General features: G+C 47.5%; 50 protein-coding genes (1 of these 50 running past the window's edge). 16 read left to right on the top strand and 34 right to left on the bottom strand.

Going from position 1 to position 57,671, the window contains the following annotated elements; genetic code table 11:
• From fdhF to EDC45_RS08315, 12 genes are all read right to left on the bottom strand, one after another.
• Window positions 1-2,012: the 5' portion of a formate dehydrogenase subunit alpha gene (gene fdhF / locus EDC45_RS08370; protein ID WP_133545352.1), read on the bottom strand. 142 nt of this gene lie to the left of the window's left edge; 2,012 of the gene's 2,154 nt are visible here — the first part of the coding sequence; its start codon is at window positions 2,010-2,012; its stop codon lies beyond the left edge, outside the window.
• Window positions 2,013-2,142: 130 nt separating this feature from the next.
• Complete coding sequence (gene hycI / locus EDC45_RS08365) at window positions 2,143-2,631, bottom strand: hydrogenase maturation peptidase HycI (RefSeq protein ID WP_133545350.1); 489 nt, start codon at window positions 2,629-2,631, stop codon at window positions 2,143-2,145.
• Window positions 2,624-3,031, bottom strand: a complete 408-nt coding sequence (locus EDC45_RS08360; RefSeq protein ID WP_133545348.1) for a formate hydrogenlyase maturation HycH family protein — start codon at window positions 3,029-3,031, stop codon at window positions 2,624-2,626. The genes hycI and EDC45_RS08360 overlap by 8 nt, the downstream gene beginning before the upstream one ends.
• A gap of 9 nt (window positions 3,032-3,040) precedes the next feature.
• Window positions 3,041-3,817 carry an NADH-quinone oxidoreductase subunit B family protein gene (locus EDC45_RS08355; RefSeq protein ID WP_133545346.1) on the bottom strand — a complete coding sequence of 259 codons (777 nt, stop codon included), beginning with the start codon at window positions 3,815-3,817 and terminating at the stop codon, window positions 3,041-3,043.
• Between the two features lie 10 nt (window positions 3,818-3,827).
• A complete protein-coding gene (locus EDC45_RS08350) occupies window positions 3,828-4,400 on the bottom strand; it encodes a formate hydrogenlyase complex iron-sulfur subunit (protein ID WP_133545344.1) in 573 nt (190 codons plus the stop codon).
• A gap of 11 nt (window positions 4,401-4,411) precedes the next feature.
• The gene (locus tag EDC45_RS08345) at window positions 4,412-6,142 is read right to left on the bottom strand and encodes a hydrogenase large subunit (RefSeq protein WP_133545343.1); all 1,731 of its coding nucleotides are present in this window, start codon (window positions 6,140-6,142) and stop codon (window positions 4,412-4,414) included.
• Window positions 6,143-6,159: 17 nt separating this feature from the next.
• Window positions 6,160-7,692, bottom strand: coding sequence for a hydrogenase 4 subunit F (locus EDC45_RS08340; RefSeq protein ID WP_133545341.1), 1,533 nt, complete (start codon window positions 7,690-7,692; stop codon window positions 6,160-6,162).
• 4 nt (window positions 7,693-7,696) lie between these two features.
• Complete coding sequence (gene hyfE, locus EDC45_RS08335) at window positions 7,697-8,335, bottom strand: hydrogenase 4 membrane subunit (RefSeq protein ID WP_133545339.1); 639 nt, start codon at window positions 8,333-8,335, stop codon at window positions 7,697-7,699.
• Between the two features lie 10 nt (window positions 8,336-8,345).
• Window positions 8,346-9,803: a hydrogenase 4 subunit D gene (locus tag EDC45_RS08330; RefSeq protein ID WP_133545337.1), complete on the bottom strand. Its 1,458-nt coding sequence runs from the start codon at window positions 9,801-9,803 to the stop codon at window positions 8,346-8,348.
• 12 nt (window positions 9,804-9,815) lie between these two features.
• Window positions 9,816-10,778 carry a respiratory chain complex I subunit 1 family protein gene (locus tag EDC45_RS08325; RefSeq protein WP_133545425.1) on the bottom strand — a complete coding sequence of 321 codons (963 nt, stop codon included), beginning with the start codon at window positions 10,776-10,778 and terminating at the stop codon, window positions 9,816-9,818.
• 10 nt (window positions 10,779-10,788) lie between these two features.
• Entirely contained in the window at window positions 10,789-12,807 is a 2,019-nt protein-coding gene (gene hyfB, locus EDC45_RS08320) for a hydrogenase 4 subunit B (RefSeq protein ID WP_133545335.1), read from the bottom strand.
• 36 nt (window positions 12,808-12,843) lie between these two features.
• Entirely contained in the window at window positions 12,844-13,443 is a 600-nt protein-coding gene (locus EDC45_RS08315; protein ID WP_133545334.1) for a 4Fe-4S dicluster domain-containing protein, read from the bottom strand.
• A gap of 432 nt (window positions 13,444-13,875) precedes the next feature.
• Between EDC45_RS08315 and hypF the strand changes: the two genes are divergently transcribed.
• Window positions 13,876-16,167 carry a carbamoyltransferase HypF gene (gene hypF, locus EDC45_RS08310; protein ID WP_133545332.1) on the top strand — a complete coding sequence of 764 codons (2,292 nt, stop codon included), beginning with the start codon at window positions 13,876-13,878 and terminating at the stop codon, window positions 16,165-16,167.
• A 175-nt stretch (window positions 16,168-16,342) separates the two neighbouring features.
• On the opposite strand, the gene hypE is transcribed toward hypF, so the two are convergent.
• The 3 genes from hypE to hypB are packed head-to-tail and all read right to left on the bottom strand — an operon-like array spanning window position 16,343 to window position 19,324.
• Complete coding sequence (gene hypE / locus EDC45_RS08305; protein WP_133545330.1) at window positions 16,343-17,356, bottom strand: hydrogenase expression/formation protein HypE; 1,014 nt, start codon at window positions 17,354-17,356, stop codon at window positions 16,343-16,345.
• 15 nt (window positions 17,357-17,371) lie between these two features.
• Window positions 17,372-18,484: a hydrogenase formation protein HypD gene (gene hypD, locus EDC45_RS08300; protein ID WP_133545328.1), complete on the bottom strand. Its 1,113-nt coding sequence runs from the start codon at window positions 18,482-18,484 to the stop codon at window positions 17,372-17,374.
• A gap of 9 nt (window positions 18,485-18,493) precedes the next feature.
• Window positions 18,494-19,324, bottom strand: coding sequence for a hydrogenase nickel incorporation protein HypB (hypB, locus tag EDC45_RS08295; protein ID WP_133545423.1), 831 nt, complete (start codon window positions 19,322-19,324; stop codon window positions 18,494-18,496).
• 325 nt (window positions 19,325-19,649) lie between these two features.
• Here hypB and EDC45_RS08290 point away from each other — a divergent pair, with 325 nt between their 5' ends.
• The 4 genes from EDC45_RS08290 to EDC45_RS08275 all read left to right on the top strand — a co-directional run bounded on the left by EDC45_RS08290 (window position 19,650) and on the right by EDC45_RS08275 (window position 23,847).
• Window positions 19,650-20,405, top strand: coding sequence for a Nif3-like dinuclear metal center hexameric protein (locus EDC45_RS08290; RefSeq protein ID WP_133545326.1), 756 nt, complete (start codon window positions 19,650-19,652; stop codon window positions 20,403-20,405).
• Between the two features lie 110 nt (window positions 20,406-20,515).
• The gene (locus tag EDC45_RS08285; RefSeq protein ID WP_133545324.1) at window positions 20,516-21,304 is read left to right on the top strand and encodes an SDR family oxidoreductase; all 789 of its coding nucleotides are present in this window, start codon (window positions 20,516-20,518) and stop codon (window positions 21,302-21,304) included.
• A 94-nt stretch (window positions 21,305-21,398) separates the two neighbouring features.
• Entirely contained in the window at window positions 21,399-23,378 is a 1,980-nt protein-coding gene (gene rnb / locus EDC45_RS08280) for an exoribonuclease II (protein ID WP_133545322.1), read from the top strand.
• 121 nt (window positions 23,379-23,499) lie between these two features.
• On the top strand, window positions 23,500-23,847 hold the full coding sequence (locus tag EDC45_RS08275; protein WP_133545320.1) for a SirB2 family protein: 348 nt from the start codon (window positions 23,500-23,502) through the stop codon (window positions 23,845-23,847).
• Between the two features lie 91 nt (window positions 23,848-23,938).
• On the opposite strand, the gene yciH is transcribed toward EDC45_RS08275, so the two are convergent.
• From yciH to cmk, 7 genes are all read right to left on the bottom strand, one after another.
• Entirely contained in the window at window positions 23,939-24,259 is a 321-nt protein-coding gene (yciH, locus tag EDC45_RS08270; RefSeq protein ID WP_133545318.1) for a stress response translation initiation inhibitor YciH, read from the bottom strand.
• Window positions 24,259-24,963 (bottom strand): orotidine-5'-phosphate decarboxylase, encoded by a 705-nt coding sequence (pyrF, locus tag EDC45_RS08265; protein ID WP_133545316.1) that lies wholly within the window; start codon window positions 24,961-24,963, stop codon window positions 24,259-24,261. Before pyrF ends, yciH begins: the two co-directional genes overlap by 1 nt.
• 11 nt (window positions 24,964-24,974) lie before the next feature.
• Window positions 24,975-26,168, bottom strand: coding sequence for a lipopolysaccharide assembly protein LapB (lapB, locus tag EDC45_RS08260; RefSeq protein ID WP_133545314.1), 1,194 nt, complete (start codon window positions 26,166-26,168; stop codon window positions 24,975-24,977).
• A gap of 2 nt (window positions 26,169-26,170) precedes the next feature.
• Window positions 26,171-26,464, bottom strand: a complete 294-nt coding sequence (locus EDC45_RS08255; RefSeq protein ID WP_133545312.1) for a LapA family protein — start codon at window positions 26,462-26,464, stop codon at window positions 26,171-26,173.
• A 133-nt stretch (window positions 26,465-26,597) separates the two neighbouring features.
• On the bottom strand, window positions 26,598-26,879 hold the full coding sequence (locus tag EDC45_RS08250) for an integration host factor subunit beta (protein ID WP_133545310.1): 282 nt from the start codon (window positions 26,877-26,879) through the stop codon (window positions 26,598-26,600).
• A gap of 150 nt (window positions 26,880-27,029) precedes the next feature.
• The gene (gene rpsA, locus EDC45_RS08245) at window positions 27,030-28,676 is read right to left on the bottom strand and encodes a 30S ribosomal protein S1 (RefSeq protein ID WP_133545308.1); all 1,647 of its coding nucleotides are present in this window, start codon (window positions 28,674-28,676) and stop codon (window positions 27,030-27,032) included.
• A gap of 101 nt (window positions 28,677-28,777) precedes the next feature.
• A complete protein-coding gene (gene cmk, locus EDC45_RS08240; protein ID WP_133545306.1) occupies window positions 28,778-29,461 on the bottom strand; it encodes a (d)CMP kinase in 684 nt (227 codons plus the stop codon).
• A gap of 373 nt (window positions 29,462-29,834) precedes the next feature.
• Between cmk and EDC45_RS08235 the strand changes: the two genes are divergently transcribed.
• The 4 genes from EDC45_RS08235 (at window position 29,835) to EDC45_RS08220 (ending at window position 33,998) form a co-directional block, all read left to right on the top strand.
• Window positions 29,835-30,839 carry an ornithine carbamoyltransferase gene (locus tag EDC45_RS08235; RefSeq protein ID WP_133545304.1) on the top strand — a complete coding sequence of 335 codons (1,005 nt, stop codon included), beginning with the start codon at window positions 29,835-29,837 and terminating at the stop codon, window positions 30,837-30,839.
• 10 nt (window positions 30,840-30,849) lie between these two features.
• On the top strand, window positions 30,850-31,779 hold the full coding sequence (gene arcC / locus EDC45_RS08230; protein WP_133545302.1) for a carbamate kinase: 930 nt from the start codon (window positions 30,850-30,852) through the stop codon (window positions 31,777-31,779).
• Between the two features lie 129 nt (window positions 31,780-31,908).
• Window positions 31,909-33,426, top strand: a complete 1,518-nt coding sequence (locus EDC45_RS08225; RefSeq protein WP_133545300.1) for a YfcC family protein — start codon at window positions 31,909-31,911, stop codon at window positions 33,424-33,426.
• Between the two features lie 104 nt (window positions 33,427-33,530).
• On the top strand, window positions 33,531-33,998 hold the full coding sequence (locus EDC45_RS08220) for an Lrp/AsnC family transcriptional regulator (protein ID WP_133545298.1): 468 nt from the start codon (window positions 33,531-33,533) through the stop codon (window positions 33,996-33,998).
• 91 nt (window positions 33,999-34,089) lie between these two features.
• Here EDC45_RS08220 and argG read toward each other — a convergent pair whose 3' ends face one another.
• The 3 genes from argG to EDC45_RS08205 form a co-directional block, all read right to left on the bottom strand.
• Entirely contained in the window at window positions 34,090-35,421 is a 1,332-nt protein-coding gene (gene argG / locus EDC45_RS08215; RefSeq protein ID WP_133545296.1) for an argininosuccinate synthase, read from the bottom strand.
• 115 nt (window positions 35,422-35,536) lie between these two features.
• Window positions 35,537-36,391 carry an SDR family oxidoreductase gene (locus tag EDC45_RS08210; protein WP_133545294.1) on the bottom strand — a complete coding sequence of 285 codons (855 nt, stop codon included), beginning with the start codon at window positions 36,389-36,391 and terminating at the stop codon, window positions 35,537-35,539.
• Window positions 36,392-36,458: 67 nt separating this feature from the next.
• Entirely contained in the window at window positions 36,459-37,319 is an 861-nt protein-coding gene (locus EDC45_RS08205; RefSeq protein ID WP_133545292.1) for a phosphoribosylaminoimidazolesuccinocarboxamide synthase, read from the bottom strand.
• Between the two features lie 251 nt (window positions 37,320-37,570).
• On the opposite strand from EDC45_RS08205, the gene prfC reads away from it, so the two are divergent.
• Both prfC and arcA read left to right on the top strand, forming a co-directional pair.
• Window positions 37,571-39,160 (top strand): peptide chain release factor 3, encoded by a 1,590-nt coding sequence (prfC, locus tag EDC45_RS08200; RefSeq protein ID WP_133545290.1) that lies wholly within the window; start codon window positions 37,571-37,573, stop codon window positions 39,158-39,160.
• 397 nt (window positions 39,161-39,557) lie between these two features.
• Window positions 39,558-40,268: a two-component system response regulator ArcA gene (arcA, locus tag EDC45_RS08195; protein ID WP_133545288.1), complete on the top strand. Its 711-nt coding sequence runs from the start codon at window positions 39,558-39,560 to the stop codon at window positions 40,266-40,268.
• A gap of 134 nt (window positions 40,269-40,402) precedes the next feature.
• On the opposite strand, the gene dnaX is transcribed toward arcA, so the two are convergent.
• The 9 genes from dnaX to seqA all read right to left on the bottom strand — a co-directional run bounded on the left by dnaX (window position 40,403) and on the right by seqA (window position 52,313).
• The gene (gene dnaX / locus EDC45_RS08190) at window positions 40,403-42,490 is read right to left on the bottom strand and encodes a DNA polymerase III subunit gamma/tau (protein ID WP_133545286.1); all 2,088 of its coding nucleotides are present in this window, start codon (window positions 42,488-42,490) and stop codon (window positions 40,403-40,405) included.
• Window positions 42,491-42,534: 44 nt separating this feature from the next.
• Window positions 42,535-43,077 carry an adenine phosphoribosyltransferase gene (gene apt, locus EDC45_RS08185; RefSeq protein WP_133545284.1) on the bottom strand — a complete coding sequence of 181 codons (543 nt, stop codon included), beginning with the start codon at window positions 43,075-43,077 and terminating at the stop codon, window positions 42,535-42,537.
• Between the two features lie 90 nt (window positions 43,078-43,167).
• Entirely contained in the window at window positions 43,168-44,121 is a 954-nt protein-coding gene (gene lpxM, locus EDC45_RS08180; protein WP_166635123.1) for a lauroyl-Kdo(2)-lipid IV(A) myristoyltransferase, read from the bottom strand.
• The gene (locus tag EDC45_RS08175) at window positions 44,121-44,885 is read right to left on the bottom strand and encodes a TSUP family transporter (RefSeq protein ID WP_133545282.1); all 765 of its coding nucleotides are present in this window, start codon (window positions 44,883-44,885) and stop codon (window positions 44,121-44,123) included. Before EDC45_RS08175 ends, lpxM begins: the two co-directional genes overlap by 1 nt.
• A gap of 16 nt (window positions 44,886-44,901) precedes the next feature.
• The gene (gene mepA, locus EDC45_RS08170; RefSeq protein WP_133545421.1) at window positions 44,902-45,744 is read right to left on the bottom strand and encodes a penicillin-insensitive murein endopeptidase; all 843 of its coding nucleotides are present in this window, start codon (window positions 45,742-45,744) and stop codon (window positions 44,902-44,904) included.
• A gap of 58 nt (window positions 45,745-45,802) precedes the next feature.
• The gene (gene aroC, locus EDC45_RS08165) at window positions 45,803-46,885 is read right to left on the bottom strand and encodes a chorismate synthase (RefSeq protein ID WP_133545280.1); all 1,083 of its coding nucleotides are present in this window, start codon (window positions 46,883-46,885) and stop codon (window positions 45,803-45,805) included.
• A gap of 14 nt (window positions 46,886-46,899) precedes the next feature.
• Window positions 46,900-50,229, bottom strand: a complete 3,330-nt coding sequence (gene mscK / locus EDC45_RS08160) for a mechanosensitive channel MscK (RefSeq protein ID WP_133545278.1) — start codon at window positions 50,227-50,229, stop codon at window positions 46,900-46,902.
• A gap of 4 nt (window positions 50,230-50,233) precedes the next feature.
• On the bottom strand, window positions 50,234-51,646 hold the full coding sequence (menE, locus tag EDC45_RS08155; protein ID WP_133545276.1) for an o-succinylbenzoate--CoA ligase: 1,413 nt from the start codon (window positions 51,644-51,646) through the stop codon (window positions 50,234-50,236).
• 19 nt (window positions 51,647-51,665) lie between these two features.
• Entirely contained in the window at window positions 51,666-52,313 is a 648-nt protein-coding gene (gene seqA / locus EDC45_RS08150) for a replication initiation negative regulator SeqA (protein WP_133545274.1), read from the bottom strand.
• An 84-nt stretch (window positions 52,314-52,397) separates the two neighbouring features.
• Here seqA and EDC45_RS08145 point away from each other — a divergent pair, with 84 nt between their 5' ends.
• From EDC45_RS08145 to gyrA, 5 genes are all read left to right on the top strand, one after another.
• Entirely contained in the window at window positions 52,398-53,183 is a 786-nt protein-coding gene (locus EDC45_RS08145) for an alpha/beta fold hydrolase (protein WP_133545272.1), read from the top strand.
• Between the two features lie 121 nt (window positions 53,184-53,304).
• Window positions 53,305-53,589 carry a LexA regulated protein gene (gene ybfE, locus EDC45_RS08140; protein ID WP_133545270.1) on the top strand — a complete coding sequence of 95 codons (285 nt, stop codon included), beginning with the start codon at window positions 53,305-53,307 and terminating at the stop codon, window positions 53,587-53,589.
• Window positions 53,590-53,607: 18 nt separating this feature from the next.
• Window positions 53,608-54,132, top strand: coding sequence for a flavodoxin FldA (fldA, locus tag EDC45_RS08135; RefSeq protein WP_133545268.1), 525 nt, complete (start codon window positions 53,608-53,610; stop codon window positions 54,130-54,132).
• 16 nt (window positions 54,133-54,148) lie between these two features.
• Entirely contained in the window at window positions 54,149-54,589 is a 441-nt protein-coding gene (gene fur, locus EDC45_RS08130; RefSeq protein WP_133545266.1) for a ferric iron uptake transcriptional regulator, read from the top strand.
• A 249-nt stretch (window positions 54,590-54,838) separates the two neighbouring features.
• On the top strand, window positions 54,839-57,493 hold the full coding sequence (gene gyrA / locus EDC45_RS08125) for a DNA topoisomerase (ATP-hydrolyzing) subunit A (RefSeq protein WP_133545264.1): 2,655 nt from the start codon (window positions 54,839-54,841) through the stop codon (window positions 57,491-57,493).
• The last annotated feature ends 178 nt before the right edge of the window (window positions 57,494-57,671 follow it).

The following is a 57,671-nucleotide window of genomic DNA, read 5'->3' as shown; positions in this document are numbered from 1 at the left end:
TCAAGATTTTCCCCGGTCAGCTCGTTACATTTTCCGATCCACCATTGATAGGTCATATAGCAAGCGCCCCGGTTAGTACGGGAACTGACGTCGGCGCGGGAAATCACCTTACCCCGTTCTGAAATCACCCAAACCAGCTCATTATGTTTAATACCCAGTCCTTTAGCATCTTGATCGTTCATTTGCACGAATCCCGGTTCTTCCGCCAGATTCGCCAGTGCGCGGCAATTTCCGGTCATAGAACGGCAGGAATAATGTCCTACTTCCCGTACCGTAGAAAGAATCAGAGGGAACTGTTCGGAAACGGATTCCACCGGCGGAAGCCAGTCGCAGGCAAATAATTCCCCTTTGCCGCCCGGACGGTCAAACACATGATCCTTATACAGGTACTGGGTTCCCGTATCCTGAGCCGATTCATCATAACAAGGCCATTGTACGTAACCTAGTCCTTCCATTTTTTCATAGGTTACGCCTTTATAAATCGGGCATAATTCGCGCAGTTCATCCCAAATTTCCTTGGTATTGTTATAGTGCATCGGATAGCCCATTGCAGTAGCGATTTCACTGATGATCACCCAGTCGTCTTTCACATTACCGACCGCATCGACCGCTTTATAGAAACGTTGGAAACCTCGGTCTGCAGAGGTATAAACCCCTTCGTGTTCGGCACAGGAAGTGGCCGGCAGAATAACATCCGCTTCGGCGGCGGTTTGGGTCATAAAGATATCCTGTACGATAACAAACTCAAGCTGTTTAAAGGCTTCTCGCACCGCATGTAAATCAGGCTCCGTCTGCAAGGTATCTTCACCCATAATATAGAAGGCTTTAATCTTACCTTCCTTAACCGCATTAGGCACCTCGGTTAAAGGCACGCCGGGTTCGGCGCTGATCTCCGGAACCCCCCAGGCTTTTGCGAATTTCGCCCGAATTTCCGGATCCTTAAAGCTCTGATAGCCCGGCAGAATATTGTACAAAGCCCCCATATCGCAGGCTCCCTGGACGTTATTCTGACCGCGTACCGGCCCTACCCCCACATTAGGTTTACACAGATTACCTGTCAACATTGCCAGACTGGCCAGTGCCTGTACGGTTTCCACGCCCTGCCGGAACTGGCAAACCCCCATTCCCCAAAGGATAGTAGCGGTTTCGGCATTGGCATAAGTGCGGGCGATTTCACGCATCATTTCCGGTTTAATGCCGGTGATGTCCTGCGTCGCTTCCGGCGTATATTTCTTCACCACTTCATAGAAAGCGTCGAAGTTCTCGGTGTAGCTGTCAATAAACCGCTGATCCTGAAGTTTTTCTTCCAGAACAATATTCATCAATGTATTCACAAAGGCGACATTACAACCGTTTTCAATCGGCGCATAAATATCGGCAATACGGGCAGTTTCGATTTTACGCGGATCACAAACAATCACTTTGGCGCCTTTCTGCTTAGCACGGTTGATGCGGCGGGCCACAATCGGATGTGATGCGGAAGGGTTATAGCCGATAATTAAAATACATTTAGTTTCTTCAATTTCCACAATGGAATTGGACATGGCGCCGTTACCGATAGATTTTAATAATCCGGCAACCGAAGGGCCGTGGCATACGCGTGCGCAACAGTCTACATTATTATTACCCAAGACCGCCCGGGCGAATTTTTGCATGACGTAGTTGGCTTCGTTACCGGAACCCCGTGAAGAACCGGTAACCATAATGGAATCTTTACCGTATTTTTGTTTAATTTCCTGTAGACGGGAGGCGGTGTAGGAGATGGCTTCGTCCCAGCTGACCGGGGTGAAAGCTTCGCCGCGTTTATAGCGGATCATCGGTTGAGTTAAACGAGGAGTAAGAATTTTAGTATCGGATACAAAATCCCAGCCGTAATACCCTTTAAGGCAGAGTTCGCCTTGATTGGTCAACCCCATGGCGGCTTCGGTTCCCACAATTTTGTTGTTTTCAACCAGCAGGTTGATTTTACAACCCGAAGCGCAGTACGGGCAAACCGTAATTACTTTTTTCATAATAAAAGACCTTTTAATTAGTTCAAAAGTGAATTCGTTAAACTGGTAGTTACACTACCTCAATAAATTATTTAATCTCCCTTGACCTCCCTTTACAGAAAATTATCCAAACGGATAAGAGGAGCCGAAGCTATTCTTCGGCGGCCTCTAATTTTTCGATTGCGGACAGATTATTTTCTCTGATCAAATCATATAAAAAATCCACCGCACTTTTTACTTTCTCCGATACCGGAAAACCGAAAGAAACGATATCCGGCTGAATACCGACAAAAATAATTTCACCGATATCTTCTTCCAGCTGCTCAATCAAAAAATTCAGCGGCATATTATGAGTACTCATAAAAAACATATCGGCGATTAGATCTTTATCAATAATACGGATTTCTCCCGGCGCCAATCCCATATCCGACGCATCGACCAGCAGTAAACGCCGCGGCTTGAGCGCACGCACGGTATGGGCGTGATTTTCCGGCGCCGAACCGCCGTCCAGCGCCCCCCAGCCGGCGATCGGCTGGCTTATCATACGCTGATAAAGTAAAGGCCCGGCGGCATCGTCGCCCATCATGCCGTTACCTACCGCGAACATAAGATTTTCATTATTGTTCAATCTGTTATTCATCACGCCGTTTCACCATTATATACATCACCGGCTCAAGCTGAATTGAAGCCAGCGTATTCATTAGGGTTTCCGCCCACTGCCGGTGCAATGGAGAAAAATTCTCTTTATTTTCGTCCAGCGCTTTTGCCAGTAAATTGACATGGCTGCTGTCGATAACGATTTCGCCGAATTTCAATAAGCCGGCAAATTTACGCTTCGCCTCACCCGGCGGAAAACTTTCGACAAAGCGCTGATATTCTTCATAATCGCAAACCAGCAGTTTTTTAAAGCAGTCCACTACCCCTACATGGTGTCCGATGGCTAAAGAGTAATACATAACCTCTTTAGCCGCACTCGGTACCTGACTGTCATTTTCCACAAAACGTTGATTCAACAGATAAAAAATAACATTGGTTGTCATCGAATACCCTTATCCCGAGAAAGGAAGACTGATTGCGTGTAAACGGTTAATGATTTCGGTTAAGCGCGGATCCGCTTCTCGCTCTAAAAACTCGCCCAAACGCACACCGAAAGGTACGCTGTTTTTTTCCGACATCATCGCCATAAATTTATCTGCGATATCACCGCCCTGACGGTAGCCTGCCAGACGACGCGCCTCCCGTTCCAGCGTAACCCGCAGATCATAAGGAATATCGGCGAAACGTACCTTGGCTTCAGCATGAATATCGGCGGTTTCCTGTTTCCCTTTCAGTTTCTGATCAAGCAGACCGAGAGCCATGGCAAAACCGTAAATGGTCGCCGGCGGTGTCGGCGGGCAACCCGGAATATACACATCGATAGGCACGATTTGATCACTGCCGCCCCACACGCAATAAAGATCATGGAAAATACCGCCGCCGCAACCGCAAGCGCCGTATGAAATACAAATTTTCGGATCCGGCGCCGCCTGATAGGCACGCATCGCCGGCGTACGCATTGCTCTGGTTACCGAACCGGTAAACAGCAGAATATCCGCATGACGGGGAGAAGAAACCACCTTGATGCCGAAGCGCTCGGCATCAAAAACAGGGGTAATGGTACTAAAAATTTCAATTTCACAGCCGTTGCAACCGCCGCAGTCCACGCGGTATACATAGGCAGAGCGCTGAATATCCTTCAGCAGCGTCTGCTTCATCTTGGCAATATTTTCATCAATCGAAAATGGGGTCGATATCCCGTTGACCGGCATTGGAATTTGTGTGTTCATATCTGTCCCCCTACAACTCAACTTTAGCCTGATCGAAAGCCTGCAGGCGAACGCGCATATGTTCTTCCATCGTCGCCGTTTTTTCCAGACTGTTCTGACGTTTACAATCCGGGCAGGTATGTAATACGTCAAGTTTTTTAACCACTTCCGCCGGGTTATCCGACTGCTGTTTCAGCAATTCAATGGCGTAATTCATTTCTTTATAAGAAGTGAAAGCCTGACCGCACTGCCGGCAGGTGGTAATGGCAAAGGTGGTTTCCTGGTACAGATCCTGCTTATTTTTGACCGACATTTCAAAGTCCTGTGTCAGACGAATGGCTTTGGTCGGACAAACTTCTTCGCAGCGTCCGCAAAAAATACAACGGCCTAAGAACAGCGACCAGGTACGCTCGCCTTTTTCACTGTCGGTACGCATTGTCAACGCATTAGCGGGACAAGCAATAGTACAGGCACCGCAAACGATACATTGATCCGAATTCAATTCCGGTCTGCCACGAAAATCGGGATCAACCTCGTAAGGTTTAAACGGATATTTCGTTGTCGTATCACCTGTTTTGAATACGGTTTTAAGTAACTTAAACATAAACCACGTCCTTATTTCAACGGTGAGTTTTTACGCTCAATCCCATAACGTTCGATTTCTTTATAATCCACGGTTTTCGCCTTGCGTTTACGCACATCGACCACGGTTACACGGTCCGTACAGGAATAGCACGGGTCTACGCTACCGATAATCAGCGGTGCGTCGGAAACGGTATTTCCGCGCAACATATAGCGTAATGTCGGCCAATTGGCGTAAGTGGCGGCACGACAACGCCAGCGGAATAATTTCTGGTTATTTCCCAGCATCGACCAGTGAATATCTTCGCCGCGCGGCGCTTCGGTAATACCTAATGCGAATTTACCCGGCGTATAATTAAAACCTTCCGACAACAAATCACCGCTCGGTAAATTATCCACCATATAGTCGATAATATTCATGGATTCGAAAGTTTCGTTAATACGTACGCTGACACGGGAGAATACGTCCCCTTTGTCTTCGCTGAAAACTTTGAAGGGAACTTCGCCGTAACCGGAATAAGGATGATCCTTACGCACGTCGCGGTCGAAGCCGCTACCCCGAACCATCGGTCCCACCGGGCTGTAATCCCGCGCCACCTGATGATCCAGAATGCCGACACCCACGGTACGTTGTTCGATATTCGGCGTAGCCAGTAAAATATCCACCAACTCTTTCACTTCTTTGCGCATTTCGCCCACCAGCTTGATACATTGTTCGCGCTGATGTTTTAACATATCGCGGCGAACGCCGCCGATTAAGTTGACCCCATAGGTTTTACGCGCGCCGGTCAGCACTTCGGCCAGCGTCATGGATTTTTCACGTACCCGGAAGAACTGCATAAAACCGGTATCAAAGCCGGTAAAGTGGCTGGAAAGACCTAAATTCAGCAAATGACTGTGCAAACGTTCCACTTCGAGCAAAATAGCGCGAATCCATTGCGCACGCTGCGGAATTTCCAGTCCCAGGGCGTTTTCCACCGAATTGGCATAGGCCACGCTATGGGTAAAACCGCAAATACCGCATACCCGGTCGGCCAAGAAGGTTACCTGATCATAATCCATGCGGGTTTCGGCCAGTTTTTCCATACCGCGGTGTACATAGAATAAACGGTAATCCGCATCGACGATATCTTCACCGTCGACAAATAAACGGAAATGTCCCGGTTCGTCCGAAGTGATATGCAGCGGGCCGATAGGAACGATGCGACCTTCGCCTTTATCATTGATAAATTCGTAGGTTTCCGTTGCCGTAGTAGGATCCGGGCGTAAACGATAGTCCATGGAATCTTTACGCAGCGGGTGTAAATCCTCCGGCCAGTCGTCCGGTAGTACCAAGCGTCGCTGATCCGGTAAGCCCACCGCTTTCAAACCGAACATATCGTACAGCTCGCGCTCTCCCCATACCGCCGCCTTAACTCGCGGCGTTACGGAAGGGAACTCAAGGGAAACGGGATCCACCAGCGCTTTAATGGTTACGAAGGTTTTCACCTTACCTTCCATTGAAAGAACGTAATACACCGCATAATGCCCGTTAATCGTACGTTCGTCGTTACCGAATACCAGCGGCAGCCAACCGTAATGCTGGTAGTAGAGATATTCCACCACTTCCGGCAGCATATTGGTTTTCACCGTTAAGGTTACCTGATTTTCCGTTGACCATTCTTCATCCAGAATCGTATGCGGAAACTGAGTATTAATCGCTTCAATATAATTTTTACCAAGCGCACGGGTCTGATCGACCGTTGTATTTTTTGTTAACTCCATTTTTTCCTCCTGTCGATCTATTGACCTAAAACCTGCCAAGGCAATAACTGCATATCGCCGAAAGAAACATTCGGGTTCAATACGATAGCGACCGACGCTTTAAGCAAATGCAAAATCGGATCGGCAATATGAACGCCGAGCATAAATAAGATAATTAAGAACACCGCAAAGATGATAACGGAAAGTTTATTCGGTTCGCCCGCAGCAATATCTTCGCTCGGTTTGCCTAATACGGTTTTTAATACCATAGTGGTCAAGCCCGCCAATACGATGGTCAGGAAAATCAAACAAAGGATCACCAACCAGGTTTTACCCGCACTGATACCTGCGACCACAATCGCAAATTCACTGACAAACAGACCGAAAGGCGGAACCCCGGCCAAAGCCAGTACCCCGCAACCGAACAATAAGGCGGTCATCGGCATGGTTTTCCACAATCCGCTGATACGGTTCATATCCCGGCTTTTATATTTCAGCAGAATATTACCTGAAGCACAGAATAATAAGGCTTTGGCAAAGCTGTGGGTGATGGTATGCAACAAACCGGCAAATACACCGAGCGGGCCGCCCAGTCCGAAGGCAAAGCTGATTAAGCCCATATTTTCAATACTACTGTAAGCCAATTTACGCTTGATATCACGCTGTGCCACAATGAAGAAACAGGCGACACCGACGGACAGCAACCCGAATACGGTCATCAGCATCTGCGGATAATCGTTCCCCACCGCTTGCGAGGTTAAAATGAAATAACGCAGCACCACTAACATCGCACAGTTTAATAACACGGCGGATAAGATACCGCTGACCGGGCTAGGCGCTTCGCTGTGAGCATCCGGCAGCCAGGTATGCATAGGGAAAAGACCGCACTTAGTACCGAAACCGAGCAGAATAAAGGCAAAGGCGAAATGCATAATATTCGGACTCAGATTACCCGCATGCGCTCTGATCTCAGACCAGAAAATCGCTTGGGTCGGATCGCTCAGTAAACTGTTGGCGTTGGAGAAGGTCAGAATCGTACCATATAAGCCGAAAGCCACCCCGACGGAACAGATGATGATATATTTCCAAGCGGCTTCCAGACTGGTTTTCTGCTTATAAGTACCAACCAGAAAAGCGGAACTCAGGGTTGTCGCCTCAATTCCCACCCACATTAGGATAATGTTATTGGTCGTTACCGAAAGCAACATGGTAAAGAAGAACAGATGGAGAAAACCATGATAATTAGCATAGTTTTGGAAGTCCAAATGCCCCTGTTCTAATTCGGTCTTCATATAGCCGATGGAATACAGCCCCGCCAGGAATCCGACGATTCCGATAAGACCGATAAAGATTGCCGACAAGCTGTCGATATAGATCCAATTATCTAATGCCAGAATCTTTTCCTGAGCCAAAACCAATGCAACGGTTTTTAGCGAAAAAACCAACATCAGTACCAGACCGGTAATATGTAACGCGGTACAAAGCGCCTGATTTTTACTTTTTGCAATCAAAAAGCAGAGGACGGAAACCGCCAAAGGTGCGATTAATAACGCATAAATCCACTCAAACATAGCGTTACCCCTTTAATTCCGTAAGTTGTTTTGCATCCAAGGTGTTTAAAGTCCGGTAAATCTTATTGACTAAAACCACCATAATGATGACCGCGAAGAAAGCATCCGTCGCTATACCGATTTCCACCAGTTCCGGCGCATCACTTGCCAGCAATGCCAGGGTCAGATGGGAACCGTTTTCCATCAGACAATAGCCCAATACCTGTTTTAAGATATTACGCTGACTGACGATGCAAAGCAGACCCAGTAGGAAATGGCTTAGGGATACCGATAAAGCCGGTTTCAAATGTTCTGCCAAAGGTACTTCCAATTGCGCCGCAGCCATATAGCAGATCACTACAATCAGTGCGGTAATCGGAATAAACCAGGCGGTATTCATGCCCTGAGGTACGCCGCTTTCATCAATTTTTTTAGTGGCGTAAATCAGAATTGCAGGTACCACCACCACTTTGGTAATAAATGCACTGACCGACCACATATAAAGCGAATGGGCGTTCATTTCACCGGCCAGGTAAACGAACAGCGAAACCAAAACTAACGATTGCAACGCATAAAGTGCGGCGGCATTTTTCACCGTTTTTGCTGCAATAACCAATAAAGAGGTCAGGATCAGCAAACCGGCTAAGATATTTATCATCAACATAATTCGCTCCTTAACCTAACCACGGGCTATCCAGCCAGTAAGCCGCAATAAAACTTGAGCAAACCGACATAATGATCAGAATCACCAGAACGATGTTCATTGCAAAAGGTAGCGGCTGTGCCTGAGCGACCTCTTCGGAAGGTTTACCCAATACGCACTGACCGAATTTATACAATAACCATACAAAGGTGGCGACACTTTCAATTAACGCAATAACCATCATCACCGTAATCCACAAATGTTCTTTACCTAAGGCGAAACCGGCGGCAAACAACGGGAATTTACTGAAGAATCCGTTAAACGGCGGTACCCCGGCAATGGCCAGTGCGGCGATGCCGAATCCCACCCCGACTAGCGGCATGGTACGGATAATCCCCTGTAAACGCGGCATAGAGCGGGTTCCCGTAGCATAAGCCAGGGAGCCGGCAACCAGGAAGAACAAGCTTTTAGCGAAGGCATGGTTGAAAATATAGGCGATAGCGGCGACTAGGGCGAGCTTAGAACCTAAAGCGAACAAAGATAGACCGATGAAAATATAGGCCAGCTGAGTAATGGTCGAATATGCCAGCAAGCGTTTTAAATCCGTTTGCGGTAAATACATGAAGAAACCGTAAATCAGCGTAATCATCGCCATAATCAGCCCGACTTCCCCCACGATGGAAGGTAGATCACCGGCCGACATAACCGCTCTGGCGAAAATATATACCCCCACTTTCACCATAGAAGCCGCGTGCAAATAAGCACTGACCGGCGTCGGCGCTTCCATCGCATTCGGCAACCAGATTTGCATCGGCAACTGTGCGGATTTACCCCAAGCGGCAAACATCACACCGAATAATACGATGCTTTTTGTCATCGGATCCGCCTGTTCCAAGGCTAGCAGAGAGAAGGTACCGGATTGGCTGAACAAATAAGCGGCGGCCACATACAAACCGAGCGAACCCACATGGGTAATAACCAGAGCCTTCATAGCGGCGGATTTCGCTTTTTCCGTCTGATAATAGCTAATGAGCGACCAAGAACAGACACCGGTAATTTCAAAGAACAGCAACTGTCCGAGCAATGTGGAGGAAAGCACCAGCCCCGCCATGGCACCGACGAAAACAAGCAGGAAAGCATAGAAACGCGGCTGACCTTTATGCGGATGCTCTCTGTTTTTATCGGTAAGATAACCGCAGGAATACAGGATAATTAAAAAACCCAACCCTACTACGGCAAAACCCACTAAGGTACTGACCGCATCCAGCGTTACGCCGAATAGCATGGTCTTACCATAGCTGATCAGTTCAAAGGTCAGACTCTGTTGCCCGCTGGCATACCATTGCTGGGCCAGTAGCAACGTACAGACCGTTGCGATAGCGGCAAAAAGAGTCGCCACTTTCGGAAACAGTTTTTCATTTTTAATCAGACCGACTAAAAAGGCTCCCACAAACGGAAGAATGATTGTAATCAGAGCTAAATTTTGCATACTACCCTCCCCTTACAATCCGATAAGATAAAACACAAATGCCAATACGGAGATACCGAACCCCACCAGGGTTAAGTGTCCGGTCAGCATAAAGCGGGTACGGGCAAGGGTATTCTCGAATACGCAGGCAATCACATAGGCGATCAGTAATTTGATAAAGAAAAAAACCGCACCTAAAATGACCGCACTTAAGCTTGCGTCTTTTGCCGCACCGAAGGGCAGCAGCACACTGACAAAAATAGCCGCCACCACCATGGATTTCAGGCTCAAACCGATTTTAATCAAGGCCAGCGAAGGGCCTGAATATTCGGTCAACGGGCCTTCCTGCAGTTCCTGCTCGGCTTCAGCCAAATCGAATGGGATTTTTCCCATTTCAATAAATACGGCAAAAGCGCAGGCGATTAAGGCGACAATGGTTGCCAAGGGTAATCCCCAGCTCTGAGTTGCCAGCGAAGTGCTGATCATACCGAAATTGGTCGACCCCGTAATCAGCGCAATCACCAATAAGGCCAACATTAAAATCGGCTCCACCAATACACCCACCGTAACTTCACGGCTTGCCCCTATGCCGGAGAAAGCGCTGTTACTGTCCAAACCTGCAATGGAAAAGAAGAAACGGAACAGTGCGAACAGATAAATCGCCGTAATTAAATCGCCGCCGGCACCAAAAGGTGAAGCCAGCGTAAACATAGGTAACGACATAGCGACGACCAGAACCGTGCTAATCAGCACATAAGGCATCAGTTTAGATACCATTCCCGCATTGTCGGGTAAAATGTTCTGGCGTTTCATTAATTTCGCAATATCACGATAATCCTGTAAAACCCCCGGGCCGCGACGTGATTGCATACGCGCGCGGATAAAACGGGAAATACCGGAGAAAAGCGGTGCCAGACATAACATAATCAATGCCTGTAACAGCCCTAACAGGAACATACCGCTTGTGGTTGCGATTTCTGAAGGTAATGTAATCATCATATTCTCCTTACATCATGGTCGCAGCGGCAAGCAACAGCACCAGCGTGATGACGAAATATACGCAATATACGCGGAAATCGCCTCCCTGCAGCCATTCAAGTCGAGCGGAGAACCAAGGAATAAAACGCGCAAGCGGCATGGTAACCTTTTCTTCCCAGAAAGGTTCCGCCTTAGTCGAACCCTTAATCGCCGCATCTATACCCTTATAGCTTAAAGGAGCGGGATCGAAGGTTTTACGAATGGTATACAGCGGTTTGAACATGGTACGCAACGCACGGGTAAAACCGCCTGCGGAAGTCGCCATATAGGCTTCATAAGCATAGCCGCAAGCCCAAGGATTACCTTTCGCCGCATCCGCCATACGGGATTTCTTCGTAACGCCGTAATAAGCAAAAGGAACCAGGAAGAAGGCAATCAGCATAATACTCACCATAGGTGTGGAAAGTGCGGTATGAGGTTCGGATGTAGAAACCACCAGACCGTTTTCCGCCAATGGAAAAGCGTTCAGACCGGAAAGGGCGACGGAAATCTTGGCGATTATCGGCGTAATCACCGAAGCGCCGACACCGAGCAGAATACAGCATAATGCCAGAATCCCCATGGCAAACAGCATAGGTTTAGGCACTTCACGGGCATTTGCCGCTTTTTCACTGCGCGGCGCACCGCCGAAGCTGATACCGTACACCTTAACAAAACAAAGCGCGGCTAAAGCACCGGTCAGCGCCAGCATAATAATCGCCACCGGACCGGCAACTTTCAATACTAAATCGCCGTTCTGGCTTAAGGTGAATAATGACTGATAGGTAAACCATTCGCTCACAAAGCCGTTAAAAGGCGGTAATGCGGAAATCGCCATGGTACCTATTAAAAAGCACAATGCGGTATAAGGCATCAATTTACCCAAACCGCCCATTAAATCCATATCTTTTGTATGTAACCGATACATTACCGAACCGGCGCCTAAGAACAACAGGCCTTTAAACACCGCATGGTTGAGCAAATGGTATAAACCGCCCAGTAAACCGACAGTGGCAAGCACCGGGTTGCCGATGGCGATACCAATCATACCGACGCCGACGCCCATCATTATAATGCCGATATTTTCTACCGTATGATAGGCCAGTAAGCGTTTGATATCATGTTCCGCCAGCGCATAAAGTACGCCCAGTACGGAAGAAACCGCACCGAATCCGAGAACGATAACACCGAACCACATATTATTCGCACCCAGTAAATCGATACCGACTTTAATAATCCCGAAGATACCGATTTTTACCATTACACCGGACATCATGGCGGAAGCATGAGAAGGTGCCGCCGGGTGAGCTTTAGGCAACCAGCCGTGTAACGGAATCATACCGGCTTTAGCACCGAAGCCCAGGAATGCCAGAATAAAGACGGTAAAGGCTAGAGGTGAAGAGAGCTGAGTCTGACGGAAATCTGCAAATTCAAAGCTACCTGCGTAACAATAGAAAATGAAGAAGGCGATCATAATCAGAACGGAACCGGCATGCGCGATAAAAAAGTACAGCAGACCGGCATTTGTCGCTTCATCGTCCTGTTCGGTCAGAACCAAGAAATAGGAGGCCAGCGACATCATTTCAAAGAAGACAAGGAAATAGAAAGCGTTATCCGAAGTAACCAACGCGATCATAGAAGCGATAAACAGATTCATAAAGAATCCCATACTACCGGCGCCCTTGCCCTGGTATTCACGCACATAAGAGAAGGAATACAGAGAGGTTACAATCACTAATAAGGAAATAACGCACACCATAAAAGCCGCCAGACCATCTACGCGAATGGAAAATGCGGCGAAATCAAAAGGTGTCTGAAACAGCGCAAAGGCCGTTTCACTGCTGATAAGAACGGGGGCACAGGCTATAATACCTAACGCTCCACCAACGATACCGGTCACGCCGGATATATTGATTGAAAGTTGTTCATTTTTGCTGATACAAAGTGAAATGAACGCACCGACGACATAAACCAACAGGGATGTGATGAGCAAATGGATTACACTCATAATTTCACTCCATTGATTGAATTTAAATTAAATTAATTATCGAGGAATAGCCGGTGATGACGCCATTGCCATTTCACGTTTCGCTTGGTTGGTTTTCTCGATACTTTCATCACTGATAATAAACAATGTTTTAGTCGGACAGGTTTGTACGCACGCCGGTCCTTCTTCACGGAAATAACAGAGATCGCATTTAATCGCAATCGCTTTTACCCCCGGTTGCCATGCCAGCATATTATGTACGTCGGTATTATTCGGCGCAGTACGGATATCACGAGCAACCGCTTCTTTAAAGCTGAAATGTTCGTAATAAACAGGTGCGTCAACCGGGCCGCTGCCGTGCTGGGTAATGGCGCCGAACGGACAGGCAATAGCGCAGAGCTTACAACCGATACAAAGGCTTTCGTTCAGCTGAATCGCATTATCCTTATGGGTAATCGCATGCACCGGACAAACGGTGGCACAAGGTGAGTCATCGCAGTGTCGGCATAGAATAGGTACGGTAATATCTTCATTACGCATTACCTGTAAACGTGGAAAAGGCTGTAGCCCGAAAGCTTTGTGCGTTTCACTGCAAGCCGCCATACAGGTATTGCAACCGATGCAGTCTTTAGGATCCCCGATAACAAAACGGTTCATAATTTCCCCCCTTAGTGAACAAATGAAATAACCACTCTTTTTTTGGGAGAATACTCCTAATGAGTTAACTTAACTAGAGAAAGATTAAATTTTTCTTGATTAAGATCATAAATTATTTATTTATAATACTGAGCTAAAACAAATCCCAAAGATTATTATTAACATATATTTTTCTTTTAATATCAAAAAGATGAATATTTAGTTAAAATTGTTAAAATTATATTAAATTAATTTTGAAAAAATGACATTGATTATAATGTTGATCACAATCAAATTATATTTAATAATAATTCTCATTAATACTATTAACATTTTTATTATTAACTATCACCTATCCATGGAATCTTAAGTTAAAATTGCTATTAAATTATCAGTAGCGGCGATAGCGTTAAAGGTAAGAAATAACCCGCTCAAAAGCCGCAGGGGAGAAAAATGAAAGGCATCGAACTGCGAATAAAAGGTAAGGTACAGGGGGTGGGCTTTCGCCCTTTTGTTTGGTTGACGGCAAATCGCTATCAGCTAAAGGGGGACGTAAACAACGACGGACAGGGCGTATTAATCCGTCTGTTTGAGCCTGATGAAGCAACCCTGGCCCGCTTTCTGGAAGATTTACAGTATAAACTGCCGCCACTGGCGTTAATTACGGAAATCCGCCAATGTCATAAGCAATGGGATAAGGTGTTACAGAGCGACCAATTTCTGATTCGGGAAAGTGAAAACAACGCTATGGATACCCAAATCGTCCCCGACGCCGCTACCTGCCCCGCCTGTTTACAAGATTTATTCGATCCCGCCAATCGTCGTTACCGCTACCCTTTTACCAACTGCACCCACTGCGGGCCGAGATTTACCATTATTAAGGCGATTCCCTATGATCGGAAAAATACCTCGATGGCGGATTTCCCCCTTTGCCCCCAATGTGCGGCGGAATACAAAAATCCCGCCGATCGGCGTTTTCACGCCCAGCCCAATGCTTGCCCCCAGTGCGGCCCGCATATCTGGCTGCAGGATCGGCACGGAATAATAACGGAAAATGAAAATGCGCTGAAACAGACCGCACTTTTATTACGCCGGGGGGGCATTGTCGCCGTTAAAGGACTGGGCGGATTTCATCTGGCCTGCGACGCCACCGATAGTGCAGCGGTAGAAAAACTGCGGCGACGTAAAGGACGTCCGAGTAAACCCCTGGCCATCATGGTACCTCACCTTGATTTCCTGCACGGGCTCAGCCCACAAGAAATCCAACTGCTAACCTCCGCCGCCGCCCCCATTTTGCTGCTGGCAAAACATAAAGTCGCCGGACTCTGCGCGCAAATCGCACCGCACTTAAATGAAATCGGCGTTATGCTACCGAGTAACCCGCTACAACATTTACTGCTGCATGAGATACAACGCCCGTTGGTTATGACTTCCGCCAATCCGAGCGGCCAGCCGCCGGTACTGGATAATCAAAGTGCGATTGAAGATCTGGCGGATTTAGCCGACTGCTTTCTCTGCCATAACCGAGAAATTCTGCAACGGGCGGACGACAGCCTGATACGTATCGCCTTCGACGGTATGGAAACCCTGCGCCGCGCACGCGGTTATGTACCGGACGAAACCCCGCTGGATATTCCAAACCGGCACAATATTCTGGCTCTCGGCGCCGATCTGAAAAATACCTTTTGTCTGCTGAAACAAAATAAAGCCGTGGTCAGCCAGCATATCGGCGATACCAGCGAGGAAAAGGTCGCGCTGCAGCTCAGTGAAAATTTAGATTTATTCCGCCGAATTTACCAGTTTAAACCGGAGCTGATTGCCGTCGATGCTCATCAAGGTTATCTTTCCTCCGCCCTCGGCAAACAATTGGCGGAGGAACATCAGCTTCCGCTAATTGAGGTTTTACATCATCATGCCCATATTGTCAGCGTAATGGCGGAACATCATTGCAACGAACAAGTGATAGGTTTAGCTCTGGACGGGATCGGCATGGGTGAAAAGGGACAGCTTTGGGGCGGCGAATGCCTGTTGGTCGATAATAGCCATTGCCGCTATTTGGGCGGATTACCGGCGGTGCCTCTACCCGGTGGTGATCTGGCGGCCAAACAGCCCTGGCGCAACTGGTTTGCCCATTTACGCCAGTTTGTTGCGGACTGGCAGCCTATTATCGCCGCCAGCTGCGCCGATTACGACTGGCAGCTGCTTGATAAAGCCGTTACGCGCGGCATCAATTCCCCCTATATCTCTTCGGCGGGGCGTCTGTTTGATGCGGTGGCCTACGGCCTGAATATTACCCCCGCCAACCTAAGTTGGGAAGGGGAAGCCGCCTGCCGACTGGAAGCCCTGGCCGAACATTCCCTATTCAATCGGGAACCGGAACTTTTAGCGACGATTCCGGTAAAAATGCCCTTAGTGGAAAATAAGCTTGATTTAGGGATATTCTGGCAACAATGGCTGAATTATACCGCCGCCCCATCGGATCGCGCCTTCGCCTTTCATTATGCACTGGCCGAAGGTTTTGCCGAGCTGGCCCGTCGCCAGGCGGAAAAATATCATTGTCGTACCATTGTGCTGTCCGGCGGTGTGATGCATAACCAATTACTGCGCCGATTACTGAAACAACAGCTGAGAGATTTTAATCTGTTAAGCGCCCAAGCCTTTCCTATGGGCGACGGCGGATTAAGTCTGGGGCAGGCGGTTATCGCCGCCGCCCGCTATCAAACACATAAGGGGCAGACAAAGTAAAGACCTTATAATATCAGGCAAATTATTGCCTATTCCCTTCTCCCGCATGATTTTATCGGCCCTGATACAGGGCCTTAGCATAAAAAAACCGCCCCAAAGAGCGGTCATTTTTTACCAAGTTTTTCGCAGCCATTTCATCTGCGATGTGATTGCTGTTCTTAAGGCAAAATTCCCCCTAACAGATTCTCGGCAAGGGTTCGTTAGTGGGGAGATCCAGCAAACGTTTTTGCCCGAATACCCCTTTTAAATAAATTTTCCGTGTCGGCGTAACTTCGCCGATAACAGCGGCATCTTTACCCAATTCATGGCGATGAAGTACAGTCAGAATTTGTTCGACTTTTTCCGCGGCGGCAACAATTACCAGTTTGCCTTCGTTAGCAAAATTCAGCGCTTCCAGACCGAGCAATTCGCAAATACCGCGAACCTCACGTCGAATCGGCAAAGCCTCTTCCTCAATTTGGATCCCCAACCGCGCGGCTGCGGCAAATTCATGCAATACCGCATTAACGCCGCCCCGGGTGGCGTCCCGCACCGTTTTCACCCCCTCGATCGGACGCAGTAATTCAATGAGGGGGGTTAATACGGCACAATCGCTGCACAAATCGGTTTGAATACCAAGGTTCTCGCGCAGATTTAAAATCGTTGCCCCATGATCGCCCAGGGTACCGCTGACAATAATTTTATCCCCCTCGGCAATTCGGTGCATTCCCCAGTCCAGTTGCGACGGAATCACGCCGATACCGCTGGTATTAATAAATATCTTATCCACCGCACCTTTCTGCACCACTTTAGTATCGCCGGTAACCACCTGAATTCCGGCCTTTCGGCAGGTTTCCGCCATTGAGCGGATAATCTGCGCCAATTCGCTTAGGGCCAGCCCTTCTTCCAGAATAAATCCGCAGGACAAATATTTAGGTATGGCTCCGCATACGGCCACATCATTTGCGGTGCCGCAAACCGCCAATTTACCGATATTACCGCCCGGGAAAAAAATAGGATCAATCACAAAACTGTCGGTACTGAAAGAAAGGCGCTCGCCCGTTTCCATCAGTTCCCGCAAATCAAGACGCGCCTGATCTTCCCCCTGAGCCAAAATCGGATTATCAAAGGCCTGTACGAAATAATCGCTGATTAATTTTTGCATCGCCGCACCGCCGTTGCCGTGCGCCATAGTAATAAAATCTGACATAATTTTTTCTCTTACTTATTCCCGCCGGTACTGATAATAGGCGGCGCAAGCCCCTTCGGAAGAAACCATCAAGGCGCCATAGGCATTATCCGGATTACAGCCGGTGGCAAATAAAGGACAATCCGAGGGTTTACATTTTCCGGTCAGCACATCGCCACAGCGGGAATTAGGATCATCCGCCACCTGATAGGTCGGGCTATTAAAATAAATTTCTGCATCAAAGCGACGGTAATCCTCCGTTAATTCAACGCCGGACTGTTCTATTTCTCCCAAACCGCGCCATTCGCTACTTGCCTTGAGGCGAAATACTTCTTGTATCGCCTGCTGTGCCAGTAAATTCCCTCGGCTATTTACGATTCGTTTATATTGGTTTTCGATCTCGCAGCGATTTTCAACAAATTGAGTTACCAACATCACTATCGCCTGTAAAATATCCAAGGGTTCAAAGCCGGTAATCACAAAGGGTTTATGAAAGCGATCCGCCAGGGCCTGATAAGGCTGAGCCCCAATCACCATGCTTACATGGCCGGGCGCGATAAAACCGTCTATTTTAACTTGCTCCTGAGTCAGCAGGCTGCGTAATGTCGGAATAATGGTGATATTCTGACAAACCACCCAGAAGTTTTTAATCTCTTCTTTCTTGGCTTGCTGTAGGGTTACCGCCGCACTCGGCATGGTGGTTTCAAAACCGAGGGAGAAAAACACCACTTTTTTGTCCGGATTATTACGGGCGATATTCAAAGCGTCCAAGGGCGAATAAAGGATACGAACGTCTGCCCCTTTCGCTTTCGCCTCCAATAGGGAACCTTTGCGCCCTTTAACCCGCATGGCATCACCGAAGGTACAGAAAATAACATCGGGTTTTTCGGCGATATCGATACAGAGATCAATACGTCCCATGGGCAACACGCACACCGGACAGCCAGGTCCGTGAATAAATTCGATGCTGTCGGGTAATAGCCGATCCAAACCGAATTTAAAAATAGTATGGGTATGACCGCCGCATACTTCCATTAAATATAGAGGATTATCCGCATTGTATTGCGGCAGTTGTCGCATCAGAAAATGTAAACGGGCGACCAGAGTTTTCGCCAGTTCGGGATCGCGGAATTCATCAATAAACTGCATAATTCACTCTTATTGATTTTGTAACCAGTTTAACCAGTCGTCCAGCCCTTCTCCGCTCGTGGCGGAAAGACGGATCACTTCGATATTCGGATTCACCCGTTTGGCATTGGCGATACATTGTTCCGTATCGAATTTCAAATAGGGCAATAAATCCGTTTTATTCAGGATCATCAGTTTCGCCGCGGCAAACATATGAGGATATTTCAGAGGTTTATCTTCACCTTCGGTAACCGATAAAATCACTACTTTTGCCTTTTCGCCGAGATCGAACTCCGACGGACAAACCAGATTTCCCACATTTTCAATAAATAGCAGGCTGTTTTCCTGCGGCCGTAACTTACGCATCGCATCGCTGATCATCTGAGCATCCAGATGGCAACCCTTACCCGTATTTACCTGAATTGCAGGTACGCCGGTGGCACGAATTCGATCCGCATCGTTTTCCGTTTGCTGATCTCCCTCAATAACATAGCAACTACGCCGTTGTTTAAGAGCGTCCAGGGTAGCGGTAAGCAAGGTGGTTTTACCGGAGCCGGGGCTGGAAACCAAATTTAAAGCCAGAATATTCAAGTAATCGAACAAATGTCGGTTGGACTGTGCAATCTGATTATTTTTACCTAATACGTCCTGTTCTATTTTCAATAAGCGTTTCTGCGTATCATCGGACAGTTCCGTACCGGACTGCTCTAGGGTAGAAGCTCCGGACTGGGAGGTATGAAATCGGGAATGAGAAAAATCCGGTAATTTGACCGCACTTGCTGCGGCGGAATGGCTGTGAGAATGCTGCAATTCGCCGATCCGGATTTGATCGGGATGAGCGCAGCCGCAAGTTGTACACATAATATTGTTCCCCACAAAATAATATTCGTCAAAAATCATAGCACAACTTTTTTTTCGGGTTTTGATGGAGATCATAAAATGCCGAAACAGGAAAAGGCAGAGAATCCGCTGTGCGTAAAGCATATCGGTCAGAATTAGGCTCATACCCGCTTCTGGTGAATATAAACCCGTCGCTGCTCCCGCGGTGGCTCAAAAAATGGATAATTTTGAGCGGCAAGCTTTTAGCATCGCCCCCTCCTTGCTTATAAGGATTTTTTGCTTCTTATTCTAAGCCGAATCCTTTACTATTATCCGCATCTTTACCGAACTCAGTATGGATTATCCTATGAATAATTTCGATTTGGAAAAAATTATCAATCAAAAATTAAACAGCGCCGCCATCGGCGATTATGCGCCGAACGGTTTGCAGGTGGAGGGTCGGGCCGAAATCCGCAGCATAGTTACCGGCGTAACCGCCAGCCAGGCTCTGATCGATTATGCCATAGCGCATAATGCCGACGCGCTGATCGTCCACCACGGCTACTTCTGGAAAAATGAAAATCCCTGTATCCGCGGTATGAAGGGAAAACGGATTAAAGCGCTATTGAATGCCGGTATCAATATGTATGCCTATCATTTGCCCTTGGATATTCATCCCGAATTAGGCAATAACGCCCGACTTGCCGCTCTGCTCGGCATTGAAGATTTACATCCGCTGGAGGAGGCTTCCCCCAGTATTCCCGTCTACGGCCATCTGCCGCAGCCCCTCAGTGCCGAGGATTTTGCCGCGCGTATCGGCCGCGTGCTGCAACGCGAACCGCTGGCCATCTGCGAGGGCGGGCCGGCTCTGATCCGCCGAGTAGGGCTTTGTACCGGTGGCGGTCAAAGCTATATTGATCTGGCCGCCGCAAAAGGACTGGACGCCTTTATCAGCGGTGAGGTTTCCGAACAGACCGTGCACAGTGCCCGCGAACAGGGGATCCATTTCTTCGCCGCCGGCCATCATGCCACCGAGCGCTATGGCATCGAGGCCTTAGGTCAATGGCTGGCGCAGAAATACGGATTAGCGGTGTGCTTTAAAGATATTGATAACCCGGCTTAAGTTTTTATCGGAAAGGGCTCGGACCTGGCGGCCGGAAAGCCGGGGTTCATTGCTCAATAAGTACGAAACGAGTATAATCGGCAGGCTTTTATAAACAAAAGGAAAATAACATGGCATTCTTAACAGGAAAACGTATTTTAGTTACCGGCCTGGCCAGTAACCGTTCCATTGCCTACGGTATCGCACAGGCGATGGCGCGCGAAGGAGCCGAACTTGCATTTACTTACCAAAACGATAAATTAAAACCGCGGGTGGAAGAATTTGCCAAAGAATTCAACTCCTCCATCGTATTACCTCTGGACGTAGCCACCGACGAAAGTATCCGTCATTGCTTTGCCGAATTAAATAAACATTGGGATAAATTCGACGGTTTCGTCCATGCCATCGCATTTGCGCCCGGTGATCAACTGGACGGCGATTATGTAAACGCCGCAACCCGCGAAGGCTACCGTATTGCCCATGATATCAGCGCTTACAGCTTTGTGGCTATGGCGCAGGCGGCCCGTCCGTTGCTGAATCCGAATGCGGCGCTGCTGACCCTGTCTTATTTAGGTGCAGAACGTGCGATTCCTAACTACAACGTTATGTGTCTGGCGAAAGCTTCTCTTGAAGCTGCTACGCGCGTCATGGCGGCGGATCTGGGTAAAGAAGGTATCCGTGTTAATGCGATTTCCGCCGGGCCGATCCGTACTCTGGCAGCTTCCGGCATTAAAAACTTTAAGAAAATGCTGGCCGCTTTCGAAAAAACCGCTGCATTGCGCCGTACCGTCAGTATTGAGGACGTAGGTAATTCCGCCGCCTTCCTCTGCTCCGATCTGGCTTCCGGCGTTACCGGAGAAATCCTGCACGTCGATGCAGGTTTCAGCATCACCGCTATGGGTGAACTGGGCGAAGAATAATTATCCCGCATCAGGGCGGAATAAACCCGTTCCGCCCACATACTTTTTCTGCGGTGGGCTCTCCGGCTCACCCTTATTTTTATAGCGAATCAAAATGTTTCAGAACAATCCTCTGCTCTCTCAACTAAAACAACAACTTCATGCCAGTAAACCGCGCGTGGAAGGTATTGTAAAAAGCACCGACAAGGCTTTCGGTTTTCTTGAAACCGATAAAGAAAGCTTTTTTATTCCGCCGCCGGCGATGAAAAAACTGATGCACGGCGATAAAATCAGCGCCACCATAGAAACCCTCGGCGATAAAAAGCAGGCGGAACCGGAAGCCTTGCTCGAACCGATGCTGACACGTTTTATCGCTCGTGTCCGTTTCGGCAAAGAAAATAAACTGCAGGTGCTGGTCGATCATCCGAATATTAATCAGCCTATCGGCGCCAGCCAAGCCAAGGACCTACAACAAGAACTCGGTGCCGGCGACTGGGTGGTGGCGACATTGAAAACTCATCCCTTACGCGACGATCGTTTTTTCTATGCCCAAATCAACGAATTTATTTGCCGTGCCGATGATGAATTCGCTCCTTGGTGGGTAACCCTTGCCCGCCATGAGCAGTCCCGTTATCCGGTAGAGGGAGCCGAACATTATAAACTGCTGGAACAGCACAAGCGTGAAGATTTAAGTGCCTTGCATTTCGTTACCATTGATAGCGAAAGTACGCAGGATATGGACGACGCCCTGTATATCGAACCCCTTTTGCAAGAAACTCGGCAGAGGGGTTGGAAATTAACGGTGGCCATTGCGGATCCCACCGCCTATATCGCTCTTGACTCGCAAATTGAAAAAGATGCAAGACAGCGTTGCTTCACCAACTATTTGCCGGGTTTTGATATTCCGATGCTGCCGCGCGAGCTGTCCGATGATCTCTGTTCCCTAAAACCTCATCAAACTCGCCCGGCGTTGGTGTGTCGCATAGAAACGGATTTAACCGGTGCGATCAATGCCAAACCGCAGTTTATCATGGCGAATATCTGTTCCAAGGCGAAACTAAGCTATGATCGGGTATCCGACTATCTGGAGGAAAAAGCGGGAGCCTGGCAGCCGGAACAGGAAGAAAGCGCTCAACAAATCCGCCGCTTGCACCAGTTTGCCCTGGCCCGCACCGAATTACGCCGTACCCAGGCCTTATTATTTAAGGAAAAACCGGATTATCGCTTCGTATTGGCCGACAATGGTAAAGTAACGGAAATTAAAGCGGAATTCCGCCGTAGCGCCAATCAGATTGTCGAAGAATGTATGATTATCGCCAATATCTGTGCCGCCCGTTATTTACACCAGAATCTGCATACCGGTATTTTCAATACCCATGCGGGCTTTGATAAAAAGTTCCTGAAAAATGTTCAGCAATTCCTGCTCAACAACCTGGCCGATGCTGAAAATCTCGATGAATTGACGCAACGTTATTCGGCTGAAAACCTTGCTACGCTGGAAGGCTATCGTCGTATGCGCCATGATATTGAAGGGCTGGAGAACGATTATCTGGAAGCCCGTCTGCGCCGTTTTCTGACCTTTGCCGAATTTAAAGCGGAGCTCGCTCCTCATTTCGGTTTAGGATTGGAAGAATACGCCACCTGGACTTCACCTATCCGCAAATATTCCGATATGGTAAATCACCGTCTGATTAAAGCCTTTATTTGCGCTGAAGACTATACCCAACCCTCGGAAGAAGTTCTGGCCCGATTGCAAGAAGCCCGCCGCCAGAACCGCCTGGTCGAACGGGATATCGCCGATTGGCTGTATTGCCGTTACCTGGCCCCTTTGGCGGAACAGCAGCCGATTTTTGAGGGGGAAGTGCAGGATATCAGTCGCGGCGGTTTACGCGTCCAGTTGAAGGAAAACGGTGCAAGCCTGTTTATTCCGGCTTCTGCGTTGCATGATAAAAAAGAGGAAATGGAAGCCAATTCAGAAGAACTGGCCTTCTATATAAAAGGGGAACGCAAGTATAAAATCGGTGATAAACTGCGCGTATGCCTCACCGAAGTAAAAGAAGAAACCCGCAGCCTAATCGGGCGCCTTGCCCCTTAAACCGCCAAGGGGATAACCAGTAAAGTACGGTGATTTTTTAACAAGTTTTTGTAGGCTCTTGCTCTGCCGAATAAAAACCGCACTTTCTCTTTTACGGGCGAATTAACTAAGGAGTGTTCAAATGTTTGAAGTCGTTTATCTGCACGTCGCCTGTGCATTTTTAAGTCTGGCCTTATTATTAGTGCGCGGTTTAATGCAATTAAGCCGGCACAACTGGCGAGCAATAAAACTCTTAAAAATTTTACCGCACTTAAGCGATACTTTGCTGTTGGTCAGCGGTATCATTCTGTATCTGTCCTTTATTGCAGGATTTCCTTTATGGATTCTGGCCAAATGCCTGTGCCTTGTTCTGTATATTATCTTTGCGGCTAAATTTTTCAGTAAAAAAGCGTTGCAGGCGAACCCGGCCTTCCTGGCTATCGCCGTTATTGCACTGAGCGCAGCCATCGTTCTAGGTTACTACCATTAACCCGCGCGGGGAAAACGGATATTCCGGCACAAAAAATATGCCGGAATAATCCGGCATATTTAGTTTTTATTTTTTGAATATGTAAAGGCCATTAACCGCCTGAAAATTTCACCTGAAATCCCCGTTGCTCCAGTAGCTGTTTCAGCAAATCTCTCTTATCGCCTTGGATTTCAATATTCCCCTTTTTGCACGAACCGCCGCAGGCGCAACGTTTTTTCAGCTCCGCGGCAATTTTCTTCAGTTCGCTTTCTTCCAGATCCAGACCGCTGATAATGCAAACCGGATTACCTCTACGACCGCTGAGCTGACGCTGAATTCTTACGATTCCGTCGCCCTTCGCTCTTTCCGCTTTTGCCGGAACAGGCTTAATTCTGCCCAGTTCGGTGGAATAAACTAAATTATCCTCGCTCATCAGCCGCCCAAATTTGCAATAGAGGCATTAATCGAGCGTAATACCTGCGCCGGGTTTTCCGCCTGTGTAATAGGTCTGCCGATCACCAGATAATCAGAGCCGGCTTCGATTGCCGCCGCCGGCGTCATTACCCGACGCTGATCGCCGAATTCACTTCCCACCGGACGAATACCCGGTGTAACCAGTTTAATCTCTTTACCCAGATGAGAACGTAAAATATCCACTTCCTGCGGCGAGCAGACGACGCCGTCCAAGCCGGCACGCTGAGTCAGATGAGCAAGGCGAATCACCTGCTCCAAAGGAGAGGCATTAATGCCGATTTGCAGTAAATCCAAATCCTCCATACTGGTTAATACGGTTACCCCAATAAGCAGAGGTGCGTCTTTACCATAGGGTTCCAGAATTTTTTTCGCTTCTTCCATCATGCGTAAACCGCCGCTGGCGTGCAAATCCACCATCCACACCCCCAAATCCGCAGCGGAGCGCACCGCTCTTGCCACGGTGTTCGGGATATCATGGAATTTGAGATCAAGAAATACCTCAAAGCCCCGTTCATGCAGCTGTTTGACAAAATTCGTACCCAGCGTGGTAAACATTTCCTTTCCCACTTTAAGACGGCATAAGCTCGGATCAATTTGATCCACCAGCCCTAGCGCTTCTTTCTCGGTTTCGTAGTCTAATGCCACAATAATTCTGTTATCCATAGTTAATTTCCTTACGCTTGGTTATCCAATCCGCGAATTGGTTTAACGGTTTCCCATTGACGGCAAGAGGGGCAGCACCACATTAATTTATGGCTTTGATAACCACAATTGGTACAACGATAATCAAAACTTTGCTTAATTCGCTCGCCCACAATTTTATGTAATAAAATTAAACTTTCCTTACCCCGACCTTCTTCAGCCCCCTCAATTTGGTACTGAATAAAACGATGAAATAAAAAAAGGCTGGGATTTAACTGTAACTGATGGTAAACCTGAGTCTGAGCCGCGCTGCGCCCGTCCTTTTCGGCAATTAAATCCGCCAGAGCCAGATCTACGCTGCTATTTGGGTTTTCCCGACTGGCTCTGATTAAAAACAATTCAAAATTATCATTCTGCGCCATCTTCTGATAGGCGGCTTTAAGGGCGGGCAGAATTTCTCCCACATAGCTAGGATTCTGTTTCAATACATTTTCCAATACCCCGATTGCGCGCGGGTAATCTTCCTGTTTCAGCAATAAATCGCCCAACATAATGGAAGCGCGTACGCAATTCGGCGAAACCGCCAAGGCCCGTTGCAAAATCTCCAGAGGATTTTCCTTACTTTCGGCACCAAGGCTGGCCGCATATTCGCAATAATACTGAGCCAGTGCGATATTATTCTGCTGCGGCGATATTTTTGCCAACTTTTCCGCCACATTAACCGCTTTTTTCCATTCTTTGGTTTTCTGGTAGATAATCGCCAGTTGCTGTAGTGCGCCTTCAGCAAAATCCGGTTCGTCCACCATCATAATATACAGATTTTCCGCTCGGTCAAAAAAACCAACCGACATAAAATCCTTGGCCAACTGCTGCTTTGCCAGTAGTTTCTGTTCAAAACTATAATTCGGATTGTTATCCAGTGCCTGGTGAATACGCAGCGCCCGATCCACCTCGCCGCGGGAGCGGAACAAATTACCCAAAGTAAGTTCCGCTTCAAATTGCGAACGGCTTTCGATTTCATTTTCCGATTCCTGCTTCTGCAGCATATCTAAGAATAAATCGACCGCCTTTTCCGTTTGATTGGATAAAAGAAAGTTAACCCCGGTTACATAATCGCGGGAAAGTTTATTGCTGATATCGTCCTGATCTTTTTTTGCACTGCGGTATCCCATATACCAACCGTAAGCGGCGGCAATAGGTAAAAGCAAAAAGAGTAATTCAAGCATGCTTAGGCAGCCTTATCCCGGCTCACCGTTAATTCGTTAATCTGCTGAGTTTGACGTTTTACCTGACGGGTCAGCGCGATATTTTTCAGTTTCAGTTTTAAATAGAAAAACGCGCTGATAAACCAGCCCAAAATCAGGCCGAAACCGAACAGAATCGCTACTAAGGAAGATAATTGCAGTTCGCTTTGAGCAAGAATATAGTTGAAGGTAATCAGTTGATCATTATTGGCACCCACGGTAATCGCCACTAAAATAATTGCCACCACAACCACAAAACTAAAAATATATTTAAGCATAAAATTCATCTCCGGACGGAATAATCCCGATAATTCCGCTTAGTGTAAATACATGAGTCCGTCTCGCATTATGCCAAAAATAAACAAAAAAAACGACACTTAAAGCGTCGTTTTTTTATCTCAAAGGCATATTTCAGGCGAAATCCACACGTTCTCTCAACTCTTTACCCGCTTTAAAGTGAGGGACGCATTTCGCTTCCAACTTAACCTGCTCGCCGGTTTTCGGATTACGGCCGATACGCGGTTGGCGAAAGTGCAAGGAGAAGCTGCCGAAGCCGCGAATCTCAATACGGTTGCCGTTTTCCAGCGAAACGGACATATGCTCTAATAATTCTTTTACCGAATTTTCAACATTTTTTACAGAAATCGAATGATTTTTCTGTACTAATGCTTCAATAAGCTCTGATTTAGTCATGATGATATCCTTTGTTTCAGTAAAACAACCTAATGATTCGACCAGCGAGAATAATTAGGTTGTTTCGCTTAAGCGCCGCCTAGGCATTATACAAAAATCCGGCGTGTATTGAAACACGCCGGTTGTTATACTTCGACAAATATTAAGTGATTATTCGCCTTTTGCCGCTTTGAAAGCTTCCGCCATCGCACTAGGAATAGCAACATCTTCCTGCTTATTCACATTGGCAACCGCTGCGGCTTCTTCAGCCTGATCTTTAGCGCGTACGGACAGATGTACGATACGGGCTTTACGATCAACACCGGTATATTTGGCTTCAACCGCATCGCCGGCATTAACTTCTTCAGTTAAATCCGCAGCACGGATATAGCCTTCAACGCCGCCGTCTAATTCAACTTTAGTGCCTTTAGCATCGGCTTCGATAACTTTAGCAGTTACAATCGCACCTTTTTTGTTCAGAGCGACGAAATTGTTGAACGGATCTTCTTCAAGCTGTTTGATACCTAAAGAAATACGCTCTTTCGCAGAATCCACCTGTAAAACTACAGCAGCCACTTCATCGCCTTTTTTGTAGTTACGTACGGCTTCTTCGCCCGGAATGTTCCAAGAAATGTCAGATAAGTGAACTAAACCGTCAATACCGCCTTCAAGGCCGATAAAGATACCGAAATCGGTAATGGATTTAATTTTACCTTCAACTTTGTCGCCTTTGTTATGAGTTTCGGCGAACTGTAACCACGGATTAGGTTTGCATTGTTTTAAACCTAAAGAAATACGACGACGTTCTTCATCGATTTCCAATACCATGACTTCAACCACATCGCCCAAGCTAACCACTTTAGACGGATGAATGTTTTTATTGGTCCAATCCATTTCGGAAACATGTACCAAGCCTTCAACGCCGTCAAGGATTTCAACGAAGCAGCCGTAGTCGGTCAGGTTGGTTACTTTACCGCTTAATTTGCTGCCCACCGGATGATTTTCGGCGATAGCGACCCAAGGATCCTGACCTAACTGTTTCAGACCTAAGGATACGCGGGTACGATCTTTGTCGAATTTCAGTACTTTAACTGTGATTTCGTCGCCCACATTCACGATTTCGCTCGGATGTTTAACACGTTTCCAAGCCATATCCGTGATGTGCAATAAGCCGTCAACACCGCCCAAATCAACGAAAGCACCGTAGTCCGTTAAGTTTTTAACGATACCTTTAACTTCTGCACCTTCCTGTAGATTTTCAAGGATCTGTTCACGTTCCTGGCTGTTTTCGGATTCGATAACCGCACGACGGGAAACCACAACGTTATTGCGTTTCTGGTCTAATTTAATCACCTTGAATTCTAACTCTTTACCTTCTAAGTGCAGAGTATCGCGAACCGGACGAGTATCTACCAGTGAACCCGGTAAGAAAGCGCGTACACCGTTTAACTCAACTGTAAAACCACCTTTTACTTTACCGTTGATTAAACCGATAACGGTCGCCTGTTCTTCATAAGCTTTTTCCAGTTCGATCCAAGATTCATGACGAACCGCTTTTTCACGGGAAAGTTTGGTTTCGCCGAAACCGTCTTCCACCGCATCTAAAGCTACGTTCACAACATCACCGACCTGAACTTCCAGCTCGCCCTGTGCGTTTAAAAACTCTTCGACCGGAATCGCGGATTCGGATTTTAAACCGGCGTCAACCAGCACAAAGCCTTTTTGAATGGCAACAACAGTACCGCTAACGATTGAACCTTGACGGGTTTCAAGTTCTTTTAATGATTCTTCAAATAGTTGAGCAAAAGATTCTGACATAATTAATCTTCTAAATTTAGTTAATAACGTCCACTAAAAATCCATATAAAGTGGGGCTGATAATAAAAGTCTATTCTTCCCTGAATAAACGAACGAAAATTTTAAACCTGAATATTCGTTTTTTCACGAATATAAGCAAGAGCCCGAGCGATAACTTCATCAATACTTAATGAGGTGCTGTCCAATAACAAGGCGTCTTCGGCGGGCTTTAGAGGAGCTACCGCGCGATTTCTGTCGCGATAGTCACGATCTTTTATCTCGGCTAAAATCTGCGCAAAGTTACCATTTATTCCTTTGTTTTGCAACTGTTTATAGCGTCTTTTTGCCCTTTCTTCCGCCGTTGCGTCTAAAAACAGCTTAACCTGTGCCTGCGGAAACACCACGGTTCCCATATCCCGGCCGTCCGCAATCAGCCCTTTGGCACAAGCGAAATCGCGCTGGCGCTGTAAAAGCGCGGCCCGCAGCGCGGGATACACAGCGATTTTCGATGCGCAATCCGCCGTTGTCTGAGTACGGATTGCCGCACTGACGTTTGCGCCGTTCAGCCATATTTCCACTTCGCCCTTTTGAGGCACAAAGCGAATATCCAAACTGCGCGCCAATGCCGCCAGCGCCTCTTCGTTTTCCGTATCCGTTCCGCTTTGCAATGCGGCCAATGCGGTTACCCGGTAAATGGCACCGCTGTCGAGTAAATCGAACCCCAGCGCCTGCGCCAGTGCGTAACATAAAGTTCCCTTTCCCGCGCCGCTAGGTCCGTCAACAGTGATTATCATCTGTTCTTTCATTTCTTATTACCGTTATAAACATTCTCGAATGGGTTATTCTACCAGAGCCGCTGCGCCTTTGGGATAGCTAATACGCCTTTTTGCAATAGTTTGGAAAAACTCCATGAAAAAACCACCGCTCTTTTCTGTCGCAAAGGCGGCTATTTTCTGCATAAAATATTTCCTTTCAGACAAAAGCCCCGTTTTAAAGCAATAACCTAAAATTAAATTTCACTGATAGAAATATGATTAGAATTTTATTCTAATTTTTATGGATTACCCCTGGAAAAAGGCACCAAATTCCAATTTATTTCAGTTATTCTTTATAACGAAATCAGATAAGATATCGATTTGCAAACCACTTGCCTTAACCAATCACAAAAGGAGAGCCGCTATGGCATTTAATCTGAAAAACCGTCATTTATTGAGCCTGGTTAACCATTCCGAACGTGAAATCAAATATTTACTTGATTTATCCAGAGATTTGAAAAGAGCGAAATACGCCGGTACCGAACAACCTAAATTGCAAGGAAAAAATATTGCGCTGATTTTTGAAAAAACCTCCACCCGTACCCGTTGCGCCTTTGAAGTTGCCGCCTATGATCAAGGCGCCCGCGTAACCTATATAGATCCGAATTCTTCCCAAATCGGTCATAAAGAAAGTATGAAAGATACCGCCCGGGTTCTGGGACGTATGTATGACGCCATCGAATACCGCGGCTTTAAGCAAAGCGTAGTAGACGAATTGGCGGCCTATGCCGGGGTGCCGGTATTCAACGGCTTAACCGATGAATTCCACCCGACCCAAATGCTTGCCGATGTGCTGACCATGATTGAGAACTGCGATAAACCTCTCAGCCAGATCAGCTACGTATATATCGGCGATGCACGAAATAATATGGGAAATTCCTTATTACTGATCGGCGCCAAGCTAGGTATGGACGTACGTATCTGCGGGCCGAAATCCCTCTTACCGGAAGCCGAGCTGGTTGAAATGTGCCGTAAATTTGCAGCTGAAAGCGGCGCCCGCATTACCGTTACCGACGATATCGACAGCGCCGTTCAGGGCGTGGATTTTGTGCATACCGATGTTTGGGTGTCTATGGGCGAGCCCCTTGAAAGCTGGGGCGAACGTATTGCCTTACTGATGCCTTATCAGGTAACTCCGGAATTAATGCGGCGCAGCTGCAATCCAAAAGTGAAATTTATGCACTGCCTGCCGGCATTCCACAACAGCGAAACCAAAGTCGGCCGCCAGATTGCGGAAAAATATCCTGAACTGGCCAACGGAATCGAAGTGACGGAAGAGGTGTTCGAATCCCCTATGAATATTGCTTTCGAGCAGGCGGAAAATCGTATGCATACGATTAAAGCGGTAATGGTGGCAAGTTTGGCCTGAGGAGGAGAATATGAGAATCGTTGTGGCATTGGGCGGTAACGCTCTACTTCGGCGCGGCGAGCCTTTATCCGCAGAAAACCAACGACAAAACGTGCGTATCGCCTGCGAACAAATCGCTAAAATTTATCCCAATAACGAACTGGTGATCACCCACGGCAACGGGCCGCAAGTCGGCTTACTGGCGCTGCAAGGCGCCGCCTACAAAGAAGTTTCGCCCTATCCGCTGGACGTGTTGGGTTCGGAAACCATCGGTATGATAGGTTATATGATCCAGCAGGAGCTGGGAAATTTACTTCCCTTCGAAGTGCCTTTCGCAACCTTATTATCCCAAGTGGAAGTGGATAAAAACGATCCGGCTTTTCAACATCCGACCAAGCCTATAGGGCCGGTTTATACCAAGCAGGAGGCGGAAAGACTGGCGCAGGAAAAAGGTTGGAGCATCGCTCAGGACGGCGATAAATACCGGCGCGTGGTTCCAAGCCCGCTGCCGAAACGGATTTTTGAAATACGTCCGGTGAAATGGCTGTTGGAAAAAGGCAGTATCGTCATCTGTGCCGGCGGCGGCGGTATTCCTACCTATTATGATGATCTGGGCAATTTGCAAGGCGTAGAAGCGGTGATTGATAAGGATCTCTGCTCCGCGCTGCTGGCAGAAAATCTGGAAGCCGATCTGTTTATTATCGCTACCGATGTTTCTTCCGTATTTGTAGATTGGGGCAAACCGGAACAAAAAGCCATTGCCAGAGCCAATCCGGAAGCCATCAGCAAAATGGGATTTGCCGCAGGCTCCATGGGACCTAAAGTTCAGGCCGCAGTGAATTTTGTGCAGACCACCGGCAAAGAAGCCGTTATCGGTTCCTTATCCGATATTGTGGATATCGTCAAAGCTAAAGCGGGTACAAGAATTACCACCAGTATCGCGGATATCGAATATTACTGACAAAATTCAAATTTAATAACGCTCGGATATATTCGGAAACAATAAGGATAACTTAAGGGTCGGCCTTCTCAGCCGCATACCCTCGCCTCCCATATATCCGGCGTACGGAGCATACGTAAGGAGTTCGTTATGAAAACGAAGAAACATTTTAAATTTCCGACGGCATTCTCAATTTTATTTATCATACTGATTATCGCCGTCGGACTCACTTGGATTATTCCTGCCGGTTCCTATTCCAAACTAACCTATAGTCCCTCTGCCAATCATTTTATCGTTAAAAGTTATCAGCAACCCGATCAAGTCCTGCCGGCGACAAAAGAATCTCTCGATCAGCTCAATATAAAAATAGAGCTGTCCAATTTTACCGAAGGGGTAATTCGTAAACCCGTTGCGGTTCCCGGCTCTTATCAGCGGGTGGAACAAAATCCGAAAGGGCTGCAGGATATCGCCATTAGTATGGTGGAAGGCACCATTGAAGCCGCCGATGTAATGGTGTTTATCTTTGTCCTCGGCGGAATGATCGGCGTCATCAATAAAACCGGTTCCTTTAATGCCGGTCTGTCCGCCTTATCCAAACGCACCAAGGGAAACGAGTTCTTTATCGTCTTCAGCGTCTGCGTACTGATGGCTATCGGCGGTACCACCTGCGGTATTGAAGAAGAAGCGGTCGCCTTCTATCCTATTCTGGCCCCGGTATTTATCGCGCTGGGCTATGATGCGATTGTCTGTGTCGGTGCAATCTTTCTGGCCTCATCGATGGGAACCGCATTTTCCACCATCAACCCCTTTTCGGTGGTTATCGCCTCCAACGCCGCAGGTATCCAGTTTACCGAGGGCATAGCCTTCCGCGCAGTCGGTCTGGTGATAGGTTCCGCCGCCGTTATCGCCTATCTTTACTGGTATTGTAAAAAGTTGAAAGCGGATCCTAGTTTTTCCTATACCTATGAGGAACGGGAAGAATTTATCCAGCGCTATATGAAAAACTATGATCCGAGCCAAAATCTGGAATTCAGTGCCAGAAGAAAACTGATATTGCTGATCTTCTGCATCGCTTTCCCAATTATGATCTGGGGCGTGATGTTCGGCGGCTGGTGGTTCCCGCAAATGGCGGCTTCTTTCCTTACCCTGACGATTATCATTATGTTTATTTCCAAACTGTCCGAAGATGAAATCGTCAATTCCTTTACCGCCGGCGCCTCGGAGCTGGTCGGGGTATCGCTGATTATCGGCCTGGCGCGCGGGGTAAATCTGGTACTGGATGAAGGTATGATTTCCGATACCATTCTGGCCTATATGTCCGATATGGTGGCGGGTATGCCGATTACCCTGTTTATCCTCGGCCAGTTGGTGGTATTTATTTTCCTCGGCCTGTTCGTTCCTTCTTCTTCCGGGTTGGCGGTTCTTTCCATGCCGATTATGGCGCCCCTCGCCGATGCCGTCGGTATCCCGCGCCATATGGTGGTTTCCGCCTACAACTGGGGACAATACGCCATGCTTTTCCTGGCGCCGACCGGTCTGGTGCTGGTAACCCTGCAAATGCTGCATATTCCGTTTAATAAATGGGTCAGATTCGTGTTGCCGATGATCGGGGTGCTGTTGGTTATCGCATCGATTCTGCTCGTCATTCAGGTACAGCTTTACACTTAAAAAAAAGGTTGTTGCAGATCACAGTTCATCGGCAACAACCTTGTCTGACCATGGGAAGCGCATATAATAAAAGTGCATAACGAAGGGGAAACAAGAGGTAGTTCATGAGAGGCAAAGTGCTGGATAATATTGATACGCGGATTCTTCGAGCATTACAGCAAAAGGGACGTCTGCAAAATAACGAACTGGCACAGGAGGTCGGGCTTTCCAATTCCGCTTGCTTGCGCCGAGTGAATATTTTGGAAGAAAAAGGCATTATTGATAAGTATGTAGCTATTTTGAATCCGAAAAAAATCAACTGCAATCTGACCGTATATGTAATGGGTTCATTCTTTGAAGAAGATCTTAAACAGAGAGAACGTTTTATCTTTGAAATGAAGCTGATTCCTCAGGTTACCGAATGCCATCTAATGGCGGGCGATTTCGACTTTATTCTGAAGTTGCAGGTGGCGGATCTGGACGAATTCTACGCCTGCAAAAAAACTTATCTGACCAAAGATCTGGGTATTCGCAATATTAAATCCGAGGTTATTCTGAAAACCGTAAAAAATACCACCGAACTTCCCTTGTAAAAAAACTTGCCGTTTTTTGACCGCACTTTTCTTATCCAACAAAACAAAAAGGGTCGCAATAATACGACCCTAATCCATGGCGGAACCAGAACTATTTTTTCAGCTGCGGTAACGCCATATCTTTATTCACCGCCAGTAAACCGGTATTGGAATAGATGCCCAGTTTATCACGAGTATCGGTAATATCCAGGTTGCGCATTGTCAGCTGACCGATACGATCAATAGGATCAAAAGGCGCGTTTTCCACTTTTTCCATACTCAAGCGTTCCGGATGATAAGTCATATTCGGCGATGAAGTATTCAGAATCGAATAATCGTTACCGCGGCGCAGTTCAAGTACCACTTCGCCGGTAACTACTTTCGCCACCCAACGCTGAGCGGTTTCACGCAGCATTAATGCCTGAGGATCAAACCAACGGCCTTGGTATAGCAGGCGTCCCAGACGTAAGCCGTTAATCCGGTACTGTTCGATCGTATCTTCGTTATGAATGGCACTAAGCAGACGCTCATAGGCGATATGGAACAATGCCATTCCCGGCGCTTCATAAATGCCGCGGGATTTCGCTTCAATAATCCGGTTTTCAATTTGGTCGGACATTCCCAAACCGTGGCGGCCGCCAATACGATTAGCCTCCAGGAATAATTCCACCAGGTTATCGAAAGTCTTACCGTTCAGCTCGACCGGAACCCCTTCCTCAAAGCGTACTCTGACTTCTTCCGCTTTAACTTCGACATCCTCACGCCAGAAAGGTACCCCCATAATAGGTTCGACAATACGGATACCGCGGCTTAAAAACTCCAGATCCTTCGCCTCATGAGTCGCACCGAGCATATTCGAATCGGTGGAATAGGCTTTTTCCACCGACATTTTATATTTAAAACCGTTGGCAATCAGGAATTCCGACATTTCGTGCCGACCGCCCAGTTCATCGATAAACTGTTGATCCAACCAAGGTTTATAAATTTTCAGGCTTGGGTTGGTCAGCAAGCCGTAACGATAGAAACGCTCGATATCGTTACCTTTAAAAGTACTGCCGTCGCCCCAGATATTAACGCCGTCCTCTTTCATTGCGGAAACCAGCATGGTTCCCGTTACCGCTCGGCCAAGCGGCGTGGTATTAAAATAAGCCTGACCACCGGTGGAAACATGGAAAGCACCGGCCTGAATCGCCGCAATACCTTCATGCGCCAGCTGAGCGCGACAATCGATCAAACGGGCGTTTTCCGCACCGTATTCCATCGCTTTGCGCGGAATCGCATTATAGTCTTCTTCGTCCGGCTGCCCTAAATTAGCGGTGTAGGCATAGGGTACCGCACCTTTCTGCCGCATCCAAAGCAATGCCGCACTGGTATCCAGCCCGCCGGAAAACGCAATACCGACTTTCTGTCCGACCGGAACCTGCTGTAAGATTGTGTTTGACATAATTATTCCTTATTTTATTTGTTTTTCGTAATCGTTTGCACCCGGGCAAAATCAATATATTATCAATGAAAACCCACAGCTTTTCAACCGCACTTTTCAGCCTTACTCCGAGCCATTACTCAAACTCCGAAGGGGGAAAATTCTCTTCTCTCTGCACAAAAGCCTTGGGATCCGGATACTGATAAACAAAATCCAGTTCGCGACAAATTTTATCCGCGCGAATAATCCGCTGCGGATCCTCTGCACGGCAAATAAAGTGCGGTATTTCCAGGCCGAGTTTTTGTGCCGCACCGCAATAATATTCATTCCGGCTCGGATGCTTAGGCGCAACCAGATGGTAAAGACGATGGTAAGCGGGAATTTCCAGCAATAACTGAATGGCGCGAGAACAATCCTCAATATGCACCAGGTTGACCGGCGTATTGCCGCCGCTAATATCCTGTTTGCCGGCCAAAGAATGTACGGGGTGTCGGTCATCGCCGATAAGGCCGCCGAAGCGGATAATATCCACATCCACATCTTCCAGACCGAACAACCAGTTTTCAATCGCCAGCAAGGCCTTGCCTACTTCCGTCGTAGGCTGAGGCGGCGTATCTTCGGAATAAACCCCTTCGCACTCGGGAAATACCGATGTAGAACTAATAAAAACAATATGCCCCACCCCGCATAATAAAGCTTCGTTAACCAGATTCTGAATACTTCCGACATAATTATTCAAATCGAAAAAATACTCGCTCGGCGGTACATTTATCACCAGGGCTTCAACGGAAAGCAACGCCGTCAAATCATCGGGATCCGCATTGATTTCCGGGGTCAGCTCAAGGGGATAAGCCTCCAGGCGATTCAGGCGCATTTGTTCCGCCCCTTCGTGAGTACGTTTACTGCCCTTAACTTCCCAACCCAAATTACGTAAATCCCGTGCCAAGGGATAACCGAACCAGCCTAATCCAACTATCGAAACCGACCTCATAACCTGCCTATTGATTGAATAAACAAAAGTGCGGTGAATTTTACCTCAAAATTCACCGCAGCCCCTACTACTTCGTTAATAAATCCAATGCTTCTTGATATTTATCAACGGTTTTACGAATAACCTCCGCAGGAACTTTCGGAGCCGGCGGTTGTTTATTCCAACCGCTCTCATTTAGCCAATCCCGCACGAACTGTTTGTCGAAAGAGGGCGGATTAGTTCCTTCGCGGTAAGTTTCCAGCGCCCAGAAACGACTAGAATCCGGCGTTAACACTTCGTCCATCAGGGTAAGGGTTCCGTTTTCGTCCAAACCGAACTCAAATTTGGTATCGCAAATAATAATTCCTTTGCTCAAGGCATATCGGGCCGCTTCGGTATAAAGTGCAATCGCTTTTTCTTTTACCTGTGCCGCCAACTCTTTACCGATCAGGCGTTCGCATTCCGCATAGCTGATATTAATATCATGATTACCCACCTCTTCCTTGCTGGAAGGCGTAAAAATCGGCTCCGGCAGCTTACTGGCTTCAACCAGGCCTTGCGGTAAACGCAAACCGCAAATCGTGCCGGTTTGCTGATAATCTTTTAAACCGCTCCCGGTCAAATAACCGCGCACGATAGATTCGATTCTAAGCGGTGTCAGGCGCTTACATACGACGGCTCTGTCCTTTACGCTGTCCGCTTCTTCTTTCGGCAGTACGTCATAGGGACTGTCGCCGGTAAAATGATTGGGCATAATATGCGCCAATTTATTAAACCAGAAATTGGAAATACGGGTAAGAATTTCGCCTTTGCCCGGAATAGGATCATCTAGAATCACATCAAAGGCGGATAAGCGATCGCTTGCCACCATCAGCATTCGTTTCTCGTCAATCTCATACAGATCGCGCACTTTTCCCGAATAGATTTTGTTAAGACTTAATTCTGCCATGATGTTTGTACCTTGTTTTATTTACTGAAAAATCGGCAAAAATTATACCGCACTTTTAAAGCAATCGTTTGCATTTTTATAAAAAATTTTTTCTCCCGCTCCGCCGATAATATATGGGCTGAATTCGCCTCTTTCCCCCTTGCAATGGCGGAATATATCCCTTTCCGGATAGGAAGGTTGCGCAAGGCGGCAAGATAGGGGAAAATACCCGGCCTATAACTATAGTTTCATTCAATCATATACGGTTAAAAATGTCAGTAAACGATTATCCACAACAAGTCAGCAAACGTCGTACCTTTGCAATAATTTCCCACCCCGATGCCGGTAAAACCACTATTACGGAAAAGGTATTGCTATACGGACAAGCCATTCAGACCGCAGGTTCGGTCAAAGGAAAAGGCGCCGCCGCTCATGCCAAGTCGGACTGGATGGAAATGGAAAAGCAGCGCGGAATTTCCATTACCACTTCGGTGATGCAGTTTCCTTATAACCAATGTCTGGTCAATTTGCTGGATACGCCGGGACACGAAGACTTTTCTGAAGATACCTATCGCACCCTAACCGCGGTGGATAGCTGTTTAATGGTGATAGATGCGGCCAAAGGGGTTGAAGAGCGTACCGTCAAACTAATGGAAGTTACCCGCTTACGCGATACGCCGATTATCACCTTTATGAATAAGCTCGACCGTGATATCCGCGATCCGATGGAATTGCTGGATGAAGTGGAAAACGTACTGAAAATCCGCTGCGCACCAATCAGCTGGCCTATCGGCTGCGGTAAGCTCTTTAAAGGCGTTTATCATCTTTATAAGGACGAAACCTACCTGTATCAAAGCGGTCAGGGACATACCATTCAGGAAATCCGTATCATAAAAGGATTAAATAATCCGGAGTTGGATCTGGCGGTGGGCGAGGATCTGGCTCAACAGCTACGCGATGAACTGGAACTGGTACAAGGGGCTTCCAATCCCTTTGAACTTGAAGCTTTTCTGCAAGGCGAGCTGACTCCGGTATTCTTTGGTACCGCATTGGGGAATTTCGGCGTGGATCACTTCCTCGACGGTTTAACCGAATGGGCGCCGCCGCCTCAATCCCGCCAGGCCGACAGCAGAATGGTAGAGAGTACGGAAAACAAACTGAGCGGTTTCGTCTTTAAAATTCAAGCCAATATGGATCCGAAACATCGCGACCGCGTCGCTTTTATGCGGGTGGTTTCCGGTAAATACGAAAAAGGCATGAAACTTCGCCACGTACGTATCGGTAAAGATGTGGTAATTTCCGATGCGCTAACCTTTATGGCCGGCGATCGCACCCATGCGGAGGAAGCCTATGCCGGTGATATTATCGGTTTGCACAACCATGGTACCATTCAGATCGGCGATACCTTTACCCAGGGAGAAGAATTGAAATTTACCGGTATCCCGAATTTTGCCCCTGAATTATTTCGCCGTATCCGCTTAAAGGATCCCCTCAAGCAGAAGCAATTACTCAAAGGTCTGGTACAGCTTTCGGAAGAAGGCGCCGTGCAGGTATTCCGTCCGTTGGCGAATAACGATCTTATTGTCGGCGCCGTCGGCGTACTTCAATTTGACGTAGTGGTTTCCCGTCTGAAAAGCGAATATAACGTAGAAGCCATCTATGAAAACGTCAATGTGGCTACCGCCCGTTGGGTTGAATGTGCGCAAAACAAAAAAATGGAAGAATTTAAGCGTAAAAACGAACAGTATCTGGCGTTGGACGGTGGAGATAACCTCACTTATATCGCACCGACCATGGTCAATCTAAATCTGGCTCAGGAGCGCTATCCCGAAGTAATATTCTTTAAAACTCGCGAACATTAGCGATTAATCCTGTACATTGCCTAAAATCTATGGATAAAGGGAGGTTAACACCTCCCTTATTGTCATATTCCTTCTTGTTCCGGGAAACTTAAACTCGGTATAACTCGGATTAAAAAATTTCTATTTTTTTTCATTTTTTTTATATTTTCCTTATTTTATTTACTACTTTATTACTCATTCACATAGCCTTAACCGATAACTTGGCATATAATTCAATCAATATTCACATATTTATCCCCCTATTCGTGAATAATTATGATTTAGATCACAAAACAGAAATCTAATTACTCATATAAACGGATTTTTATTGTTACACTAATGTTGCAATAATAAAATTGTGGATATTATTTTCTAAGGATAATGATACAAAAATAGGGATTATTTAAAGGATTGTTATATGCTTACACCAAGAATTCTCATTGTTGAAGACGAAACTATCACCAGAAACACGTTGAAAAGTATTTTTGAAGCGGAAGGTTACGATGTTTTTGAAGCAACGGACGGAAATCAAATGCATAACGTACTCTCGTCGGAAGATATTCACCTGGTGATTATGGATATCAATCTGCCCGGGAAAAACGGTTTAATGCTTGCGCGCGAATTACGCGAAGATACCAATACCGCACTGATTTTTCTAACCGGTCGCGACAATGAAGTGGATAAGATTCTGGGGCTGGAAATCGGCGCCGACGACTATATCACTAAACCTTTCAACCCGCGCGAACTGGCTATCCGAGCCAGAAATCTGTTACACCGAACAATGGCGGAAGCGGATAAAGGCCATAGCGATGCCGTTGAGTTTTATCGTTTTAACCGCTGGACGCTGGATATCAATAAACGCGTGCTAATTAATCCCGAAGGCATTGAATATAAACTACCGCGCAGCGAATTCCGCGCCATGTTACACTTCTGTGAAAATCCGGGCAAAATTCAGACCCGTGAAGATCTCCTGAAAAAAATGACCGGACGCGAACTTAAACCTCAGGATCGCACCGTTGACGTAACAATTCGCCGGATTCGTAAACATTTCGAAGATCATCCCGATACTCCGGAAATCATTTCTACGATTCATGGTGAAGGTTACCGTTTCTGCGGAGAACTGGAATAAATTAAATCCATAAACCGATAAATAAAGTGCGGTGGAAAAAACTGATATTTTTTCCACCGCACTTTTGTTCATTATGCCTCTATTACGCCTTTGTTTATTATGTCGGCATTTAAATAGAAATTGCTTAATTTCAATTAAACCGGACGAATGCTCTCCATATCCAATTTTGCATCAAAGGTTGTTTGTAACAGAGCGATTTGTTTATCCTCCAGCAGCTGCCGTTTCGCTTCTTCACTTAGCTCCTGATACACTTTACGGCGATGATCCAATGGGGTCGGCAGATTTTCATCATCATTAAACTCAATGTTTAATTCCACTTCATAATGGTAAAATTCGCTTAGCGCCCGTTGCAAAATTTCGATGGATTTATCGCGCAAAAGATGCTTTTGAGCAGTACGCAACCCCAGTTTAAGACGCTTATCCTGATGCTCCAGCACCACCGAATTAAGCGCTATCTGTTTAATTAATTTGAGATTATCCAGCTGCAGCTGATCGACCAACCGAGTCCATTCGTCCCGTTCTCCGGCCATACGAATCACTTTTTCAATCAGCTCCGGAGTTTTTTCCTGTAAAATAGCCTGCTTAATATCGGAAGGGCGAACGGTATTCTGTAGCTGATCCAATTCCGGATTAGACCATTCCCAACGATAATTTTCCGCCGAATCGTTTTCTTCCTCCTCATTATCTTCCCGACTATCCGGACTGGCCGTATCCGTAACCACCGCAGGAGGAGGCTCCGTTTTATTGCTGTTAATGCTAATCAGGCGATCCAGTAAATCCCCTTTTGCTTTCCCTTTCGAGGCAACGGAAAGCACCGGCAGCTCTGTTACTTTTTTGTCGGTTTCCGCTGCCAAGGGATTTAATTTGCGAGGGTCAGTATTTTTTTTTTCCGTGCTTCCTTCCGCACTCTGTGCGCGCAGTTTCTGAATCTGCGCCAAAGCGCCGAAAACGGCCGAATTTGTCGAACCGCTACCTGCCTTCGCTACAGGTGCAGGATCCGAGGGGGGAGCTTCCTGCGAAGAAAGGGAGGAATGTCGTTCCTTAGCGCTACTAGCAGGAATAGAAGAAAAAACCGGAAGATCCGCCATATTATCCGTACCAACTTCCGCAGCCGAATCAGTCGCCTGATCTTTTTCCTGGGTACGGATAAATTTAGGATGAAAAGCCAGTGCGCGCAACAGGGTCATTTCCGCCCCGATACGTCGATTCGGTGCAAAAGGTAACTCTTTACGTCCCATAATCAGGGTTTGATAAAAAAACTGCACGTCTTCCGGGCTAATATGTCGGGCTAAAAAATCCACCTGAGTTTCGCTGCCGGAACTGTCGGACAGCAACTGGCGCATAGCGATGCGGTGTAATATTTCTGCGGTTTCTACCAACAGTTGTTCCCAGTCCGCCCCCTTTTCCGCCGCAGCCTGAATCACTTGCATCAGTTTTTCACCGTTGCCTTGCTGCAGCGCATATACAATTTCCGTGGCCTGGTTTTCATCCAGCAACCCCAGCATCTTATTAACAATATCCGAACCAATATTCGAATCGGACATGGCGATAGCCTGATCCGTCAAACTTAATGCGTCGCGAATACTCCCCTGTGCGGCCTTGGCTATTTTATCCAGCGCGGCTTCTTCATAGGGAATCTTTTCCGCCGTCAGTATCTGTGTCAAATGTCGGCTAATCTGGCTTGTTTCCAGCGCCTTTAGATGAAACTGCATACAGCGGGATAAAATGGTTACCGGTAATTTTTGCGGATCCGTGGTAGCCAGCAGAAACTTAACGTACTCCGGCGGTTCTTCCAAGGTTTTCAACAAGGCGTTAAAGGAATGGCGCGACAGCATATGCACTTCATCGATAAGATATACCTTAAAACGCCCCTGAACCGGTTTATACTGCACATTATCCAGCAGTTCGCGCGTATCCTCCACTTTGGTGCGGGAGGCGGCATCAATTTCAATCAGATCAATAAAGCGGCCTTCCTCCACCGCTTTGCAATGTTCGCATATTCCGCAGGGATCGGCGGTAATTCCTCTTTCGCAGTTAAGACCTTTCGCCAACAAACGGGCAATAGAGGTTTTACCTACACCGCGCGTACCGGAAAAAAGATAGGCGTGATGCAGTCGGTTTTCTTTCAAACCGTTGGTCAGTGCGGTCAAAATATGTTCTTGCCCCACAACTTCGGCAAAGGTTTTAGGGCGCCATTTTCTGGCTAAAACCTGATAGCTCACGACTTATATTCTCCCTTTGATAATCTTATCCCTGCCGCCCGGCGTTAATAGCCGGCAAAATCCACCAGGGTAAAAGGTTCCACACCTAAGCTGCGTAAACGCTGTTCGCCGCCTAATTCCGGCAGGCTGATAACAAAAGCGGCATCCGCCACTTCACCGCCCAAACGTCGCACCAATTTCACCGTAGCTTCCACCGTTCCGCCGGTAGCCAGTAAATCGTCGACAATCAGCACCTTATCACCGGCACTAACAGCGTCCTTATGGATTTCCAAGGTATCCTGGCCGTATTCCAGCTGGTATGACTGAGAAAGCGTAGCACGAGGCAGCTTGCCCGGCTTTCTGACCAGAATAAAAGGCAACCCCAAGGCAATGGCAATAGGCGCACCGAAAATAAAACCGCGCGACTCGGTACCTATAACTTTAGTGATAGGTTTATCCCGATACTGATCGGCAATCAGCTCCACAGTGGCGCGAAAAGCCCGGGGGACTTCCGTTAAACTGGTAATATCACGAAAAATAATCCCTTCTTTCGGATAATTAGGAATGGATTTAATCGAATCTTTAATCAATTGTAATTGTTCGTTCATTTAATAACCTAAAGTGCGGTCAAAAACAGACCTTGTTTTAAAAAAATCCAGAGCGTTGAATTTAAAGAATATTTGTGCGGATTGCAATGCCTAACGATAAATATCCTCACCCTCTTTACGGGTCTTCAGCAAGCGCAGAATCCAAACATATTGTTCCGGCGTCGGTGTTACGAAATCTTCAATTTCTTCATTCATCGCCCGCGCCGAGAGGACGGGATCATCGCTTAAAGACATGGCGGGATGAATTTCCATCTCATATTTTCCCCGTACGGCATTATAGCGCGGAAACATAGGTATCACCGCGGCTTTCGCCAATTTCGCCATTTTATTCAAGCCCGGCAACGTCGCCTTATAAGTGGCGAAAAAATCCACAAATTCACTGGCTTCCGCGCCATAATCCTCATCCGGCAAATAATAGCCCATTTCCCCCTTGCGTACCGCATTCAGAAAGGGCTTAATTCCGTTTTGGCGCGCATGCATTTTACCGCCGAAGCGTTGGCGGGTAATTGTCCATAACCAATCCACTAGGGGATTCCGATGGGGATTATACATAGAAGTCATCGGCATACCATGGGTATGCAGAATAATACCCGAAGCATCTATGGCCCAGCCGTGCGGCACCATTAGAATGATATTCAGCCCCTGTGCTTTAGCCGCCCGGATATGCTCCAACCCGCTGAATTCGCTGCGCCGCTGCAAATGGGACTTGGAACGTACGGCAATTTCACCGATACCAAGCATCACCTGCGTAACTGTTACAAACATTTGCTCTATCACCTGCTCGCGCCGAGCTTCCGTCCAATGCGGAAAACAATAGCGCAAATTAATCTGGGCGCGGCGGCGCTGCTTTTTGGCCTTACGCGCAATGATTTTACCCAATCCCTGCGCCAGCTTATCGCGCCAGCGATAAGGAACGAAGGCAAGGATCAGCAAGGCCAGCATACCCAACCATACGCCCCAGTAACGGGGTTGCAAATAAGACCATGAAAAATGCGCCTGATAGCCGCTTCGGGCGGTTAAACGAAGATTGTTTTGCGCTGACATCAGCTGAACCACCCCTGATCATATGCCATTTTAGCCGTCATAATAAAGGACACCACGACCACCATCGGACGAATCAGTGATTTTCCTTTTGCCAATACCATTTTGGCGCCTAAATTAGCACCGATAAACTGCCCGATCATCATCACCAATCCTACTGTCCACGCCATCTGTCCGCCGATTAAAAAGAAAATCAGCGAAGCGAAGTTGGAGGTGAAATTCAATACTTTAGCATGGGCGGTAGCTTTGGCCAGATTAAATCCGAGCAAGGTTACGCAGGCCAGACTAAATAAAGAACCCGCGCCGGGACCGAAAAAACCGTCGTAAAAGCCGATACCGAATCCGGCGCTAAAAGCAAAGGCGGCATAGGAGATACGCTGGTTACGATCCATATCCCCCAGATTCGGCGAAAACAGAAAATATAAACCTATGGCCAGAACTAAAAAAGGAATAATCTTTTTAATAACCGCACTGTCCACTAACTGAACCAGCAGAGTTCCGAATACCGCCCCCATAAAGGTCATCAGTATCAGCAGCCATATTTCCGATAAATTTACCGCACGTCGGCGGATAAAATACAAACTGGCGGAAAAAGAACCGCCGCAGGACTGTAGCTTATTGGTTCCAAGCGCCATTGCGGGCGGCATTCCCGTCATCATTAAAGCGGGAATCGTAATCAAACCGCCGCCGCCGGCAATGGCATCGATAAAACCTGCAAGCAAGGCGACCAGAAATAAAAGGCCGATAATTTCAACACTGATTTCCATTTTGATTCCTTAGCACTTATTCGAGCCATTCGCTGCGATCAGGCGAACTCATCACCTGTTGGCATAAAAAAGGTTCCGGCGGTATGCGCTTTGCCGTTACCCCGGCGGAAGGTTTGGCCGGTTTAAACCAAGAAGACAGTTCCTCACCGCAACCGTCGCCGGCCGGAACGGGCGCCTGTTCCTCACAATAAGCCGCACCTTTCGGACAGGCTAAGCGCACATGAAAATGAGCGTCATGTCCAAACCAGGGACGGATTTTCTGTAGCCAGCGGCGATCATTACCGGCGGTTTTGCACAATTTAACCTTAATCGCCGGATTCACGAAAATTCTTGTTACCTGTTGATCTTCCGCCGCCAAACGAATCAGTTCGGTCTGATTCCGACTCCAGGCCTTTTCGTCCACCACCCGTAAACTGCGGTTTACCATTAGGATCGCGGTGGGATTTAAGGCTTCCCGATCGGAAAGGCTGCCCATTTTCAGCCAAATATCCGCATCCAGACCCATTTGATGACTGGCATGGCCGGTCAGAAAACGTCCGCCGCCGGGCATCGCAATATCACCGACCAGCATATCCGGCAGGCCCGCGCTACGGACTTTTCGGCCTAAGCGTTGCAAATAGGCGATCATCTCCGGATGTCCGTAATAACGGTTTTTACCCGCACGGATAACCTGATAGCCCTCACCGCGTAAAGGTAATGCCTGGGCGCCGATAATGCAGCCGTTAGTATAATTGCCTATAGGCTCCGCCGTTCCCGGAATGGGGCGCTTGACCCGCTGCCAATCCTGCGGTGCGGCCTGTATCGTCCCGCTAAAAATAAACAATGACAGGATTATCCCGAAACAGGAAAAAATCGGCATATTATATCTCATACTTCACCTTATTCTAATTCTTCGTTATCCGGCTTATTTTATTGCTTTAGCAGCCAAATCCGCACTGAGCGCGGAAGCGCAATAAGTGATCCAGCAATACGATCGCCGCCATGGCTTCCGCAATAGGTACCGCTCGAATCCCCACACAGGGATCATGCCGTCCTCTGGTAACCACTTCAACCGCCTGGTTATCCAGATCTACCGAACGTCCCGGAATTGTAATGCTAGAGGTGGGTTTCAGCGCTATGGTCGCGATAATCGGCTGTCCGGAACTGATTCCGCCTAGAATTCCGCCAGCATGATTGGATAAAAATCCCTGCGGTGTCATTTCATCACGGTGTTCGCTGCCGCGCTGGTTCACCACAGCAAAACCATCGCCGATTTCCACCGCCTTAACCGCATTAATCCCCATTAACGCATGTGCAAGATCCGCATCTAAGCGATCAAACACAGGTTCGCCTAATCCGGCCGGCACCTTCTCCATCACGACCCTTAGTTTAGCCCCCACGGAGTCGCCGGTTTTTTTCAGTTCGCGAATTAAAGCGTCAAATTTTTCCACCGCACTTTTATCCGGGCAAAAGAAGGGATTTGCCGCAACCTCTTCCCAATCTATACGAGAAATATCCTGCTCGGCGATTTTAATTTCCCCCATTTGCGATAAAAATCCGCGCACTTCAATACCGAAAGCCTGGCGCAGATATTTTTTCGCGATAGCGCCCGCCGCCACGCGCATGGCGGTTTCTCGCGCAGAAGAACGACCGCCGCCGCGATAATCACGAATACCGTATTTTTGCTGATAGGTAAAATCCGCATGACCGGGCCGAAATTTATGCATAATTTCAGAGTAATCCTGCGACCGTTGATCGCCGTTTCGAATCAGCATACCTATGCTGGTTCCTGTGGTTTTACCTTCGAATACCCCGGACAAGATTTCCACCCTGTCCTCTTCCCGACGCGGCGTGGTATAACGCGAAGTGCCGGGTTTGCGTCGATCCAAATCCGGTTGAATATCCGCTTCGGATAACTCCATGCCGGGCGGTATGCCGTCCACAATACAGCCTAGGCCAATGCCGTGCGATTCACCGAAAGTAGTTACCCGAAAAAGCTGTCCGATACTGTTTCCCGCCATATTTTATCCTTATGTTAATTCTGTACTGCAATTTGCTGCGAAGCGACTTTCATTTCTTCTCCGCTACTTTGATTTTTAATAAATACGTCCAACTGATTAAAGGCGATATCAATATCGTTTTCGGCGAACAGCTGATTAATGCGCCGGTTTAAAATATCAATCGTCGGATTTCTGTCGCTGATCTGATCCACATAAACCCGCAGTTCATGATCTAGGGTGCTGGCGCCGAAACTCAGGAAATAGGCGCTCGGCGCAGGATCCTTCAATACCTTATTGTTTTCATGAGCCGCCTGCAACAACAGCGCCTTGACTTTTTCCAAATCGGAACCGTAAGCCACGCCGATACTGATCACAATACGCGTGGTACTACTGCTCAGCGCCCAGTTGACCAGACGCTCGGTTACAAAGGCTTTATTCGGTACTATGACTTCTTTGCCGTCAAAATCCACTAAGGTTGTGGCACGAATCCGGATTTTCGATACGGTACCGCTGAACTGGCCGATGGTAATGGTGTCGCCGATACGTACCGGGCGCTCAAACAGAATAATAATCCCGGAAACGAAGTTAGCGAAAATTTCCTGCATACCGAAACCGAGACCGACGGAAAGTGCGGCAAATAGCCACTGAAGTTTCGACCAAGACATACCCAGGGTGGCAAAAGCAAAGGCGCCGCCGACGGCGATAATGGCATAAGTCAGCAAGGTCGTGACTGTATAAGGCGTTCCCTGCGATAATTTAACATGGGAGAATACCAAGGTTTCCAGTAACCCGCCAATATTCCGGATCAAAACATAGGTAACGGCGACAATCGCAACGGCGACCAACAGATTCAGCAAGGTAATGGATTCCAGTGCGGTACCCGCTTCTGTTACGACCGATTGCTGCCATAGGGTTACCCCGTTCAGATAATAGGCAACGGTAACAAGATCCGACCATACCCAATAGAGCAGCCCGAATAAGCCGATCCAAAGGACGAAATCGGTAATTTTAAGTACCTGGTTCTTAATTTCACTCACCGCCAGGCTGTCATTCTGTACTTCAAAAGCCGCTTCCTCGGTGCGCGGTTGTTCATTATCCGCTTTTGCCAACGCCAATTCGCGTTTTTCTTTCAAGCGCCGAGCGGCAAGACGACGGGCGCTTACGGAAAAACCGCGGTATACCGTATTCCGGATCACAATCCAGGTAACTATGGCGAAATAACTTGCGATTAAATGTTCGATAATCACCAGCGAGGTATAATAATAGCCCATAGCGATCAGTATAATCAGCGCGATAGGCGCCAGTAATAACACGGCCCGCGCCAGATAAAGCATATAATGCCGTCTGCCCCCCTGAGCATCGGTTTCATGCTGATAATCGGAAATCGCCCGTCGGAATGCCGGCGCCACAATAAAGACGGTAATCGCCAGTACAATCATCGTCATGGTTTCGCCCAGCACATCGTAAGAAACCCCCATTTCCAGATTGGTGAAAATTGAGGTATTGAGCAATAAGGCGATAACCCAGGCGGAGCGTTTTAAAATGGAACGGAAAGTTTCATTGCTTTTCGGCGGCATATTAAAATGGCGATAGGCAATACCGTTAGGACGCAGCATCGCCAGCATAAAGGCGAAATACAGCCAGTAACCCGCCATCTTCATGCCCCAAGGCCAAACTTCCGTCGGATCCTGGAAACCGATATAAGTAACCAGAATAAATGCGGTCAGAAACATAAAAGTGCTCGGCAAACAAAGGGCCAGCGTCCAGAAAATCGCTTCCGGAGTATGCCATTGACTGTCGGTATTGACACTTTTCAGTTTATTATTCAGGCGGGTCAGCCGCTGTTTGATTTTTTCTTTTCTCTTCAAAATCAATGCGGTCAGCGCAAGCAACAAGGTAATTAACAATGCGGCCGGAACGATATTATCGCGCCAGTTGGAAAAATCCAGTTTTTTACCGATATCGCGCAACTGCATACCGGTAAGGGCAAAAAAGTTTTTAAACCATTCCGCATCAATAGCGCCGTTACTTTTTACCCAGAAACTCTGCTGTTTCAGTTTATTCTGTAAGCTGTCGCTAATCGTTTGTACCTGTTGCTGATTCAGCTCGATGTTAATGGATAAATTGAGCTGATTGTTCAGCTGTTTAATCAGATCCGACAGAATTTTATTGCGTTCCTGAATAATGCCGCTAAGCTGTGTCCGCTCCTTATCGGTAAATGTGGTTTTTTCGTTTTTTTCCAGCTCCGTCATATAAGAGGAGGTATCCGTCGAACGATCTCTCAATTCGGTAATATCGAAAATTTTAACCCGCAAATCCGCAATCTGTTTTGACAGCCCTTTAATCATCTGATCCTGCGGCAAGGACTGTTTCTGCTTATTAATAATACGGGACAATACCAAGGTTCCCTGTAAGGCGCTGATCTGTTCTTCTATATTACGCTGAGTCTGTTGCAGATTATCCAGAACGCTTTTGATGCGTAAATTATCCTGAGAAAGCATATTCAGCGCTCGGGTCTGTTCGAGCAGTTCTTCGCTGAGTCTGGTATTTAAATCCAATTCGCGCAAAATAACCGGATTGGTATCCGTATTAGTATTTTTCTGCTGAGATTCCGCCGCTTGTTTCAGCTGATTCTGAGATTCCTGTAAATTTTTCGAGTTTATCACCGTTTGCAGCTGTGTCAGGCGGGTTTGCAAAATTTGCTGTTCCAGTGTTTTTTCTTCAACCTGAGCGCTGTAAAGGGCGGTCAGCGCATCATTCCCATTAAGCTGAATCTGATAATAGCTGTTCTGTAAATCTAACAGGGTTTGCTGGGTTTCCAGTTTAGCTTTAAGCCCGCCGGAAATATTCGCCGCCGACAGTCGATTATTAATTTGCTGGCTCTGGGTCAAATTTTCAGTTAATGCCGCCTGCGCCCGCTCAGGTACGCTTTTCTGAGCGGATAACGCCGCATTAAGGGAGGTGAGTTCCGACTGGTTCTGCTGCTGCAAATTCTGAATCTCGCTCACCCTTGTCTGTAACTCGGATAACGAGAGTTTGGCCAGGGCATCATCGGAAAAAACGTTGTTATCCGTCTTCAGCTTTTCAATATTCGCTTTACTCGCCGCCAGCACCTTTGCCGAGGTATCTATTTGCTGACGCAGCTTATCATTTTCGTTTTTCTGCTGCTCGACCTGTTTAAGCAGATCCAGAGTTTGTTCCAACTCCTGTAAGGCGCCTTTATTCTTCTCCGCATTAGCGCTGTCCTGCTTTAAGCTGTCAATCTGTTTTTGAATATCCTTCTCGCTCGGCAACTCCGCCGCAAATCCCGTCGCCGTTATTCCGAAAAGTAAGCCTAATAGGCAAAAATGGCGAAATTTCATCATGTTATCACTTTCCTAATAATTGAATTAACTCTGCCTGAAGACGTTGTCTTGAGATTTTAATCGCCCCCTCCTGCAATTTCTCGCTGTGCAGCGGAAAATATGCTACGGGCTGTTTGTATTTCTCAATTTTATCAGACAACCAAAGCTTTAATTTATTCACTTGTTCCATATCAAAACGAGTTTCGAAGGCAATGAGAGCCACCGGGCGCTGACCGTATTCCGGATCATTTTTGGGCAGCACGAACACCTGTTTTACCCCGCCGAATTGCTGAATAATCCCTTCGATTTCTTCCGGTTGAATATTTTCTCCGCCGGAAATAAACATATTGTCCAGGCGCCCCAGAATTTCCAGTTCCCCCTTTACCCAACGGGCCTTATCCTTGGTTTGCAGCCAACCCTGCTCATTAGTTAGGGGAACGATAGTTCCTTGTTGCCAATAACCCTTTGCCAGCCCGGCCCCCCGCAACCAGAGTTCTTCCCCGACTAAAAGATATTCGCGTTGGTTTAAGGCCTGACCGACGCCTTTACTTCCGTCGCTTTTCTTGGCGAAAACCGTAGAGGCCATTTCCGTCATGCCGTAACCCGAATAGGAACAAATTCCCCAATGCGCTAATTCCTGAGTCAGTGCGAGCGGAATCTGACTACCGCCCAACAGGATGTGGCGGGTATTCACATTCTGTTTGCCCTTTTCGGCCAAATAAGCGAGAAAGCGGCTCAATTGTGTAGGTACCAAGGATACATGGGTTGCCCGCGCCACGGAAGCGTAAAAATCCGCAGCGGCAAGGTGTAACTCGGCGCCGCTATATAACCAACGCCATACAATCCCCTGCCCAGAAACATGATATAGGGGTAAAGAAAGCAGCCAGCTGTTGCCGCTGCCGAACTCGGTCAGTTCGCATACTCCCCGAGCATTGGCAAAATGGGCGGCGATATCATGTACAACCGCCTTGGGCAAACCGGTCGAACCGGAAGTTAAGGTCAGGGTATAGGGAGATAAGGGAAGATCCGATGCAATATATTCTGTTGCAAGAGGAAAAGAGCGGTGTTTTTTTTCAATTTTTTTTTGCCCTGCCGCTACGCCCTCCGCCAGCGGAGGTTCAAATAAAATACAGAGCGAAATATGGTTGCGCGCACATAATTCCTGTCTTTTCTGCGGAGTAAAGGCGGGATTTATCCCCAATACCCGGGCACCTAACTGCAACCCCGCCAGATAATGGCAAAGTAAATCAAAGCTGTTTTTACCGCACAGCGCCAATCCCTGCCCGGGTTTTAGCCCCTGTGCCGTTAACCCCTCGGCACATTGTCCGATACTAAGCGCCAACTCCGCCCAGCTAAAAACATCGCCCTGCGAATGATCCCGCAAGGCGATTTTATCTTTTAGGGCGGGAGAAGCCGCATAGACTTGCCAGGCGAACATCTCCTCCCCGGAGGCATGATTAAGCGGCGACAAAATAAACTCTAACCTCATCAATTAGGCTTTCCGGCAGGTGCATTTCACGCATCACGCCTTCCAGCATAATCATTTTACGTCCGCTGTTGGTATTAGTGATCACCCAATAAGGGGTGTCGGGGATCTGCTTAGGTTTGGTGTGATTGCCGGCGGCCAGTAATACGGCTTCATCGCGGGCAAAATACACCCTTGTCCGTCCCTGTACGCTTTCGGTTTCGGTGGCTAAGGCAAAACTTTCCGGGTTTGTTCGGTACAATGCGGTCAAAATACTTAAAAAACGCACCACCGCTTTGGTTTCCTGGCGGAAAGCCTCCGAATCCAGCACAGCTCGCAACTTTGTTACCGTTTGTTGAATAGCTTGCTGAGGTTGTTTCTTTGCCGCAGGTTTTGCTGGGCTTGAGACGGCGGGCGCTATCCCTCGGGCGGAAAAATCGCCGGAATGCTCAGGGCGTTTTTCTTCCGCTGCAGCATCGGCGGCACGAGCTTCGGGATTAAAATCAAGGGAATTGGAACTCACGCCGGAAGAAGGTAAATTAAGCAGGCGACGTAAAATATCCGACGCACTTTCACCGATGGATTGGGTTTTTCCGGCAATATACTGATAAAGTTCTTCATCTACTTCGATAATTTTCATTTTATTCCTGCCAATAAATAACTTGATCCCTAACAAGATTTTGCACATTATAACCATTTATTTACAAATACTCCATTGAAAATAATGCACGCGCCAAATTTACTCAGCTATCAATTTCATCAATTAAAACAAAAAACTACCGCGCCGGTTCTGGTTTTTTTACATGGTCTGTTCGGTGATATGAATAATCTCGGCGTTATCGCCCGCCATTTTGCTCGGGATTATTCTATTCTGCGGGTTGATCTGCGCAATCACGGTCATAGCTTCCACAGTGAGGATATGGACTATCACCTCATGAACGGAGATTTACTCAACCTGTTCGAGCATCTGAATTTAGAACGCTTGATACTCATCGGTCATTCCATGGGAGGAAAAACCGCTATGAGCTTTGCCGCCGCTTATCCGCAACTGCTTGAGAAACTGGTGGTTATCGATATAGCGCCTGTGATATATGATAATCACGGACATGACGGCGTATTCGAAGGCCTATTCGCCGTACGACAGGCTCGTCCCGAGGATCGTCGTCAGGCCGATGAGCTGTTGGCGCAATATATCGACGAACAAAGCATACGTCTGTTTATGCTGAAATCCTTTGATCCGCAAATGCCGGAATGTTTCCGTTTCAACCTCAGCGCACTACATCGCAACTACCCCCGCTTAATGGGCTGGCACGAATGCCGCTTTAACAAACCGACCCTGTTTATCAAAGGCGGGCTATCCGACTACATTCAGCCGGCTCATACCGATGCCGTACTGACGCAGTTCCCACAGGCCAGCGCCTTTACCGTGAACGGTGCCGGCCATTGGATTCACGCCCAGAAACCGGAAATCGTCGCTCGAGTAACCCGGCGCTTTTTGGAACAGCCGTAATTCTCTGTTTAAATCGGCTTGCAAGTGTGCTATAGTTCGCAATATTTAGCAAAGAAGAAAATCATTCTCATCTTGAGAATGATTTATCGCTTCTCTGGCTTGTATTTCAGCGAATTTAACCATGGCAAAACAAGATGCGGATTGCATTACTTTGGATCTGTTCCATGATATTCCGAAGGTCGGACGCCCGAAAACAAATCCGCTGCCGCGCGAACAACAAATCCGGATTAACAAGCGCAATCAGTTAAAACGGGATCGGTCGAGCGGATTAAAGCGCGTCGAACTGAAACTGCATACCAGTCTGGTTCAACGCCTAGAAGAAGAAGCGGGCAAAAAAAATATCAACAGAGCGGAAATGATCGAAAGTATTCTGCAAAATTATTTCAATACTCAGAACAACAAATAAGAATAGGTAAAAAAACAAATGGCTATTGTCGGTTTATTTTACGGTAGTGACACAGGCAATACGGAAAATATTGCCAAAATGATTCAAAAGCAATTAGGCAGCGAACTGGTGGATATCCGCGACATTGCCAAAAGCAGTAAAGAAGATATCGAAGCTTATGATTTCTTAATGATTGGTATCCCCACCTGGTATTACGGCGAAGCGCAATGCGATTGGGATGACTTTTTCCCAACCCTAGAAGAAATCGATTTCAGCGATAAACTGGTCGCTATCTTCGGTTGCGGCGATCAGGAGGATTATGCCGATTACTTCTGCGATGCCATGGGTACGGTGCGCGATATTATCGAACCCCATGGTGCGATTATCGTCGGTAACTGGCCGACGGAAGGCTATAATTTTGAATCTTCGCGCGCCTTAATAGACGACAAGACTTTCGTCGGGCTCTGTATCGACGAAGACCGCCAACCCGAACTGACTGCCGAACGCGTGAATAAATGGGTCAAACAAGTTTATGATGAAATGTGTTTAGCCGAACTGGCTTAATACGGGGAGAAAAAATATGTCCGAAGAAAATATTAAGTTGCTGAAAAAAGCCGGCTTAAAGATCACCGAACCGCGCTTGACCATATTGGCATTGATGCAGGAACACAAAATGCAGCATTTCTCTGCCGAGGATATTTATAAAATGTTGCTGGAAAAAGGTGAAGAAATCGGGCTTGCCACCGTATACCGCGTACTCAATCAGTTTGATGAAGCGCATATTCTGATCCGCCATAATTTCGAAGGCAATAAATCGGTATTTGAGTTAGCGCCGAGCGAACATCATGATCATATTATCTGTGTGGACTGCGGTAAAGTCTTTGAATTCAATGACGATATCATCGAAAAACGCCAGCGTGAAATCAGCCGTGAACATGGTATAAAACTGGCTTCACACAGCCTGTATCTGTACGGTAAGTGCGAAGACATCGCCCATTGTACGGAAAAAGATAAGAAATAGGTTCTGCAAAGCTATCCCGCCGGATAGCTTTTTTATTGCCGTCCGTTTCCGTAGCGTCTGTTATCCCCGCTCCCTTAGCCGATAAAAAACTCCGGCGTTTTTGACCGCACTTTTGCCCTTTAGTCGCGTTGTCGCTTCCCTATTTCCATTACCGCCGATAATGCTGCCGCCGACCAATATTCCCTAGGGGATATTCAGTTTTTATGCTATAATCCGAGCAGTTTTTTATAAGGAAATCAGGAAATTTAAATGGCCGAATTAGTCCAAGATATTACCCCCGTCAGTATTGAAGAAGAATTGAAATCCTCATACCTGGATTATGCCATGTCCGTTATCGTCGGACGTGCCTTACCCGATGTGCGGGACGGTTTAAAACCCGTTCACCGCCGCGTACTGTTTTCCATGGATCAAAGCGGAAACACATATAATAAGGCTTATGTAAAATCCGCCCGTGTGGTCGGTGATGTAATAGGTAAATATCACCCTCACGGCGACAGTGCGGTATATGACACCATCGTGCGTATGGCGCAGCCTTTTTCACTGCGCTATATGCTGGTGGACGGTCAGGGTAACTTCGGTTCCATCGACGGCGATGCGCCGGCGGCGATGCGTTACACCGAAGTGCGGATGCAAAAAATTACCCAGGAATTATTAACGGATCTGGACAAAGAAACCGTCGATTTTTCCCCGAACTACGACGGTAAGGAACTGATTCCGGACGTTCTGCCGACTAAAATTCCCGCTCTGCTGGTTAACGGTTCTTCCGGGATTGCGGTCGGTATGGCCACCAATATTCCGCCGCACAACCTGGGAGAGGTGATGGACGGCTGTCTGGCTTATATTGATAACGAAGATATCGGTATCGATGAGTTAATGCGCTTTATTCCGGGCCCTGATTTTCCGACCGCCGCCTTAATCAACGGCCGCCGCGGTATTGAAGAAGCCTATAAAACCGGACGCGGTAAAGTATATGTACGCGCTAAAGCGGTTATCGAAACCAACGATAAAGGGCGCGAGCAAATTATTATTACCGAGATTCCTTATCAGGTAAATAAAGCCAAACTGGTGGAAAAAATCGGGGAACTGGTACGGGATAAAAAAATCGAAGGCATCGCTGGCGTTTTAGATCTTTCCAACAAGGAAGGGATTCGCCTTGAAATCGATATTAAACGCGATGCGGTAGCGGAAGTGGTACTCAATCACCTGTACGCCCTAACCCAGATGCAGGTTACTTTCGGTATTAATATGGTTGCGCTGGATCACGGTCAACCGAAATTATTCAATTTAAAACAGATTATCGAGGCCTTTGTTAAACATCGGCGCGAAGTGGTTACCCGCCGCACCGTATTTGAATTACGTAAAGCTCGCGAGCGCGCCCATATTTTAGAAGGTCTGGCCATCGCCTTGGCCAATATTGACCCGGTAATTAACCTTATCCGCGCGTCCAAAACCGCGGAAGAGGCACGCGAAGGATTGCTGGCGCAGGCATGGCAACTGGGTAATGTGGCGCCTATGCTGGAAGCCGCCGGAGTGGACGCCTCGCGGCCGGAAGACTTACCGCCGGAATGCGGTGTGCGCGAGGGTCTGTACTATCTTTCCGACGCACAGGCACGCGCTATTCTGGAATTGCGCCTGCACCGTTTAACCGGGTTGGAACATGAAAAAATTGTTGAAGAATATAAAGATATTCTGGTGCAAATCGGCGAACTGTTGCATATTCTGACCAGTGCGGAGCGCCTGCGCGAAGTTATCCGCGAAGAACTGGAACTGGTAAAAGCCAACTTTAACGATGCACGCCGTACCGAGATTACCGCCGCTTCCGGCGATATCAATCTGGAAGATTTAATCGCTCAGGAAGATGTGGTGGTAACCCTCTCGCACGAGGGCTATGTCAAATACCAGCCGATTACCGATTATGAAGCCCAACGCCGCGGCGGAAAAGGGAAATCCGCCACTAAGATGAAGGAAGAAGACTTTATCGAGCGTTTGTTGGTCGCTAACACCCATGACACCATTCTCTGTTTCTCCAGTCGCGGGCGTCTGTATTGGCTGAAAGTCTATCAACTGCCGCAGGCAAGCCGCGGCTCACGCGGTCGCCCTATCGTGAATATCCTGCCGTTAGAGGAAAATGAACGCATTACCGCAATTCTGCCGGTAGCCGCCTATGATGAAGATAAATTCGTATTAATGGCGACGGCGGGCGGTATTGTGAAGAAAACCGCGCTAACGGAATTCAGCCGTCCGCGGGCAAACGGTATTATCGCCGTGAATCTGCGCGAAGAGGACGAACTGATAGGCGTAGATATTACCGACGGTAACAATGAAATTATGCTGTTCTCGGCACAAGGGCGGGTGGTACGCTTTAATGAAAATGCGGTAAGAGCCATGGGACGTACCGCTACCGGCGTGCGCGGAATTAAACTGGCACTTAGCAATGATTTCGCAGAAGAGGAAAACCTCCCGGATACGGAAGAAGCTTCCGATGAGAATACGGAAGAAAATCTGGATCTGAATATCGATAAAGTGGTTTCTTTAGTGATTCCGAAAAATGAAGGTGAAATTCTGACCGCCACTCAAAACGGTTATGGTAAGCGTACCGCATTGACGGAATATCCGGTGAAATCTCGTAATACCAAAGGGGTTATCTCGATTAAAGTCAGCGAACGCAACGGTAAAGTGGTCGCCGCCGCTCAGGTTGAGGAAAGCGATCAGATTATGCTGATTACCGACGCCGGTACCTTGGTACGTACCCGCGTTAGCGAAGTGGGTATCGTCGGCCGTAATACCCAGGGGGTACGTTTAATTCGTACGGCGGAAAACGAACAACTGGTCAGCCTGGAGCGAATTTGCGAGGTTGATGAGGAAGAGGGCGAAGAAAACGCCGCAGCGGAAAATGAAGCCTAAAGCCGAGGATTAATTAGCCTCTCTGCAATAAAGCCTGTTATATAACAGGCTTTATATTTAGCATTTCCTACTCGGTAAAAAAAGGCATAATGGACAAAAGTGTTGGTAAAAAGAGGGTTAAAGCCATATAGTAAAAGGCTTTAACCCTCTTTTTTGACTTATGAACGTAAAAAATGTA

The organism is Mesocricetibacter intestinalis (genome assembly GCF_004363295.1).
GTDB classification, from domain to species: domain Bacteria; phylum Pseudomonadota; class Gammaproteobacteria; order Enterobacterales; family Pasteurellaceae; genus Mesocricetibacter; species Mesocricetibacter intestinalis.
This window is presented reverse-complemented; position numbering and strand designations above follow the sequence as displayed.

What these genes read in the sequence shown, in the direction of transcription:
- hycI (WP_133545350.1), bottom strand. Translation starts at nt 2,631, where the DNA reads ATGAATAACAGATTGAACAATAATGAAAATCTTATGTTCGCGGTAGGT.
- EDC45_RS08360 (WP_133545348.1), bottom strand. Translation starts at nt 3,031, where the DNA reads ATGACAACCAATGTTATTTTTTATCTGTTGAATCAACGTTTTGTGGAA.
- EDC45_RS08355 (WP_133545346.1), bottom strand. Translation starts at nt 3,817, where the DNA reads ATGAACACACAAATTCCAATGCCGGTCAACGGGATATCGACCCCATTT.
- EDC45_RS08350 (WP_133545344.1), bottom strand. Translation starts at nt 4,400, where the DNA reads ATGTTTAAGTTACTTAAAACCGTATTCAAAACAGGTGATACGACAACG.
- EDC45_RS08345 (WP_133545343.1), bottom strand. Translation starts at nt 6,142, where the DNA reads ATGGAGTTAACAAAAAATACAACGGTCGATCAGACCCGTGCGCTTGGT.
- EDC45_RS08340 (WP_133545341.1), bottom strand. Translation starts at nt 7,692, where the DNA reads ATGTTTGAGTGGATTTATGCGTTATTAATCGCACCTTTGGCGGTTTCC.
- hyfE (WP_133545339.1), bottom strand. Translation starts at nt 8,335, where the DNA reads ATGTTGATGATAAATATCTTAGCCGGTTTGCTGATCCTGACCTCTTTA.
- EDC45_RS08330 (WP_133545337.1), bottom strand. Translation starts at nt 9,803, where the DNA reads ATGCAAAATTTAGCTCTGATTACAATCATTCTTCCGTTTGTGGGAGCC.
- EDC45_RS08325 (WP_133545425.1), bottom strand. Translation starts at nt 10,778, where the DNA reads ATGATTACATTACCTTCAGAAATCGCAACCACAAGCGGTATGTTCCTG.
- hyfB (WP_133545335.1), bottom strand. Translation starts at nt 12,807, where the DNA reads ATGAGTGTAATCCATTTGCTCATCACATCCCTGTTGGTTTATGTCGTC.
- EDC45_RS08315 (WP_133545334.1), bottom strand. Translation starts at nt 13,443, where the DNA reads ATGAACCGTTTTGTTATCGGGGATCCTAAAGACTGCATCGGTTGCAAT.
- hypF (WP_133545332.1), top strand. Translation starts at nt 13,876, where the DNA reads ATGAAAGGCATCGAACTGCGAATAAAAGGTAAGGTACAGGGGGTGGGC.
- hypE (WP_133545330.1), bottom strand. Translation starts at nt 17,356, where the DNA reads ATGTCAGATTTTATTACTATGGCGCACGGCAACGGCGGTGCGGCGATG.
- hypD (WP_133545328.1), bottom strand. Translation starts at nt 18,484, where the DNA reads ATGCAGTTTATTGATGAATTCCGCGATCCCGAACTGGCGAAAACTCTG.
- hypB (WP_133545423.1), bottom strand. Translation starts at nt 19,324, where the DNA reads ATGTGTACAACTTGCGGCTGCGCTCATCCCGATCAAATCCGGATCGGC.
- EDC45_RS08290 (WP_133545326.1), top strand. Translation starts at nt 19,650, where the DNA reads ATGAATAATTTCGATTTGGAAAAAATTATCAATCAAAAATTAAACAGC.
- EDC45_RS08285 (WP_133545324.1), top strand. Translation starts at nt 20,516, where the DNA reads ATGGCATTCTTAACAGGAAAACGTATTTTAGTTACCGGCCTGGCCAGT.
- rnb (WP_133545322.1), top strand. Translation starts at nt 21,399, where the DNA reads ATGTTTCAGAACAATCCTCTGCTCTCTCAACTAAAACAACAACTTCAT.
- EDC45_RS08275 (WP_133545320.1), top strand. Translation starts at nt 23,500, where the DNA reads ATGTTTGAAGTCGTTTATCTGCACGTCGCCTGTGCATTTTTAAGTCTG.
- yciH (WP_133545318.1), bottom strand. Translation starts at nt 24,259, where the DNA reads ATGAGCGAGGATAATTTAGTTTATTCCACCGAACTGGGCAGAATTAAG.
- pyrF (WP_133545316.1), bottom strand. Translation starts at nt 24,963, where the DNA reads ATGGATAACAGAATTATTGTGGCATTAGACTACGAAACCGAGAAAGAA.
- lapB (WP_133545314.1), bottom strand. Translation starts at nt 26,168, where the DNA reads ATGCTTGAATTACTCTTTTTGCTTTTACCTATTGCCGCCGCTTACGGT.
- EDC45_RS08255 (WP_133545312.1), bottom strand. Translation starts at nt 26,464, where the DNA reads ATGCTTAAATATATTTTTAGTTTTGTGGTTGTGGTGGCAATTATTTTA.
- EDC45_RS08250 (WP_133545310.1), bottom strand. Translation starts at nt 26,879, where the DNA reads ATGACTAAATCAGAGCTTATTGAAGCATTAGTACAGAAAAATCATTCG.
- rpsA (WP_133545308.1), bottom strand. Translation starts at nt 28,676, where the DNA reads ATGTCAGAATCTTTTGCTCAACTATTTGAAGAATCATTAAAAGAACTT.
- cmk (WP_133545306.1), bottom strand. Translation starts at nt 29,461, where the DNA reads ATGAAAGAACAGATGATAATCACTGTTGACGGACCTAGCGGCGCGGGA.
- EDC45_RS08235 (WP_133545304.1), top strand. Translation starts at nt 29,835, where the DNA reads ATGGCATTTAATCTGAAAAACCGTCATTTATTGAGCCTGGTTAACCAT.
- arcC (WP_133545302.1), top strand. Translation starts at nt 30,850, where the DNA reads ATGAGAATCGTTGTGGCATTGGGCGGTAACGCTCTACTTCGGCGCGGC.
- EDC45_RS08225 (WP_133545300.1), top strand. Translation starts at nt 31,909, where the DNA reads ATGAAAACGAAGAAACATTTTAAATTTCCGACGGCATTCTCAATTTTA.
- EDC45_RS08220 (WP_133545298.1), top strand. Translation starts at nt 33,531, where the DNA reads ATGAGAGGCAAAGTGCTGGATAATATTGATACGCGGATTCTTCGAGCA.
- argG (WP_133545296.1), bottom strand. Translation starts at nt 35,421, where the DNA reads ATGTCAAACACAATCTTACAGCAGGTTCCGGTCGGACAGAAAGTCGGT.
- EDC45_RS08210 (WP_133545294.1), bottom strand. Translation starts at nt 36,391, where the DNA reads ATGAGGTCGGTTTCGATAGTTGGATTAGGCTGGTTCGGTTATCCCTTG.
- EDC45_RS08205 (WP_133545292.1), bottom strand. Translation starts at nt 37,319, where the DNA reads ATGGCAGAATTAAGTCTTAACAAAATCTATTCGGGAAAAGTGCGCGAT.
- prfC (WP_133545290.1), top strand. Translation starts at nt 37,571, where the DNA reads ATGTCAGTAAACGATTATCCACAACAAGTCAGCAAACGTCGTACCTTT.
- arcA (WP_133545288.1), top strand. Translation starts at nt 39,558, where the DNA reads ATGCTTACACCAAGAATTCTCATTGTTGAAGACGAAACTATCACCAGA.
- apt (WP_133545284.1), bottom strand. Translation starts at nt 43,077, where the DNA reads ATGAACGAACAATTACAATTGATTAAAGATTCGATTAAATCCATTCCT.
- lpxM (WP_166635123.1), bottom strand. Translation starts at nt 44,121, where the DNA reads ATGTCAGCGCAAAACAATCTTCGTTTAACCGCCCGAAGCGGCTATCAG.
- EDC45_RS08175 (WP_133545282.1), bottom strand. Translation starts at nt 44,885, where the DNA reads ATGGAAATCAGTGTTGAAATTATCGGCCTTTTATTTCTGGTCGCCTTG.
- mepA (WP_133545421.1), bottom strand. Translation starts at nt 45,744, where the DNA reads ATGCCGATTTTTTCCTGTTTCGGGATAATCCTGTCATTGTTTATTTTT.
- aroC (WP_133545280.1), bottom strand. Translation starts at nt 46,885, where the DNA reads ATGGCGGGAAACAGTATCGGACAGCTTTTTCGGGTAACTACTTTCGGT.
- mscK (WP_133545278.1), bottom strand. Translation starts at nt 50,229, where the DNA reads ATGATGAAATTTCGCCATTTTTGCCTATTAGGCTTACTTTTCGGAATA.
- menE (WP_133545276.1), bottom strand. Translation starts at nt 51,646, where the DNA reads ATGTTCGCCTGGCAAGTCTATGCGGCTTCTCCCGCCCTAAAAGATAAA.
- seqA (WP_133545274.1), bottom strand. Translation starts at nt 52,313, where the DNA reads ATGAAAATTATCGAAGTAGATGAAGAACTTTATCAGTATATTGCCGGA.
- EDC45_RS08145 (WP_133545272.1), top strand. Translation starts at nt 52,398, where the DNA reads ATGCACGCGCCAAATTTACTCAGCTATCAATTTCATCAATTAAAACAA.
- ybfE (WP_133545270.1), top strand. Translation starts at nt 53,305, where the DNA reads ATGGCAAAACAAGATGCGGATTGCATTACTTTGGATCTGTTCCATGAT.
- fldA (WP_133545268.1), top strand. Translation starts at nt 53,608, where the DNA reads ATGGCTATTGTCGGTTTATTTTACGGTAGTGACACAGGCAATACGGAA.
- fur (WP_133545266.1), top strand. Translation starts at nt 54,149, where the DNA reads ATGTCCGAAGAAAATATTAAGTTGCTGAAAAAAGCCGGCTTAAAGATC.
- gyrA (WP_133545264.1), top strand. Translation starts at nt 54,839, where the DNA reads ATGGCCGAATTAGTCCAAGATATTACCCCCGTCAGTATTGAAGAAGAA.